This is a genomic window from Sinomonas sp., assembly GCF_036848755.1.
Lineage (GTDB): Bacteria > Actinomycetota > Actinomycetes > Actinomycetales > Micrococcaceae > Sinomonas.
The window spans coordinates 1-42018 of record NZ_DAIUJO010000022.1; the positions used below are offsets into that span (position 1 = coordinate 1).

General features: G+C 68.2%; 34 protein-coding genes and 2 pseudogenes. 21 read left to right on the forward strand and 15 right to left on the reverse strand.

Features of this window, described 5'->3' with window-relative positions; translation table 11 throughout:
• The first annotated feature begins 87 nt into the window (after positions 1-87).
• The 11 genes from V7053_RS05200 to V7053_RS05250 all read left to right on the forward strand — a co-directional run bounded on the left by V7053_RS05200 (position 88) and on the right by V7053_RS05250 (position 12579).
• Positions 88-735 carry a bifunctional 4-hydroxy-2-oxoglutarate aldolase/2-dehydro-3-deoxy-phosphogluconate aldolase gene (locus V7053_RS05200; RefSeq protein WP_334171207.1) on the forward strand — a complete coding sequence of 216 codons (648 nt, stop codon included), beginning with the start codon at positions 88-90 and terminating at the stop codon, positions 733-735.
• Positions 732-1289 carry an AAA family ATPase gene (locus V7053_RS05205; RefSeq protein ID WP_334171208.1) on the forward strand — a complete coding sequence of 186 codons (558 nt, stop codon included), beginning with the start codon at positions 732-734 and terminating at the stop codon, positions 1287-1289. Before V7053_RS05200 ends, V7053_RS05205 begins: the two co-directional genes overlap by 4 nt.
• A gap of 714 nt (positions 1290-2003) precedes the next feature.
• Positions 2004-3035, forward strand: a complete 1032-nt coding sequence (locus tag V7053_RS05210) for a LacI family DNA-binding transcriptional regulator (RefSeq protein ID WP_334171238.1) — start codon at positions 2004-2006, stop codon at positions 3033-3035.
• A gap of 156 nt (positions 3036-3191) precedes the next feature.
• Positions 3192-4481: a sugar ABC transporter substrate-binding protein gene (locus V7053_RS05215; RefSeq protein WP_334171209.1), complete on the forward strand. Its 1290-nt coding sequence runs from the start codon at positions 3192-3194 to the stop codon at positions 4479-4481.
• A 72-nt stretch (positions 4482-4553) separates the two neighbouring features.
• Positions 4554-5525 (forward strand): carbohydrate ABC transporter permease, encoded by a 972-nt coding sequence (locus V7053_RS05220; protein ID WP_334171210.1) that lies wholly within the window; start codon positions 4554-4556, stop codon positions 5523-5525.
• 146 nt (positions 5526-5671) lie between these two features.
• Positions 5672-6463, forward strand: a complete 792-nt coding sequence (locus tag V7053_RS05225; protein ID WP_334171239.1) for a carbohydrate ABC transporter permease — start codon at positions 5672-5674, stop codon at positions 6461-6463.
• Positions 6464-6535: 72 nt separating this feature from the next.
• Positions 6536-8065, forward strand: a complete 1530-nt coding sequence (locus V7053_RS05230; protein ID WP_334171211.1) for a glycoside hydrolase family 32 protein — start codon at positions 6536-6538, stop codon at positions 8063-8065.
• On the forward strand, positions 8062-9531 hold the full coding sequence (locus V7053_RS05235; protein WP_334171212.1) for a hypothetical protein: 1470 nt from the start codon (positions 8062-8064) through the stop codon (positions 9529-9531). Before V7053_RS05230 ends, V7053_RS05235 begins: the two co-directional genes overlap by 4 nt.
• A gap of 249 nt (positions 9532-9780) precedes the next feature.
• On the forward strand, positions 9781-10158 hold the full coding sequence (locus V7053_RS05240) for a LacI family DNA-binding transcriptional regulator (protein WP_334171213.1): 378 nt from the start codon (positions 9781-9783) through the stop codon (positions 10156-10158).
• A gap of 19 nt (positions 10159-10177) precedes the next feature.
• Positions 10178-11044: a substrate-binding domain-containing protein gene (locus V7053_RS05245; RefSeq protein ID WP_334171214.1), complete on the forward strand. Its 867-nt coding sequence runs from the start codon at positions 10178-10180 to the stop codon at positions 11042-11044.
• Between the two features lie 173 nt (positions 11045-11217).
• Positions 11218-12579 carry a NosD domain-containing protein gene (locus V7053_RS05250; protein ID WP_334171215.1) on the forward strand — a complete coding sequence of 454 codons (1362 nt, stop codon included), beginning with the start codon at positions 11218-11220 and terminating at the stop codon, positions 12577-12579.
• Positions 12580-13114: 535 nt separating this feature from the next.
• Here the strand turns inward: V7053_RS05250 and V7053_RS05255 are convergent.
• The 6 genes and pseudogenes from V7053_RS05255 to V7053_RS05280 all read right to left on the reverse strand — a co-directional run bounded on the left by V7053_RS05255 (position 13115) and on the right by V7053_RS05280 (position 20183).
• Positions 13115-14455 carry a right-handed parallel beta-helix repeat-containing protein gene (locus V7053_RS05255; protein ID WP_334171216.1) on the reverse strand — a complete coding sequence of 447 codons (1341 nt, stop codon included), beginning with the start codon at positions 14453-14455 and terminating at the stop codon, positions 13115-13117.
• A gap of 19 nt (positions 14456-14474) precedes the next feature.
• Complete coding sequence (locus V7053_RS05260) at positions 14475-15830, reverse strand: glycoside hydrolase family 32 protein (protein ID WP_334171217.1); 1356 nt, start codon at positions 15828-15830, stop codon at positions 14475-14477.
• Positions 15831-15933: 103 nt separating this feature from the next.
• Entirely contained in the window at positions 15934-16974 is a 1041-nt protein-coding gene (locus V7053_RS05265) for a LacI family DNA-binding transcriptional regulator (RefSeq protein ID WP_334171218.1), read from the reverse strand.
• Positions 16975-17121: 147 nt separating this feature from the next.
• Positions 17122-17989 (reverse strand): annotated as a pseudogene (locus V7053_RS05270) (carbohydrate ABC transporter permease).
• On the reverse strand, positions 17965-18852 hold the full coding sequence (locus tag V7053_RS05275) for a carbohydrate ABC transporter permease (RefSeq protein WP_334171240.1): 888 nt from the start codon (positions 18850-18852) through the stop codon (positions 17965-17967). The pseudogene V7053_RS05270 and the gene V7053_RS05275 overlap by 25 nt, the downstream one beginning before the upstream one ends.
• Positions 18853-18914: 62 nt before the next feature.
• Positions 18915-20183, reverse strand: coding sequence for an extracellular solute-binding protein (locus V7053_RS05280; RefSeq protein ID WP_334171219.1), 1269 nt, complete (start codon positions 20181-20183; stop codon positions 18915-18917).
• A gap of 378 nt (positions 20184-20561) precedes the next feature.
• Between V7053_RS05280 and V7053_RS05285 the strand changes: the two genes are divergently transcribed.
• Complete coding sequence (locus V7053_RS05285) at positions 20562-21539, forward strand: carbohydrate kinase family protein (RefSeq protein WP_334171220.1); 978 nt, start codon at positions 20562-20564, stop codon at positions 21537-21539.
• Between the two features lie 1190 nt (positions 21540-22729).
• Here the strand turns inward: V7053_RS05285 and V7053_RS05290 are convergent.
• Positions 22730-23383: a TetR/AcrR family transcriptional regulator gene (locus V7053_RS05290; protein WP_334171221.1), complete on the reverse strand. Its 654-nt coding sequence runs from the start codon at positions 23381-23383 to the stop codon at positions 22730-22732.
• Between the two features lie 152 nt (positions 23384-23535).
• Here V7053_RS05290 and V7053_RS05295 point away from each other — a divergent pair, with 152 nt between their 5' ends.
• Both V7053_RS05295 and V7053_RS05300 read left to right on the forward strand, forming a co-directional pair.
• Positions 23536-24774, forward strand: a complete 1239-nt coding sequence (locus V7053_RS05295) for an MFS transporter (RefSeq protein WP_334171222.1) — start codon at positions 23536-23538, stop codon at positions 24772-24774.
• Positions 24775-24952: 178 nt separating this feature from the next.
• Positions 24953-25870, forward strand: a complete 918-nt coding sequence (locus V7053_RS05300) for an NADP-dependent oxidoreductase (protein ID WP_334171223.1) — start codon at positions 24953-24955, stop codon at positions 25868-25870.
• Positions 25871-26338: 468 nt separating this feature from the next.
• Here V7053_RS05300 and V7053_RS05305 read toward each other — a convergent pair whose 3' ends face one another.
• Genes V7053_RS05305 through V7053_RS05315 form a run of 3 tightly spaced genes read right to left on the reverse strand, consistent with a single transcriptional unit; the run spans position 26339 to position 28252 of the window.
• Positions 26339-26857 (reverse strand): gluconokinase, encoded by a 519-nt coding sequence (locus tag V7053_RS05305; protein WP_334171224.1) that lies wholly within the window; start codon positions 26855-26857, stop codon positions 26339-26341.
• Positions 26854-27168, reverse strand: a complete 315-nt coding sequence (locus V7053_RS05310; RefSeq protein WP_334171225.1) for a putative quinol monooxygenase — start codon at positions 27166-27168, stop codon at positions 26854-26856. Before V7053_RS05310 ends, V7053_RS05305 begins: the two co-directional genes overlap by 4 nt.
• A gap of 46 nt (positions 27169-27214) precedes the next feature.
• Positions 27215-28252: a LacI family DNA-binding transcriptional regulator gene (locus V7053_RS05315; RefSeq protein ID WP_334171226.1), complete on the reverse strand. Its 1038-nt coding sequence runs from the start codon at positions 28250-28252 to the stop codon at positions 27215-27217.
• A gap of 189 nt (positions 28253-28441) precedes the next feature.
• Here V7053_RS05315 and V7053_RS05320 point away from each other — a divergent pair, with 189 nt between their 5' ends.
• From V7053_RS05320 to V7053_RS05335, 4 genes are all read left to right on the forward strand, one after another.
• A complete protein-coding gene (locus tag V7053_RS05320) occupies positions 28442-29785 on the forward strand; it encodes an NAD(P)H-dependent oxidoreductase (protein ID WP_334171227.1) in 1344 nt (447 codons plus the stop codon).
• Between the two features lie 44 nt (positions 29786-29829).
• Positions 29830-30861, forward strand: a complete 1032-nt coding sequence (locus V7053_RS05325) for a DctP family TRAP transporter solute-binding subunit (protein WP_334171228.1) — start codon at positions 29830-29832, stop codon at positions 30859-30861.
• Positions 30862-30949: 88 nt separating this feature from the next.
• Positions 30950-32851 (forward strand): TRAP transporter large permease, encoded by a 1902-nt coding sequence (locus V7053_RS05330; RefSeq protein ID WP_334171229.1) that lies wholly within the window; start codon positions 30950-30952, stop codon positions 32849-32851.
• A 113-nt stretch (positions 32852-32964) separates the two neighbouring features.
• Positions 32965-33867 (forward strand): NAD(P)-dependent oxidoreductase, encoded by a 903-nt coding sequence (locus tag V7053_RS05335; protein ID WP_334171230.1) that lies wholly within the window; start codon positions 32965-32967, stop codon positions 33865-33867.
• A gap of 113 nt (positions 33868-33980) precedes the next feature.
• On the opposite strand, the gene V7053_RS05340 is transcribed toward V7053_RS05335, so the two are convergent.
• From V7053_RS05340 to V7053_RS05360, 5 genes are read right to left on the reverse strand one after another with little or no spacing between them, the layout of a single operon-like run.
• On the reverse strand, positions 33981-34205 hold the full coding sequence (locus tag V7053_RS05340; protein WP_334171231.1) for a hypothetical protein: 225 nt from the start codon (positions 34203-34205) through the stop codon (positions 33981-33983).
• A 25-nt stretch (positions 34206-34230) separates the two neighbouring features.
• A complete protein-coding gene (locus tag V7053_RS05345; RefSeq protein WP_334171232.1) occupies positions 34231-35097 on the reverse strand; it encodes an ATP-binding cassette domain-containing protein in 867 nt (288 codons plus the stop codon).
• Entirely contained in the window at positions 35094-36908 is a 1815-nt protein-coding gene (locus tag V7053_RS05350; protein WP_334171233.1) for a dipeptide/oligopeptide/nickel ABC transporter permease/ATP-binding protein, read from the reverse strand. The genes V7053_RS05345 and V7053_RS05350 overlap by 4 nt, the downstream gene beginning before the upstream one ends.
• A complete protein-coding gene (locus V7053_RS05355) occupies positions 36905-37846 on the reverse strand; it encodes an ABC transporter permease (protein WP_334171234.1) in 942 nt (313 codons plus the stop codon). The genes V7053_RS05350 and V7053_RS05355 overlap by 4 nt, the downstream gene beginning before the upstream one ends.
• A 27-nt stretch (positions 37847-37873) precedes the next feature.
• Positions 37874-39400 (reverse strand): ABC transporter substrate-binding protein, encoded by a 1527-nt coding sequence (locus tag V7053_RS05360; protein WP_334171235.1) that lies wholly within the window; start codon positions 39398-39400, stop codon positions 37874-37876.
• A 216-nt stretch (positions 39401-39616) separates the two neighbouring features.
• Here V7053_RS05360 and V7053_RS05365 point away from each other — a divergent pair, with 216 nt between their 5' ends.
• The 3 genes and pseudogenes from V7053_RS05365 to V7053_RS05375 form a co-directional block, all read left to right on the forward strand.
• The gene (locus V7053_RS05365) at positions 39617-41182 is read left to right on the forward strand and encodes a sulfatase family protein (protein WP_334171236.1); all 1566 of its coding nucleotides are present in this window, start codon (positions 39617-39619) and stop codon (positions 41180-41182) included.
• Positions 41179-41826, forward strand: a complete 648-nt coding sequence (locus V7053_RS05370; protein ID WP_334171237.1) for a PadR family transcriptional regulator — start codon at positions 41179-41181, stop codon at positions 41824-41826. Before V7053_RS05365 ends, V7053_RS05370 begins: the two co-directional genes overlap by 4 nt.
• 8 nt (positions 41827-41834) lie before the next feature.
• Positions 41835-42018 (forward strand): annotated as a pseudogene (locus V7053_RS05375) (hypothetical protein); the annotation flags it as partial.

A 42018-nucleotide genomic window follows, 5' to 3' on the forward strand; every position in this document is an offset into this window, starting at 1 on the left:
TGAGATCGGTTGCTGAGATCGGTTGCATTCACCATAGGGACGGTGAGAGAGTCTTGTCAACGATCTTTTTCCACAGGAGGAACCCTGATGTTCACCAAGCTTCGGACACTGCGCACGATCGACGACTCCGGCGCGGTCCTCATCGTCCGCCTTCCCGATGGGGACACCGCCGAGCGCGTCGCGCACGCCGCGATCGAAGGCGGGTTCCGCGCGCTCGAGATCACCCTCTCCATCCCCGGCGCGGTCGACCTCGTCCGCCGGCTGGCCGACCAATACTCCCCGGAGGGCGTCGCGGTCGGGGCAGGGACAGTGCTCGACGGCCACGCCGCATACGAATGCATCCGCGCCGGCGCGGCGTTCCTGGTCAGCCCCCAACTCAACCCCGAGATGATCCGCGTCGCCAATCGCTACCAGGTCCCTACCATCAGCGGCGCGTCCACCCCGACAGAGCTGCTCGAGTCTGCAGAGGCGGGCGCGGACATCCTTAAGCTGTTTCCCACCCAAGGCGCGGGCATCCCCTACACCAAGGCCGTCCTCGCCCCCCTGGCGCACCTGCCGATCATGCCCGCCGGCGGCGTGACCACCGAAAACGTCGCCGACTGGTTCGCCGCCGGCGTCGCCGGCGTCGGAGTCGGCAGCGCCGTCACCAAGGCGTGGCAGCCCGACGGCGACTTCACCAGGGTCACCGCCGCCGCCCGCGAATTCCTGGCTGCTGTGCAGGACGCGCGCCGATGACCGGGCCGACCCTGCGCATCGTCATCGGCACCGCCGGATCCGGCAAGTCCACCATCGCCCAGAGCCTCGCCCGCGAGCACGCCGCGGCCTACCTCGACAAGGACGCGATGAGCGCCCGCTTCGTCGAGGCCGCCCTGACCGCCGCAGGCTACGACCCCGGAGACCGCGAATCGAACGCGTTCTACCTCGAGCGCATCCTGCCCCTCGAGTACGCCTCGCTCCTGGACGTCGCGGGCGCCAACCTCCGCCTCGGCCGCCCCGTGGTCATCGACGCCCCCTTCAGCCCGTACCTCTCCGACCCCGCCTTCATCACCGCCGCAGCGCAGCGCTTCCACTGGCCCCCGGTGGACGTCGAGGTGATCCGGGTCCAAGTCTCCCCCGCCACCCTCCGGCAGCGTCTTCGCGAACGCGGACTCGATCGCGACCGCTGGAAGCTCGCCCACTGGGACCAGTACTGGGCCGAGCACGGAGGACAGCCATGCGCCTGGGCCGGCGTCCGCCTGACCGAAATCAGCAACGATGCAAACGAACCTGAACTTTCCTTGGGAACCTAGCGCGGTCGGGATCCAGTCCTCTGCACAGGTGGCTGCAGGCGCAACGCGAAGGCACTCCACCCAAATGAACCCCGCCCGTGAGTTGCCGGACCCGTGCAGTGGGAGCCTGGCGGTTCGATAGACCCGGTCCCGATATTGCACCGGGCCGCTCCTACGAGCCCTGCGAGGTCCGTTCGGCGCTCCACCGCCAGACGCACGCGTCGACGACGACGGTGGGGGCCGCCTGTGCCGGCGAAGCTGCCGTGGCGGAAGAACCTTCCCCTGCGGTGGCCCACTGCCCCCTCCGCCACTTCGTTGTCCAGACGGGGCCTCCGTCCGAGGTGGGCCGGGCCCTTTCAAAGAAGCTGCCGGTCCAGCTCCAAGGACGACGAGAGCGCCGATGAACTGGCAACCACGGAACGGTCTAAGACATCGATGACCGGCGAGAGGCCCGCCTCACGACCACCACGCGTAACCCCGTCGCGTCCGGCCGATGCCGTTCGTTGTCCCACCCCACCGCTCCGCTCGCCTCCGCGGCGCCGCACTGCCCGCGCCGCGGAGCCCCCGCGCCGAACGGCATCCCCCTCCTCGGGCCGGCGGTGCGGGTCCTCGGCCGACTCTCCCTCGGGCGGGGCCGCAGGGGACGTGGAAGGAAGGCGGCTTGACAATGCAAAACGGTTTGCGTCAGACTGTGATGCACCGCATACAAAACGTTTTGGAAGCGAGGTGGAAGAGATGGGCAAGGTCGGCATCCGGGATGTGTCAAAGGCGGCGGGCGTGTCCGTCACCACCGTCTCGCATGCGCTGAGCGAGAACAACCAGTCCCGCGTCAGTCCCGAAACCCGCCAGCACGTCCGGGAGGTGGCCTCCCGGCTGGGCTACGCGCCGAACCGGCTGGCCAGCGGGCTCCGCAACCAGCGCTCGTACCTGCTCGGCCTCGTGAGCGACCAGATCGCGAGCACGCCGTTCGCCGGGGAGATGGTCCTGGGCGCTCAGGACGCCGCGTACGAGCGCGGCTGGGTGCTGATGCTCGTGGACAGCGGAGGGAACCGCGGCCTCGAGGAGCGCCAGCTCAACACCCTCCTGCAGCATCAGGTGGACGGCATCCTCTACGCGAAGATGTTCCACCAGGAGGTCCACGTGCCCGACGACGTCCGGAGCGGCACCCCCGTCGTGGTCCTCGACGGGTTCGACGCCGAGGGACGGTTCTCCTCGGTGGTGCCCGACGAGGCCGGGGCAGCACGGACCGCAGTGAAGGAGCTCACCGATGCCGGTCACCGCCGGATCGGCTTCATCAGCAACAACGACGACATCCCCGCCACCGCCGGGCGGCTCCAAGGCTATCGGGAAGGCCTCGCGGCGGCCGGAATCGAGTTCGACTCAGGGCTCGTGACGCGCGAGGCCCCCGGTGCCGCGGGGGGCAGGGCCGGGGCGGCGAAGCTCCTCGGCCTCGCCGACGCCCCGACGGCCCTGTTCTGCTTCCACGATCAGCAGGCCCTGGGAGCGTACGAAGTCGCGGGGCGGCTCGGCCTGAGCATCCCCGAGGACCTCTCCGTTGTCAGCATCGACAACTTCGAGATCATCGCAGACGGACTCTGGCCCGGGCTGACGTCCGTCGCCCTTCCCCACTACGAGATGGGCCGGTGGGCGGTAGCCCGGCTCCTGGACGAGATCGAGGATCCGCACCCTTCCGGCGAACCGCTGCACCACAGATCGGACTGCCCCATCGTGCGGCGAGGGTCCGTCGCGCCACCCCGACCGGCCTGAGCCCGGCACTGAATGTGCTCCCCCACGGAGTCAATCCGGTTCCCGCGTGGGCCGGGTGCGGCTGCTGCAACAGCCGCACCCGCAAACAGGAGCCACCATCCCATCCCCATCCATCACGGAATTCGACCGAATCCGAACAACAGAAGGAAGAAGCGCATGAAGACAGCGCTCAAGCGGCTCCTGGCTGCCAGTGTAGCCGCGGCGGCCATCGGCGGAAGCCTCGCTGCCTGCGGTTCAAGCAGCGGTTCCGGCGATGGTGCCAACGGCACCCTCACCCTCTGGACCCACAACGCCGGCAACGCAGCCGAGCTCGCGGCCGACCAGTCGATCGTCGACGCCTACAACTCGTCGCAGAGCAAGGTCAAGATCAAGGTCCAGGCCTTCCCGCAGGACTCCTACAACAACTCCGTGGTCGCCGCGGCAGCCGCGCACAAGCTTCCCTGCATCGTGGACATGGACGAGCCCAACGTGGCCAACTGGGCCTGGTCGAAGTACCTCACGCCGCTGAACCTCAGTGCCGACCTCTCGCAGAACCTGCCCTCGACGGTGGGCAAGTGGAACGGCCAGACCTACGCCGTGGGCCTCTACGACGTCTCCCTGGCAATGTTCGCCCGCAAGTCCGACCTCCAGGCGGCCGGCGTCCGGATCCCTACCGTCGAGAAGCCGTGGACCAAGGACGAATTCGACGCCGCCCTGGCCAAGCTCAAGGCGCTGGGCAAGTGGACGACGCCGCTCGACCTCGGCACCGCGGGCACCGGCGAGTGGCTCCCATACGGGTACTCGCCGCTCCTGCAGTCCTTCGGCGGCGACCTGATCAACCGCAACGACTACCAGAGCGCCGACGGCGCCCTCAACGGCGACAAGGCCGTGGCATGGGCGCAGTGGTTCCGCGGGCTCGTCACGCAGGGGTACATGGCGCAGAAGAGCGGCCAGGACTCGACCAAGGACTTCCTCAACGGCAAGAGCGCGATCCTCTACACCGGCTCCTGGGCCGCCGACGACGCCCGCAAGGCCCTCGGAGACGACCTCGTCGTCCTCCCGCCCCCGGACCTCGGCACCGGGCCGAAGATCGGCGGCGGGTCCTGGCAGTGGGGCGTGACGAGCGGCTGCCAGAACACCCAGGCCGCCGAGGACTTCCTCTCCTACATGCTCAAGCCCGAGAACGTCGCCAAGGTCGCCACGGCCACCGGCACCATCCCTGCCACCTCCTCCGCCGCGGCCCTCATGCCTGCCTACGCTCCCAACGGCGCCGACAGCATCTTCCGCGAATTCTCCAAGGACTACGCCGTGATGCGTCCCGAGACACCGGCGTATCCGTTCATCGCGACCGAGTTCGGCAAGGCGGTCCAGGACATCCTCGCTGGCGGTGACCCCAAGTCGACGCTCGACAAGGCCACCAAGGACATCGACGACAACATCAAGTCGAACAACGGCTACAAGAGCTGACTCCCCGCGGGGGCGCCGCCCTCTGCGCGGCCCCCCCGCCATCCATCGCCCTTCGCCACGACTGGAACTCCCATGACTGCCAATCACCTCATCCAAGCCTCCCGGCCGCGCAGGCCTTCCCAATCCCCGAAACCCAGCGAGGCCAAGTCGGGCTCCCGCCGCTCGGGCGCCGTCCGCCGCCGTGAGGAGCGGGTCGGCTGGGCCATGCTCGGCCCGGCCGTCCTGCTGCTCATACTCTTCGTATTCATCCCGGCCCTCCTGGCATTCGGCCTCGCGTTCACGAACGCCCGCCTGCTCGCACCCTATGCACCCTCGTTCGTGGGCATGGACAACTTCGTCCGCCTCTTCCAGGACGAGACGTTCTGGCACTCGCTGCTCAACGTCGCCTACTTCGCCGTCGTCGTCGTCCCGGTGCAGTCCGCCGTCGCCCTCGGGATGGCCCTGCTGGTGAACGTCAAAGTACGCGGGGTCAACTTCTTCCGCACCCTGTACTTCCTCCCGGTCGTCACCTCCATGGTCGTCGTGTCGCTGCTGTGGCTGTTCATGTACCAGCAGAACGGCCTGCTCAACGAGATCATCGCCAAGGCAACGTTCGGGGCCATCCACGGCCCCGACTGGCTCAACAACCCCTCGACCGCGATGCCGGCGATCATCCTCATGTCCGTGTGGCAGGCCGCCGGCTTCCACATGATCATCTGGCTCTCGGGCCTGCAGACCATCCCTGGCGACATCTACGAGGCCGCCGCGATCGACGGGGTGAGCGGCTGGCAGCGCTTCAGGTTCATCACCTGGCCGAGCCTGCGGCCCACCCGGAACCTCATCCTCGTCACCATCACCATCCAAGCGCTGAGCCTGTTCACCCAGGTCAACGTCATGACCCAGGGCGGACCGCTCGATTCGACGAGCACGATCGTCTACCAGGCCGTCCAGACCGGATTCCAGCAGCAGGAGACCTCGTACGCGTCGGCGATCTCGCTGGTGTTCTTCGTCCTGGTGCTCATGGTCTCCGGCATCCAGCGCTACCTGACCCGAGAGAAGCCCTGACCATGGCCACCGTCCAACTCGACTCCAGCTCCCACGTCCTCCGCTCCCGCAAGTCCGCCACCCGCGGCCTGCGCTCCGGGACGGGAATCGGCGGATGGATCCTGCGCATCGCCCTCGGCATCGTCTTCAGCTTCCCGCTGCTGTTCATGTTCGTCTCCTCGCTCAAGCCCGACCAGCAGATCTTCGGCGACCTGTCCTCGATCGCGGCCTTCCTGCCCGTGGGGCACCTCTCGATGGACAACTACGCAGCCGTCTTCGACCGCGTCCCCGCCGCGCGCTTCCTCGTGAACTCGATCGGGATCTCGGTCGTGACGGTCGTGCTCGGCGTGTTCATCAACTCGATGGCCGCGTTCGCCCTCTCCCGCATGCGGGTCCGGGGCAAGGCCGTCATCCTCACGCTCATCATCGCCACCCTCATCGTCCCGTTCGAGACCCTCGCCCTGCCGCTCGTGTGGTGGGTCAACCAGCTCCCGTGGCTCCAGCTCGACGGCTTCCACCTCATACTCACCACCGGCTGGCTCGACACCTACAGGGTCCAGATCCTGCCGTTCGTCGCGAACGCGTTCTCGATCTACCTGTTCCATCAGTACTTCGAGTCGATCCCGAAAGAGCTCGACGAGGCCGCCCGCATGGACGGCGCCGGCTGGTTCGCCATCTACCGGCGGGTCGTCATGCCGCTCTCCGGCCCGGCGATCGCCACGGTCGCGATCCTCACCTTCCTCCCGGCCTGGAACTCCTACCTCTGGCCCCTCATGGTCGTCCAGAGCGAGCAGCTCCGCCCGGTCATGATCGGCGTGCAGTACTTCTTCCAGCTCAACGTCTCCTGGGGCCAGGTCATGGCCTACACGTCCATCATCACGCTCCCGGTCGTGGCGCTGTTCGTCGCCTTCCAGCGCTCCTTCGTGAACAGCATCGCCGCCAGCGGGGTCAAGGGATGAGGGCCGTCCCCCTCCCCTGGCACCCCTGCAGGCCGGCCCGGCCGACCTGCCCCACTGGAACAGAGCGAGTCGATGACCTCCACCCCTGATGCACCCGCGCGCGAGCTCTACCGCCCGCGCCTGCACTACACGCCGGCCGAGAACTGGATGAACGACCCCAACGGGCTGCTCTTCCACCGCGGCGTCTACCACCTCTTCTACCAGCACAACCCGTACGGCACCGACTGGGGCAACATGTCCTGGGGCCACGCCACCTCCACCGACCTGCTCACGTGGGCCGAGCAGCCCGTCGCAATCCACTGCGACCGCGAGGAGGCCATCTTCTCCGGCAGCGCGGTCGTCGACGAGCGCAACACGGCCGGGTTCGGCGACGGCTCCACGCCGCCCCTGGTCGCCATCTACACCAGCGCCTACACGGGCTCCTCGGCGCGGCCGGGAATCCAGGCGCAGTCCCTCGCCTACAGCCTCGACGAGGGCCGGACCTGGACCAAGCACGCGGGCAACCCCGTGCTGGACCGCGGCTCCGCTGACTTCCGCGACCCCAAGGTCTTCTGGTACGACGGCCCAGCGGGCGCCTACTGGGTCATGGTCGCAGTCGAGGCCGCAGAGCGGCGCGCCGTGCTCTACAGGTCGGCGAACCTCACCGAGTGGGAGTACCTGAGCGACTTCCGCTCCGAAACCCCGGGCGTGGCCCTGTGGGAGTGTCCGGACCTCTTCGAGCTCCCCGTGGACGGCGACCACACGCGCACGGCCTGGGTCCTGCTCATGAGCGTCAACCCCGGCGGGGTCGCCGGGGGGTCGGGCATGCGGTACTTCATCGGCGAGTTCGACGGCGTCCGCTTCACCCAGGGCACGAGCGCAGCTGAGGGAACGGACGACGGCGAGGCGCACCGTGTCCGCGACGGCTGGCTCGACTGGGGGCGGGACTACTACGCCGCGGTCTCGTTCAACGGGCTCCCGCATCGGCGCGTCACCATCGCGTGGATGAGCAACTGGGAATACGCCGCCGCGACCCCAACCGGAGCGTGGCGCAGCGCGATGTCGCTCCCACGCGAGCTCTCCCTCCGCACGGTCGAGGGCGAACTGCGTCTCGTCCAGGCGCCCATCGCCCCGGCGGCAGCGTCCGCGACCCAGGCCGCCGACGCGGTCGGCCCAGCCCTTTCTGCTCGGCGCACACGCCTGGCCTGCGTGCCGCTGGGCGAGGCACGGCGAGTCAGGGTCGCCGCTCCGCCCCTGACGCACGGCAGCTTCGGACTGCGGTTCGCCACGGACGGCTGCGACGAGGCCTCGGTCGTCGTCGACACCGGCGCGGGCGAGGTGCGGCTGGACCGTCGTTCCTCGGGCCTTGCGGACTTCCACGATCTCTTCGCATCCGTGGAGCGCGCGCCACTCGAGGCGCCCGGGGGGCGGATCGAGCTCGAGGTCTACCTCGACGCGTGCTCGCTCGAGGTCTTCATCCAGGGCGGACTCGCCACCATCACCGATCTGGTCTTCCCTCGGGGCGAGAACACGTCCATCGAGTTCTTCGCGGACGCCGAGGTTGCCGTGGACGAGCTCGAGGTGGCCGCCCTGGACGGCCCGGCGCGCTCGAGGCGCGCATGAGGGCCGGGGCGCCCGCTCCGGTCCCGCTGGATGCCACCATCGGGCGGCAGCTCCTCCTCGACGACCATGTGCTCGCCGAGTCCACCCTGGTCCGCGAGTGGGCTGTCCCGGCCCCGCACCCGCTCAACCCGCTCCTCCGCCCCGAGACGCGCCGGGACCTCAACGGCGGCAGGTGTCCCGTCGCGGCACCCTTCGACGACGGCATCATGCACGACCCTGGTACGGGCGAATGGCGGGTCTGGTACATGTCCGGATGGTTCGACCGGACTGCCACCCGCACCTCGCCCGACGGCATCGACTGGCATTCCAGCCCTCCCGAGGAGCTCACCGGAATCGACCACGAGCGCAACGGCCACATCCTCCAACGCGACGGCACGAGCATCTGCCGGGACCCGGTCGGAGGCGGCTACAGGATGCTGCGCTGGGTGCGGGAGCGCACCGCCTCCTTCGCCCCGGACGATCTCCCCGCGCACGGCACACCGGTCCTCTGGGAAGGCGGAGAAACGTACTCTTCCCCGGATGGGCGGGCTTGGCGCTCCGAGGGGCTCTCGGGCCCCTGCGGCGACAACACAACCTTCTTCTACGACCCCTTCCGCGGACACTGGGTGTTCAGCCTGCGGACGCACCTCGGCCCCTTCGGACGAGGACGGGGCTGGCACAGCGGTCCCGGCTTCCCGGCCGCCTCGTCCTGGGAAGCACGAGACGTCCTGCCATGGGTCGGCAGCCATGGCCTCGCCACAGGCCCCGCCGTCGGCGACCTCCCTGCCAGCCAGATATACAAGGTGAGCTGCATGGCGTACGAGAGTGCCCTGCTGGGCGTCTTCGCCGTCTACCGTGGCCCCAGCAACGACTACGCGGAGGCCCACGGCACGGTGAAGGTGATAGACCTCTACCTCGGCATCTCCCGCGACGGCTACCACTTCACGGTGGCGCCGGAGCCCCTGCTCTCGTCCTCCGTGCAGCCCGGCGCCTGGGACGCCGGCTACCTCCACATGGTCAACGGGGGGATCCTGCCCGTCGGCGAGGACACCAGAGTCTACTACACAGGTTTCTCAGGCATCTCGCCAGAACTCGGCCACCACATGTACGCAGGCGGCTCGATGGGCCTGGCGACCCTGCGCAGGGACGGATTCTGCTCCCTCACCCCAGGCCCATCCGGGCAGGGCCGCGCCAAAACGCGGCCGCTGAACGTGGAAGGCAGCCACCTCTACATCAATGCGGTCACAGCCAGCGGCAGCATCACCATCCATGTGGGCGGCGTCACTTCCGGACACGCCAGCAGCCACACCGTCCCCGCCGGAATCGACTGCACGCGCCTCGCGATCCCGCTGACCGAGCAATTCCATCGCAATCAGACCGTGCAGGTCGAATTCCACCTCAAAGGCGATGCCCGGCTCTTTTCCTTCTGGATTGGCGACCCCGATGGCCAAAGCCGAGGGTACAGCGCAAGCGGCCAATTGCTCTGAATCTGCAAATAGATTCCAAAAGCCGAGGAGGTAGCCGGTGCGAATTGTGGCGACGCTCGCTACCCACGCCTGGGAGGTCGCGCTCGGCCTGCCAGGAGAGCGGAAATCTCCCAGACCTCCTCAATGGTCAAGCGGCCACTGTCGCCCTCATGCACGCCCGCGCACTCACCCGCCTGTCAGGGCGCGCCAGGTGCCTGCGTCCTGGAGCCCATGGGGGTCGGATCAGAAAGGGCAGCCGAGTGATTCGCCGTGCGTGAGTACGATGTGATCGTGCCGCCCCCGGAGACCAGGTCCCCCAAGCCCACGATGTGGGACGTGGGCAGGATGGCCGGCGTCTCGCAGAGCACCGTCTCCCATGTGGTGAACCGGACGGGGAAGATCCCCGAGGAGACCGAGGAGCGGGTTCGCGCCGCCATCCGCGAGCTCGGGTACCGCCCGAACGAGACCGCGCTCAACCTGCGCCTGAAGCGCAGCCACACGATCGGATTGGTGACCGACGCCATCGCCTCATCGCCGTTCGCAGGCCGTGTGCTGCGCGGAGCCCAGGAGTTCGCGTGGGAGCGCGGCTACCTCCTGCTGCTCGTCGATGCGCACGACGATCCCACGATCGAGTCGGCCGCCGTTTGATACCCTGCTCTCCCGCCAGGTGGACTGCCTGCTGTACGCGGCGATGCACTGGCAGGGAGTCGACGCACCGACCGGCTTCACCAAGCTCCCCTCGCTGCTCGTGAACGCGTGGCCCTTGGGTCCACGGAAGATAGCTGCCATCGTTCGGGCCGAGGCCGAAGGCGGCCGGCTTGCCGCGGAGGCGGCCATCAAGCCCGGGCATCGGAGGATCGCCTTCCTCGGCGGCCCCCGGGACGACCCAGCGCGCATCGAGCGTGAGGCTGGCTTCCGGAAGGCAATGGCCGAAGCCCGCCTGCCAGTCGACGAGCAATGGGTGCTGTCCGGAGACTACCGCATCGGCGGCGGCCACGCCTTGGCCCGCCTGCTCCTGGGAAGGGCCCAGCCGCCCACCGCCCTCATCTGCGGCAACGACCGCATGGCTGTCGGCGCGATCGCTGCCGCCCTCGAACAGGGACTGCGGGTCCCGGAGGACCTCTCCATCGTCGGCTACGACGACCAGGAGGACCTGGCCGACCAGATCACCCCTGCCCTCACCACTGTCGCCATCCCCACTACGAGATGGGACGGACCGCAGTCGAGCACCTCCTGGACGCACTCGCCTCCGGCAAGCCCCCTGTTGGCGCGACAGTGCCCAGGTCCCTCGTCCTCCGCGAGTCGGTGGCTCCTCCGCCGGCGCTCTGAGCCCGCCCGGGGCGCCACCGCTCCCGGGCCCGCTTCCTTCTTGCCGGGCGTGCATTTGTCCCAGCCTCCCCTCCAACGGGCCCCCAAGGGCTCCAGCGCCGAAGGCAGTGCCTTAGAACCTTCGAACGCGGATGTCGCAAGAAGGACAAATTGCCAAAATGCGCAGTCAATTTTGGCGTTGACATCGCTGGATACTGGCGAATAGCCTTTTCAAGTCGGCCGCGCAAACCGTTTTGGCTCTGGTCTTCTGCTTTAGCGGCTCAATGCACCGGGCTTTCCGCTGGCGGATTCGCACGCAGCCATTGAGAATTCGCCATCTTCCGCATTGCGCCGAAGCAATCTGCATTGACTCATAATATTCCGTACAGAGGAGAAGAAATGGCAGCTGGAAGAACATTCGACGTCTCCGGCCCCAGCCGTCGTCGGCTCGTAGGGGCTGGGGCGGTCGGGGCAGCAGGAACCCTCGCCGCAGCGCTGACCCTTGGGGCATCGCAGAAGGCGAGCGCTGCCGAGGGGCCGGCGGGAGGGGCCTTCAGCTCGCCGAACACCTACGACGTGACGGCCTGGAGGATCACGGCGCAGCCGACGGTGACGGCCCAATCGGACATAGGCGCGGTCATCAACGACATCATCGCCGACATCAAGAAGCGCCAGGCCGACCCGAACGCCCGCCCCGGGGCGGTCATCGTCATCCCGCCCGGCGACTACGACCTGAAGACCCGAGTAGTCGTGGACGTGAGCTACCTGACGATCGCCGGGTTCGGGCACGGTTTCTTCTCCCGCAGCATCATGGACAACTCCGACACCACGGGGTGGCAGAACCTCCAGCCAGGGGGCAGCCACGTCCGGATCCTCACGTCCCCGGCCACCCCGCAGGCGTTCCTCGTCAAGCGGGGCGGGAATCCGCGGCTCTCTGGCGTGGTGTTCCGGGACTTCTGCCTCGACGGGGTCGACTTCACCCCGGCCGAGAACAGCTACCGCAACGGCAAGACGGGCATCGAGGTCGCCTCGGACAATGACTCCTTCCATTTCACAGGGATGGGGTTCGTGTACCTCGAGCACGGCCTGGTCGTGCACGGGGCTGACTCTCTGCGGGTCAACGACAATGTGATCGCCGAGTGCGGGAACTGCCTCGAGCTCACCGGGGCGGGCCAGGCGACCTTGGTGGCAGGGAACGAGATGGGCGCCGGCCCCGAGGGGGTCACGATCTACGCCGAGAACCACGAAGGCCTCCTGATCACCGGCAACAACGTCTTCCCCCGCGGCCGCAGCCTCATCGAGCTCAGCGGCTGCAACAGGTGCTCGGTCACCGGCAACCGGCTGCAGGGGTTCTATCCTGGGATGCTGCGCCTGCTGGACAACTGCAAGGAGAACCTCGTCACGGCCAACCACCTCCGCCGCACCAACGAGGGGTACCCGCCCTTCATCGGCCGCGGGAACGGCCTCGACGACCTCTACGGCGTGGTCCATGTCCTCGGGGACAACAACCTCGTCTCGGACAATCTCTTCGCCTACAACGTGCCCCCGGCAAACATCACCCCCGCAGGCGCCCAGCCGACCCAGATCCTCCTCGCCGGCGGCGACGCGAACGTCGTCGCACTCAACCACGTGGTCAGCGATGTCCCGTCCCAGCACGTCGTCCTGGACTCGTCGACCACCAACTCAAAGGTCATGGACAGCGGCGCCGCCTCACAGATCACCTCCTACAGCACCAGCGTGGCCATCCGCCCCACCCCCTAGCCGCCACACCGAGAGGTGGCCCGGGACCCTCCGGGCCGCCACTCCCTGCGGCCCCCACAGCCAGCCCACCCGGGCCAGCTCCGTCTTCACCGTGGAGGTGAGCGATGCTGTTCCCACGGACTGATCGCCGAGCGCGACCTCAGTGCTGCCCGCCGCTGATGTTCCCACCCCAAATCATCGTCGGCGGTCGGTGGCTGTGCGCCCCGGGGACCGCCCGCCCACGATGGGCCTGATTCGGCCGGGGACAGGACGACCGGCAATTCCCGGAACCGGCCCCAGGATCAACGCGCCCAGGCTGCCGCCGGCCCCGTGCGGGAATCCGCACGTTGAGAACGAGGAAGCGTGCAAGGGTCCGAGGAAGCGCGCCGCGGCTATGACGACGTCGAGCGGTCCTCCGACGTCGCCGAACACGGTCGCGGGGGCTCGCCACCCTTTGCCACGGATCGGGGACGCCGAACCCTGCCGGGCTTCGCGACTCGGTGCGGTCCTCGTCTGGCCACGGCATAGTTGCCATGGTCTGTACAAGGCACCCGTCCTAGAGGCCGACCGTGGGCGTGGCCCGGATGGCGTTGACGGTCCGGTCTGCGATGACCTGGGCGTCGCTTCCGGTATCGAGGATCGTATTCCGAGTCGATGCGGGATCGACCTGGACGGCGGTGACGGCGAGGACGTCCGAAGCCCCGGTCGTCAGCAGGGCGTCCACCTGGGCCGAGAAGGCGGAGTCGCTGGACTTGGCGTGGACGTCCATCGCCACCACGTGGTTGCTGGAGACGAAGTTTCCGGCCCCCACCGTCAGCCGTATGACGACAGGCCTTGCACCAGTGGGCCGGATGCTCTGCGCGTCGATGACCTCGGAGAAGTGGTTGCCGATGACAGAGTTGTTGCTGCCGTCGACACTGAGGAGTCCGTTGAGGTCGTCCAGTCCGTTGTCGACTCCCAGGAAGGGCGTCCAGGGCTCGTGGTCGCGCAGGAAGTGGTTCGTGGCCACGAGGTTCTCCGAGCTGTTCCCTGCCAGGATCACCATCCCGGGGTAGAACGAGTGCAGGCGGTTGTTGGTGACGCTTGAACGCGTGACGCCCTCGAGCCGGACGCTGCTCGCGCCGCGGGGGAAGACGTTGTTCGCGGTGATCAGGAGGCCGCCGTGGTTCTGGGCGTAGATCGAGTGGCCCTTGAATCCGGCCCCGACCAGGTTGTCGGTGATCTTCGACGCCTGTCCCCACCCGCGCAGCTCGATGCAGCTTCCGCATTCGGCGATGAAGTTGTCGTGGACCGAGAGTGCGTCCGCGTTATAGATGGTGAGGGCATTCTCGAGATAGACGAATCCCATGCCGTTGATCCGGAACGAGTCGTTGGCATTCGCGACGAAGATGCCGGTCTTGCCGTTGGCGTAGGTGTTCTCCGGGTGCAATCCCGAGCCGTCCGGGGTGAAGTGCATCCCGTCGATGCAGAAGTTCGAGAACTCGACCGAGCTGATCCGCGGGCTCCCGCTGCGTTCGACGTAGAACGCTGCTCCCTTGGATTCCTCCGCGTCTGTGCTGGGGGGAATGTCGACGAGGATGCGGCTCCCCCCGGGCCACAGCTCGTGCAGGTCGGGCCATTCCTCCTCCGGGACGTTGAACCGGATGCTTGAGGACGTGAAGCCGTGTCCCGAGCCCTGGATCCTGAGGAAGCTGACATCGATCACGACCTGCGTGCGGAGGCGGTAGTCACCGGGCGGAATGTAGATCACCGCGCCCGGCTTTCCCCCGCTGTCCGCATCGGCGACGTCCTGCCGGTCCTTGATGTCGGCGATCATGCTGTTGATGACCTCGCCCACGTCCTTGGACGGGTCGCCGACGGGCCATGCAGTCACGTCGTAGTAGTTGTTCCCTGACATGGGTCCTTCCCTTTCCGTTTCAGCCGAGGGGGTACGCGGTGCCTGCGGCGTCCCGAGCGGCGAGCGTGGTGTCGCCCTGCCGGGGTGCCGGGAACGCCAGGGCGCCGAAGGAGCCGATGATCTCCACGACGGGCCCGTCGACGACGACTCTCACCGGGCCGTTGCAGGGCACCGACCACTGCCCGAGGTCACAGGTCGCCGTCAGGATGGCACCCTGAGGGTCTAGGGTTCGAGGGTCTGGGGTTCGCTGGAGCCGGAAGACGTTCCGGCTCCCCTCCTCGAGGCAGAGGCTTCCCCCATGCGACCAATCGACATCGAACGCCCCGCCCACGGCGATCCCCTGCTCCGGGAGTGCGGCCAGCGGCCGTCCGGGCCCACGGCGCCCCTCCAGGCTGGCCGGGAGGCGGATCTCGAGCCGGTCCCCGACGAGCACGAGCCGGTGGGGCAGGCTGTGCGCTCCGGCCCACCCCGCGCCCGCGTCCGAGACGTGCCGGAGCCAGTAGACGATCCCCGGGCTGGCGTCCTTGTCGCGGTACGCCGCCCCCGCATAGTAGGAGGGGCCATAGGTGAGACGGCGCCAGGGGCCCTCCGCGACGAAGCGCCCCTCGACGATGTCGCCGAGGGCGTAGGCCTCGTAGTGCGGGCGCACCGGCTCCCAGACGGAGACGAGCAACGCCCACTTCTCCCCGACGCGCACGGCCTGGGGGCACTCCCAGACCGAGCCCGTCCACACGCCGTCGGTCTCGCTGCTGTGGCGGGAGGCGAAGACGCCGTCGTAGCGCCACGCGGAAAGGTCCTGGGAGGCCCAGGCGTAGGCCAGCGCAGTCCCGTCGGGGCGGCCGGAGCCGATGATCATCCGCCAGCAGTTCCCGTCGTGGAAGACCATCGGGTCCCGGAACGCCACGGACTCCTCGCCGGCAGGGAGCTCGGCGACGACGGGGCCCTTCACCCAGCCTTCCCAGGTGGTGCCGCTGCCCGGGGCCGGCCGCGCTGTGCGGGCTCTGCCGATCGCGTCGTCCTCGACGGAGGTGTAGAACATGGTGCCCTCTCCGTCGGGACCGACGGCGATGCTGCCGGACCAACAGCCCCGGTCGCCCTCTCCCGGTTCGAGCGCAACCGGCCCGGTCTCCCATTCCAGGAGGTCCTCGGAGGTGGCGTGGCCCCACCGGCACTGCGGGGCCCAGTCGGTGGCTCCGGGGACGTGCTGGTAGAAGAGGTGGTAGGTGCCCCCGTGGAAGGTCAGCCCCAGGGGATCGTTGATCCATCCCGAGGGGGAGGTGAAGTGGAACGCCGGGCGAGAGGCCTGCTCTCTTGTCCCGCTGCCCTGGTCCAGGGCGGCGGCGGGGCTCTCGTCTGTCGCGGAGTGCTGTGGCATGTCGTCTCTTCCGTGAATCGTTTCGCTCCGGTGGGCAGGAGGCCTGCCCGGGGGCGCTGGCTCTGGTGCGGGAGCGCCTGGTCGGCGTCCCGCTCGTCTGGTTCTAGGGCTCCCGGGCTGGGGCGACCGAGTCGCGGGGCACGAGCGGGCAGGGCAGCCGGACGGGCTCGAAGGGGCCAGCGGCGGGGCGGTCGCTGCCCTCGGCGAGCATCTCCGCAGCGGTCTCCAGCGCCCAGGCCCCCATCTCGTAGTGGGGCAGGGCGACGGTGGTCAGGCCGGGGAACAGGTTCGCGGCGATGATCTCCTGGTTGTCGAAACCGACGACCGAGAGGTCCTCGGGGATCTTCAGGCCGAGCTCACGGGCTGCCCGGTAGGCGCCCATCGCCATGCGGTCGTTGTAGCAGAACAGGGCCGTCGGCTCGGAGCGGGCCAGGACCTCCTTGGCAAGCTCATACGCCTCGGCTGGTTCCGAGACCGATTCCCCGACGAGCTTCTCCTCGTACGGGATGCCGTACTCGGCGAGGACCTTGCGGTAGCCGGCGAGGCGGCCGCGGGTGGCGGGGACGTCGTCGTCGTTGTTCAGGAAGGCGATGCGGCGGTGGCCCGCCTCGGCCAGGTGCCGGACCGCGGCGACGGCCCCGCCGCCCTCGTCCGGAACGACGGAGGGGAGTCGGCCGGTCCCGTCGGTCGCGTCGATGAGGACGGCGGGCAGGTCGGAGAGGTTCGGGGGGAGGGAGATCTTCCGGTGGTACATGGTGGCGTAGAGGATGGCGTCGACCTGCCGGTCGATGAGCGCCTGGACGTCGGCCCGGTGCGCCTCGGCGCTGTTGCCCCGATCGGCGCTGACGATCACCAAGGTCAGCCCATGGGCGCGGGCCGCCTCCTGGGCGCCGAGGATGATCCGGCCCGCATGCGGGGTCGTGGCGATCTCCTCGCTGAGCAGGCCGACGAGCCCGGACCTGCGGGTGCGCAGGGCCTGGGCCACTCTGTTCGGGCCATAGCCCAGGGTCTGTGCCGCCTCCCGCACGCGGTTCCTCGTCTCCTCCGCGACCCGGGTGTGCGGGGTCTCGTTCAGCACGTGGGAGACGGTCGTGACCGAGACCCCCGCCAGCTTCGCCACGTCCCGGATGCCCACGGCCTTCACCTTGTTCCCCTCCCCCGATTTCCCATCAGATCACACCACTCGTCCCAGAGGACTGGCTAGGGGGAGCCCGTCGAGCGGGCCGTCAAGGCGCCAGAAGTCCATGGTGCGCGTCGTTCCTTCCAGAGGTTGTGTGGGCGCGTCGGGGCTTCAGCCCTTGACCGCGCCCAGGGTGAGTCCGGCGACGATGTGCCGCTGGAGGAGGAGTGTCAGGAGGATCACCGGGACCGAGTAGACGACCGCCAGGGCGGTCATCGATCCCCAGTCGAGGCCGAACTGGGTCTGGAAGTTGGCGATCACTACGGGGGTGGTCTGGGCCCGCACCGAGGTCAGCAGCAGGGCGAAGAGGAACTCGTTCCAAGAGGCCAGGAACGCGAAGATCGCCGTCACTGCCACGCCGCCGGAGGTGACGGGGATCACGACGCGCCACAGCGCGCCCAGGCGCGAGCATCCGTCGATCTTTGCCGCCTCCTCGAGTTCGGCCGGGACCGCTTCGAAGAAGCTCGACATGAGCCAGATCGACAGCGGCAGGGAGATCGTCGTGTGGGCGATGGCCAGGGCGACCGAGGTGTCCGACAGCCCCAGGTTGTGGAAGATGCCGATCATCGGCACGCCAATCACGATCGGGGGCACCATCCTGGTCACGAGCGCCGCAACGATGAAGAACCGGCCTGTGCGGGTCTTGTATCTCACGACCGCGTACGCCGCCGGCAGCGCCAGCACCAGGGAGATCAGGGTGCTCAGGGTGGCGGTGACGATGCTGTTGATGAAGGATGCGAGGACGCCGTCCCGGGAGAGGGCGGAGACGTAGTTCGCGACCGTCCATTCGCTGGGCAGCAGCCTCGGGGGCACGGAGATGGTCTCAAGCGGGGTCTTCAGGGAGGTCAGCAGCATGTAGACGAAGGGGAACCCGTACAGCACCACCACAGCGACGAGGATGATCCACAGGATCGACTTCGAGCTCAGCTTGCGGACTTCGAGTCCGTTCATGGTTCAGTCCTCGCTTCCGGGGCGCCAGATGGACAGGATGGCGACGATGGCCACGGCCAGCATGACGACCAGGTAGACGGTGCCCATGGCGCTGGCCAGGCCCGGGTCTCCGAAGCGGACCATCGTCTGGTAGATCAGCAGCGACAGTGTCTGGGTGCTGGACTCGGGACCGCCGTTGGTCTGGATGAGGATGACGTCGAAGGCACGGGCCGCGTCGATGCCGCGCACGATCAGGGCCACGGCGATGACCGGGCGCAGCAGCGGCAGCAGGATCCGGAACAGGATCGTCGGGTAGCGGGCGCCGTCGATCCGTGCGGCCTCCACGACGTCGCCGGGGATGTTCTGCAGCCCTGCGAAGAGCACGAGGGTGATGAAGGAGGTGGTGAGCCAGATGTCCGGGATGGCGACCGAGAACAGAGCGATGCTCGGGTTGGACAGCCACTGGATGTCCGTGCTCGCGTGCAGGATCCCGACTCTGGTCAGGAGGTCGTTGACGATGCCGAAGTTGTCGATCAACAGGAACCGCCACAGCAGGCCCGCCACGATCGGGGCGATCATGAGCGGGTAGAGGAACACCGTGCGGAAGACCCGGGACGCGTTCCCCAGCGCAGTGAAGACCAGCGCCACGGCCAGGCCGAGGACGAACTCGAAGGTCACGACGATGGCCGCGTAGGCGGCTGTCCGCCAGGCGGAGTTGAGGAAGTCCGCGTCCTGGAAGAGGCGGACGTAGTTGCCGAAGCCGACAAACTGGCGCGGACCGCCGGCGAACGGGCTGATCTTGAAGAACCCGTCCCAGACGAACTGCACAAGCGGCCAGCCGATGAAGATGGCGAGGAACGCCGCCGCGGGAAGCATCAGAAGCGCTGCGAAGCGGCGGTCCGCCAGGCGGATCCTGGACTTTCTTCCGGAGGGCTGGCGCGGGTGGCCGGTGAGGCCCCCCGCGCGGTCCGCCACTACTTGACTAGCGATTGGACCTGCTCCTTCGCGGCGTTCAGGAGGGCCTGGTCATCGGCCCCCGACTGAAGCGACTTCTGGATCATCGGGACAAGGACGGTGTCCACGATCTGCTGCCACTTGGGCGTTGCCGGCCGCGGGATCGTGGCCGGGGCGTTGAGGGTGTCGACGAGGGGCTTGTAGTTCTCGTAGCCGGCCTGGTTCTCGTACTTTGCGAAGGCCGACTTCCGGGCAACCAGTCCCAGCGAGCTCGTCGCCGCGAGCTCGTTGTGGTCGTAGGCGAACTTCACGAAGTCCGTCGCTGCCTGCTGCTGCTTGCCCGCCTTCGGCACAGTCAGATACCAAGCGCCAGGGACGCCTGCCACACCGCCAGGGCCTGCGATCATCTGGGCGACCCCGACCTTGCCGCTGACCGGGGAGTCCTTGGGGATCTGCCGGTACTCGTGCGCCCAGAACAGCGACATGGCCGTCTTGCCCTGGTTGAACAGGTTCTGCGCGGCGGCCCAGTCGACCTGGGTTGCCCCCGGAGGGGCGTACTTGGCCAGGCTGTCGTCGAACTGGAGTGCCTTGAGGCTGTCGGCGTCGCCCAGGGAGACCTGCGAGCCGTCGGCGTTCGTCACCATGGTCTTCTCCCCGGTCTGGGAGAGCATCGCGAGGTATTCCGTCTCGACGGCGCCCTTGACGTCGGTGCCGTACATGCCGCCCTTGGTGAAGAACGCTGCCGCGTCCTGGTACTGCTGCCAGGTCGTGGGCGGCTTCAGCTCGTACCCGTACTTTGTCTTGAACGCGGCCTGGTTGGCCGGATCGTTGAAGAGGTCCTTGCGGTAGTACAGGATCTCCGAGTTGGTCCACACCGGCATCCCGACATACGTGCCGCCGATGTTGGCCTCCTGGACCAGGGCCGGGAACAGGTCGCCCTTCACGCTGTCGGTGAAGAGGCTGTCCAACGGCGCCACCGCGTCCTTGAAGGTAGGCATCCAGACCGAGTCCATCGCGGCGACGTCGAAGGAGACGCTGCCCGAGGTGAGCTCGCTGTTGAGCCTGTTGTACAGGCCGTCGTACGGCAGTTCGACGAAGGAGACCTTTGTGCCCGTCTCCTTGGTGTACTCGTCCGCGATCGGCTGGAGCTCGGCGTGGCCGCCGGCCTCCACGAGCACGGTGATGTTTTTGCCGGACGACGACGTGCTGCCGCCGACGCCGCAGCCGCCCAGTGCGAGGGCGGTGACCGCGGCGGCCGATGCCGCCACGGCGAGTTTCCTACGAAGCATCCTCACTCCGAATCTTCCTGTATGCAGGTGCACTGCTCTGTGGGTGTGCCAGGGATGGAACGTCTTGCGAAAACGTCTTGGCAAAACGTCTTGGCATCGACGATAGGTCTGCTTCGTGGTGGCCGTCAACGGGCCTCCGGTGCCAAAATCCTTTGGCAGACGGCCAAAGGATTTTGGCACCCGAGAGGCCCGCCCGGGCCCCCCGACCCCGCCCGGGCGGGCCCCGGTCCATACTCCCCCGCCGACCGCCCCGGACCCCCCGCACGCCATCCCGCCCCACCTCGGACCCCGGGAGAGAGCGTGCCCCCTCCCAGAGCCAGGAGCCACTTTGAGGCCACTCCCCTGCCCCCCTGCCAAGTCCCCCACCTCGGCACGTCCATGATGCGACTCGTCCAAACCCGCCCCGACGAGGTCCTGGTCGTCGGGGAGGCCCTCGTCGACATCATCCCCTGCGCCCACGGGACCGAAGAGCACCCCGGCGGCTCCCCTGCGAACGTCGCCCTCGGCCTCGCCCGGCTCGGCGCGCCCACATCCTTCCTCACGGCAATTGCCCGCGATCCCCGAGGCGAGGCGATCGCCTCGAGGCTGGGCGCCGACAACGTCAGGCTGCTCCCCGAATCCTGGTCCGCGGTCCGCACTGCCACGGCCGAGGCCGAGATACGGGCCGACGGATCCGCGGCCTACAGCTTCGACATCGAATGGGCCCTCCCAGAGAACATTGAGCTCCCCGCCGCACGCCACCTCCACATCGGCTCCATCTCGGCCTTCTTGCATCCCGGCGCGGACCGGGTCCAGCAGATCGCCCGGACGCTGCGCGAGGCGGGAGCGACCGTCAGCCTCGACCCGAACATCCGCCCAGCCCTGACCGGAGACCCGGAACCGGCGCAGATGCGCTTCCAGCGGCTCGCCGCACTCGCCCACCTGGTCAAGCTCAGCGACGAGGATGCCGCCTTCCTCTACCCCGACCTCGCGCCCACGCAGGCCGTCCGTGCCATCGGGCTGCTGGGGCCCGTGGTGGCCCTCACACGAGGCCAGGCGGGGTCGCTCCTCTACGCCGGCAGGGACATCATCGAGGTCGGGCCCGTGCCCACCGCCGTATCGGACACGGTCGGCGCAGGCGACAGCTACATGTCGGCCCTCCTCTGGGCCCTTCTCCGCCGCATCGGCTGGCCATTCGAACCCGGAGACGACCACGAGCTGGCCGCGGCCGGCGCCTTCGCCGCTGCCGCTGCAGCGATAACCGTCAGCCGGAGAGGAGCGCAGCCGCCCACGCTGCACGAGATCAACAAGCCCGTCGCGGTTGGCCCAGGCCCCCGCTCCAACGTCGGGGGGCACGGGTCCTCCGCCCGCCAGTGAGAGCGGGGGCAAGGGAGCGCGACGGGAATCACCCATTCGATTCTTCGGCGCGACCTCAACCGGGCGGTCGGGGCGTCGAGCGTCAGAAATGGGCTCGACGCTCGATGGGCCACGGCTCGCGCCGGACGGCCCCATTCACGTTGTGGACCGTATCGTCTCCCTCTTTCGGCGAGCATGGCGTCCTAGGGTGGACCTCAATGCGTCAAGGGTCCCGGGCCAATTAGGGCCGCCGGGACGCTCTTCGCCGCAGTTCCGCTCAGAAGTCTCGGAATGATGCCGCCCTACCCTTCAAGTCCACGCCGCTGAAGGAATGGAGTCAGTTCAGTCCGTCTAGGTTGCAATCCAATCCGGTCAGTATGTCCTTCAACGGTGCAGCGGGAATCGTCAGAGGATTCTGAGGTTAGTTTTGGGCTCAGGAGTCAGTTTGCACTTCTCCTCGGCTGACAAACCTTGCAGTCCTTGCCTGCTGGCAAAATCCTAGGTGCGCCCCGAACATAAAGGAATGAGTAGTGGTCCAGAATCAATCAAGAAACCGGCGAATTCCAGGGGCACAGACCATGAACGGAGATTCTTGCTCCGCAGTAATGTTCCGCAGGAGCACTTGGTAAGAAAACACTGCAGCCTACCTGGAAGACTTCCGAGTAGGCAGCCGATATATCGCATATGAGGTCCGGCGGTTTTGTCTAGACCTATTTCTCGCGCCCCAGCACAGGAGCCAGATTCACACGCTGGGCAGTCGCCGATGGGCTATGTGGGCCAGCTTTGGAGAAGCAGGCGCCGACACCACCCGGGTCCACACGAATAGTTCTGAATAGCGAAAGTGAGCGGAGTATCTGCAAGAACTTGCAGATACTCCGCTCACTTTCGGCAGATAGGTCCCCGGACATGCAGCTAAACTGCCATCTCACAAAACTGCTCGTAGATTGGCACGCAACTTGGTGCTTGAGACAAGGAGGCGGACCAGTCATTCCGGGGCTTCCGTCGCCGCCCAGCGGCTCGGTTCTGTCATCGAAGATGGTCCATTTCTAGGCCGAGCCGACCGCAAGACCATCGGGCACGAATGCCCCTTTGCGAATCCTCCACCGGACGGGGCACTATCGGTCAGGGCTCGTCTGAAGGCTTGGCAGCCCTGAAGGAGATCGCGCTGCGCGGCACCTGGATTTTTGTAGACCTGCATCGATCATCGGCGGCTATTGAACCCGGGGTGAGGCGGTGCCGGGAGAGGTCTCGAAGGTCTGGACGTATTCGATCGCGGCCCGAAGGGCGTCTCTCAGCGGAGTCGTGTTCCGCTGTACCTGGGAGAGGAGCATGCCGCCCTGGAACGCGGAGAGCAGCAGGTTGGCCAGACGGGAGGGATCGGCGTCGACACTGATGCGGCCGAGTTTCTGCATGCGCTGGAGACCGTCGCGGAAGATGTCCCTCCACTGGTCGAACGCATTCGCGAGCTCATCGTGGACGTCGAGGTCGGTCTTGATGATCTCGCTCGCGAGGGACCCGAGGGTGCAGCCTTCCTGATGGGCGCGCTCGAAGCCGACATAGAAGTCCGCCCACTCCCGCAACGCGTCCAGGCTGTCGAAGCTGGCGAACCGGTCACTGCGATGGAACGAGAGGACTCGCTCCGCACGCCATTCGATCACCGCCAGGACGAGGCTCTCCTTGGTCGGGAAGTAGTGGTTGAGCTGGGACCCGCTGACGCCGGCGGCCCGTCGGAGCTGCTCATTGTTCGTCGCATGGACACCGTTGGTGTAGATGAGCTCGGCAGCCTGCTCCAGGATCCGCTCGCGCGTCGCCTGCCCCTTGTCGGTGAGCCTCCGAGGCTCTCGGATCTCCGCACTGGCTTTCATACTCCGATCATAGACTAAAACTGGGCTTGACAGCCCACTCTCGGCGGTGCTTAATGGAATAACTGGGCTGGCAAGCCCAAAAATTGGATCCATGGGTCGAGATCACGGTTCACAAGCCGCCTCTCATTCCCGGCCCCCAGGAGGTGTCTGCTGTGCCACGACCGAAGGTGCCTGTCGAGCAGCAAGTAGGACCGGCGAAAAACGGGATCGGCCGCGAGGAACCGCTGTGGCTGGCCTTCGCTTCAGCGGTCGTCGCCTTGCTCGCGTCGTTTGCCACGGTGGGATCGACGATTCCGCTGTTCAACATCTATAGGGCCCAGGACGGGTTCAACAGCGCGGACATCTCCCTGACCGTGGTCGCCTACTCGGTCGGCACGCTCGGGACACTGTTGGTCATGGGGCGCCTCTCCAACCATGCGGGCCGGCGCCCCGTCTCCATCGCCAGTCTCGCCTTCCTGATTGCGGGAACCCTGACGCTGTTGAACGTGCACCACATCGGCATCCTGGTCGCCGGTCGGCTGCTGATGGGACTCGGTGCCGGGCTGGCCAGCAGCAGCCTTACGTCCTACATAGTCGACGCGGCCCCGGTCAAGCCGGCCTGGCTGGCCTCCGTGGCCTCCAGCCAGACGGTCATGCTCGGGCTGGCCCTGGGTGCAGTCGCATCAGGTGCCCTGGTCCAGTTCGGGCCCTGGCCTCGCGAGCTCGTGTACATCGTCGACATCAGCTTCCTCTTGCTCGCAGCAGTGATGATCACCGTCAGCCCCGAAACCGTGACCCGAACAGCAGGCGGTTGGCGGTCACTGCGGCCCAGCGTCCGCCTGCCGGTCGGAGTCAGGCATCTGCTTCCCGTCGCGGCCGCCGTCTTCCTCGCTACCTGGGCAACCGGAGCCTTCTACCAGGCCTTCGTGCCCGCACTGGTCCAAGACCAGCTCCGAACCAGCAGCCCACTCGTGCTTGGACTGGTGTTCGCCGCCTACATGGGCTCGAGCGCACTAGGGGCTCCCATCGGCGGCCGGTTCACAGCGGCTGGAGCTCAGCGCATCGGTATGGTCGGATTCCTGGTGGGGTGGATAGGCCTCATCACCGCGATCGCGACAGGGGCACTCCCGCTGTTCATCGTCGCAACCGTCCTCGCCGGCGCCGGCCAGGGCATCGCTATCAGCGCCGCCACCGGGGCCCTCCTGCACGGAGGAACCTCGGCCGAGCGGGCACCGATCCTCGCTGTGGTCTACCTCATCTCCTACAGCGGGGCGACCGTCCCCAGTATCATCTCGGCTCAGCTCTCCGGAGCCTTCCCGCTGCCGCAGATCGCACTCGGATACAGCGGCCTCGCGCTCCTCGCCACGATGTTCACGGCCCTCTCGCGCACAACCCCCGCACAACCGCGGTGAGGGAGAGCCGCGTGGGCGAAGCGGGGCGGAGCATCCGAGGTGAACAGCCTGTGACGATCGGAACGACGGAACCTCGACCAGCCCCAGCCAATGAATGACACCGCAGAGGCTCATCCCCGAGAACGCCGCATATTCGCTTCAACCTTCCGCCCAGAAATACACGACAGAGGAGAAACCAATGAAAGCCATCGTGGTAACCGATCAGGCAGCAGGACTGGCCGGAATGACGCTGACCGAGCGTCCCGAGCCGAGGGCGGCCATCAACGACGTGATCGTCCAGATTCACGCCTCGGGATTCGTCCCGACCGAGATGGACTGGCCATCGACGTGGACCGACCGCGCCGGCCACGACAAGACACCGTCGATCCCCGGACATGAGGTGGCCGGAGTGGTCAGCGCCCTCGGCTACGGCACAACCGGACTCTCGATCGGACAGCGGGTCTTCGGGCTCGCGGATTGGCATCGCGACGGAACTCTGGCGGAGTATGTGGCCGTCGAGGCACGCAACCTCGCCCCGCTGCCAGGCGACGTCGACTTCACCGCTGCCGCGTCCCTGCCGATCTCCGGCCTGACCGCGTGGCAGGGCCTGTTCCAGCACGGCCGCCTACAGGCCGGCCAGACAGTCCTTGCCCACGGCGCGGCCGGGGCCGTGGGGACGATGGTGACACAGCTCGCCCGTGAGGCCGGCGCCTATGTCATCGGCACAGGCCGACCCGGTGACCGTGAGAAGGCGCTCGAGTTCGGAGCGCACGAGTTCGTCGACCTCGAGAATGACGCGCTCGACTCTGTCGGCGGCGTCGACCTTGTCTTTGATGTCATCGGAGGCGACATACAGAAGCGGTCCGCGGCCCTGATCAAGCCCGGGGGAACGCTGGTGTCCATCGTCGGGCAGGTCGAGGCCCGCCCGGCCGATGGCCTGGCGGTGGACTTCGTCGTGGAGGCCGATCGCGCCGAGCTGGTCGAGATCGTGCAGCGGGTCCGGGATGGCCGACTGCGGACGAACATCGACACCATCGCGCCCCTCGACCAAGCGGTCTCAGCCCTCAACCCCACCATCCGGCGCAAGGGAAAGACGATCATCAGCATCCGCCCGTAACGGGCCAAGTCCGCGTGGACCGGCACCGGCGGACCAGTGAGGTAGGCGGCAGCCCGGGGCGGCCGCCTCCCACCGCGGACGGCAGGCTTTCGGACCAAGGTCGGCCACCACGTGTCAGGATCTCGGCTGGGACTGCTCGGACGTACTCCACCGTCCGCCGGCAACTCCCCGCGGCGCAGCCGCGGGACGAGGACGAGCCGCCACGGCGGTACCCCGGAATGCTCGGCGAGGTGCTCTGAGGACAGCGCCTGGCGGTCCGCAGGCGCTACCGGCCCTGGTCCTTCAACCAACTCAACAACAACAGCTTGTGAGACGTCGACCTACTTGCAAGAACTTGCGGATGCAAATGTCAGGACAGCCGAGGAGCCTGGCCCGATCAGGCCGTGCCGACGGGTCTCCTGGGAGTCGCGTCGGGCACATTAGGGACGGAGTTGCGGGTTCGAAGGCAGGGCTTTCGTCCTTGGTCGTTCAGGTGCTCGGGGTACGAGGCCTGAGTCGGCGGGGCAGTTCGCCGGCGAGCTTCTGGACGAGGCCCTGGAGAGGCTGGGTCGCGTCGACGCGGAGCCCTGGCTCGTCGGGTTCGAGGGGTTCGAGGGTTGCGAGCTGGCTGTCGAGCAGGCTTGCGGGCATGTACTCGTGGTCTCGGGCGGCCATGCGCAGCGCGATGTCGTCGTGGGCGGCGTCGAGGTGGACGAAGACGGCGTGGGGGGCGTGGGCGAGGAGTCGCTGGCGGTATGCGCGCCGGAGCGCGGAGCATGCGACGACCGAGGGGCGGGCGGCTGCGGCGCGCCGGACGGTGTCGAGCCGTGGCCAGCGGTCCTCGTCGGTGAGCGGGATGCCGGCTCCCATCTTGGCCTTGTTCCCGGCTGGGTGTAGGTCGTCGGCATCGATGAACTCCAAGCCCAGGGCCGCGGCGAGGGCGGAGCCGACGGTGGTCTTGCCGACGCCGGAGACTCCCATGACGAAGACCGTCGGCACGCTGCTCACAGCCGCCCCTGCCGGTCGGTGCCAGCGGGGATCGGGGCCATCCTGGTGACGACGGCGGGCGAGGCGAGGCAGGGGGCGACGGCTGCGTCGAGGGCCTGGACTGCAGGGCCCCGGGCGTGGGCGTCGAGGAGCTCGGCGGAGGTCCACTTCTCGATCATGGTGATGGTTCCGTCCTCGGCGTCGTGGATGGCGTAGAGGAGGCAGCCCTCCTCTTCGTGGACGGCTGGGATGGCGGAGCGGAGGGCTTCGGCGAGCTGCTCCTTCGTCCCCTCGGCGGGATGGAAGACGGCGGTGAGGACGACGGCGGGCATGGTTCTCCTTCGGTCTGTGCGGCGGGGTGATGTGGGAGCCGAAGGCTCAGGGCGCGGGAGCGTGCTGGGCCAGGGGCGCGGTGCTGGAGCGGCGGACGAACTCGGCGTCGACTTCGATCCTCCGCCGGGGCTCGGGCAGGAGGCCCTTCGCGCGCCCGACGGCGAGTTCGACGGAGTGGAGGGCGAGCATGTCGATGGGCTGTCGGATCACGGTCAGGGGCGGCGAGACGAGCTCTGTCCAGGGGTTGTCGTCGAAGACGACGAGGCTGAGGTCCTCGGGGACTCGGATGTCGGACTGCTTGATCCGCCGGAGGGCGGAGCGGACCTGGGCCGTGTTCCCGACGATGATTGCCGTCGGGGGCTCGGGGGCGTTCAGGAGCGCCCCGACGGCGTCTGCGCCTGCGTCGCCGCGGAAGGGGATGTGGTGGACCAGTTCCCCGTCCGCAGCCAGGCCGGCGGCCTGCAGGGCGCGCCGGAAGCCGGCCACCCGGTCACGGCCGGTGGAAGTGTCGGCGGGGCCGGAGATGAAGCCGATCCGGCTGTGGCCGAGCCCGATGAGGTGGTTGGCCGCGACTTCTGCGGAGACGTCGTTGCGGATGGTGACGACGTCGGTCTGCTCGAGCTGGTCGATCTCGCGGTCGACGAAGACGACGTCTATGCCCAGGTCGATCAGCCGCCCCCACTTCTCCACATTGTCCCCGGCGGGGGTAGCGATCACGGAGGCGACCGAGCGCTCTATGAGGGTGTCGAGGGACTCAGCCTCCAGATGCGGGTCCTCCTGGGTGGTGAGCAGGACCACGTGGACCCCGCGGGCCCTGGCCTCCCACACGACGCGGTCGGCCAGACGGGCGAAGAAGGGGTTGGCCAGGTCGGCCAGCACCAGGCCGATGGTCGAGGTGGTCCTCTGCTGGAGCTCCCGCGCGGCCGCCCTGGGGTGGTACGCGAGCTGCTCGATCGCCGCCACGACCTTGGCCCTGGTCTGCGGGGCCACAGGACCGGTGCCGTCGTTGAGCACGCGGGAGACGACGGCGACCGAGACGCCCGCCTCGCGGGCGACGTCGCGGATGGTGGCTGGCTTCCTCACCGGCTCCTCCTTGGGTCTGATGGAAAGACTAGACCAGTCTCCCGAACAGGGGTGATTGACCTCACGGTCTTCCTGCTGGTACAAAAGTGTAACCGTTACCACTCAAGGTACCAAGCGGACGACGAGGGAGTCGGGCGAAGCCGGCTCGAAACGACACCCCGTCGGCCGCCCGATGACAGGAAGAGCACCGTGAACCTCCACTCCCTCCTCGAACAGCGCGAAGCCGAAGGCCGCCCGATCCGGGTCGGCCTGATCGGGGCCGGCCGCTTCGGCACCATGTACCTCTCCCAGGCCAGGAACATCCCCGGAGTCCACGTCGTGGCCATCGCGGACATCAACACCAAGCGCGCCCAGGGCGCCCTCGAGCTCGTCGAGTGGCCCGCCGAGGCCGTCTCCCCCACCGTCGAGGATGCCCTCGCCCGCCGCGGGACCGCCGTCGTCCCGGACGCCTCGGCCCTGTTCGGAGCGGACATCGACGTCATCGTCGAGGCCACCGGGAACCCGATCGTGGGCATCGACCACGCCCTTCGCGCCATCGCCTCGGGCAAGCACATCATCATGGTCACCGTCGAGGCAGACGCCCTCGCCGGGCCCGCCCTGGCCCGCCGCGCCCAGGAGGCCGGAGTCGTCTACTCGATGGCCTACGGCGACCAGCCGGCCCTGATCATGGAGCTGGTCGACTGGGCCCGCACGTCCGGGTTCGACGTCGTCTGCGCCGGCAAGGGAGCGAAGTACCTCCCGCACTACCACGAGATGAACCCCGACAACGTCTGGGAGAACTGGGAGTTCTCCAAGGAGCTGACCGACTCGGGCCAGCTCAACCCCCACATGCACACCTCCTTCCGCGACGGGACCAAGGCCGCGATCGAGATGGCCGCCGTCGCCAACGCCGCCGGCCTGGTCCCCTCCGACACCGGCCTGACCTTCACCCCCGGCAACGTCGAGGAGATCGCCACGATCTGCCGGCCCTCCGCCGTCGGCGGGGTACTGGCCCACGAAGGCTCGGTCGAGGTGATGTCCAGCGTCACCCGAGAGGGCGACTGGATCCCGTTCAACACCCAGGAGGGCGTCTTCGTCGTGGTCAAGGCCACCAACAGGTACGTCTCGGGATGCTTCACCGAGTACCCATGGCACCCGGACCCCACCGGCCAGTACGCCGCCCTCTACCGCCCGTACCACTACGTCGGCCTCGAGCTGAACATCACGGTCGCCAACGCGGTCCTGCGCGGGATCGCAACCGGCTCCCCCAAGGGCTTCTTCGGCGACGTCGTCGCCACGGCGAAGAAGGACCTCGCAGCCGGCGAGTTCCTCGACGGCGAAGGCGGCTACACCGTCTGGGGCAAGCTCGTCTCGGCCGAGACGTCCGTCCGCGAAGGCCTCCTGCCCGTCGCCCTCGCCCACCACGTCGAGCTGAAGAACAGCGTCACAAAGGGCGCCAGCGTCAAGTGGGATGACATCGTCATCGACGAATCCCTCGCCACCGCCCTCGAGCTCCGCCGGGAGACCGAAGCCCTCATCGGCGCCACCGTCTGAACCCCCACGAGAGAAAGACCCCTTCCGAAGATGAAAGGAACACCATGAGGAAACGAGCCGGCTGGCTTTCGGCCCTCGCCGCCGCTTCTGTCACTGCCCTGGCCCTGACCGGCTGCTCCGGAGGCGCTTCCGCCACGGGGAACAGCAGCGTCGAGGTCAAGCTCTCCATCCCCGACCCGATCGGATCGTCGGTGGGGATGGCCGCCCAGCACTTCGCCGACGACGTGAAGACCAAGTCCAACGGCACGGTCAAGGTCACCGTCATCCCGAACGGCACCAGCTTCGGCGGCGACCAGAACGCCGCCGTCTCCCGGGTCCAGAGCGGGTCGCTGGACGCGGTGATCCTCTCCACCTCGGTCTACGCCGCGGTGGACAAGAAGATGAACGCGGTGAGCCTGCCCTACCTGTTCTCCTCGGTCGACCAGGAGGTGAAGTACCTGAACGGGGCACCCGGGAAGGAACTCCTGGCGGACCTGGGCCAGGACGGGACCAAGGGGCTCGCCATGCTCTCGCGCACCCCCAGGGAGGTCACCGACTCCGTCCGCCCCATCCAGGGCCCCGATGACCTCAAGGGCCTGAAGATCCGGGTCCCCGGCAATCCGCTGTGGACCAAGTTCTTCAGCGCCGTCGGCGCGAGCCCGACGCCGATGAACTTCTCCGAGGTCTACACCGCCCTGCAGACCGGGGCGATCAACGGCCAGGAGAACCCTGTCGAGGTCCCGGCGACCAACAAGTTCGCCGAGGTGCAGAAGTACCTCTCCATGACGAACCACATGAGCGACGCCTTCGTCCTGGCACTCAGCGACAAGAAGTGGAAGAGCCTGGACTCGAACGCCCAGCAGGCCCTGCAGGCCGCCGCCGACGACACCGCCGCGTTCAAGACCAAGAACGACGCCGACCTGGCAGACCAGCAGATCAAGCAGCTCGAGTCCCAGGGGATGAAGGTCAACGACCTCACCCCCGACGGGGCCGCCCAGTTCAAGAAGATCGCACGCTCGCTGTACCCGGAGTTCGCCGACACCGTCGGCGGAGCGGACTTCCTGAACAAGACGGTCGACTTCGTCGACGGGCAGTGACCGCATCGGGGACCGCGGCCGGCGCCCGCCCGGCCACGGCCCCCGCCTGCGTCCTCACCCGCATCCGGAACACTGGAGATCAAGGCAGATGAAAACAGCAATCGACGAGGGCACCGGAATCGTCCGGGCCGAAGAGCACCCCGGACCCGAGAAGGCGAGAGCCTGGAGCGGTGCCAGGTGGCTCGACACCGGGCTCGAGGCGGCCGTCGGCCTCTCCATCGCCGTCGAGTTCCTGGTGGTCCTGTTCAACGTCCTCATCCGTGTCATCACCGGCAATTCGGTGACCTGGACCCAGGAAGTCTCCGAGCTCGCCCTCTACACGGCAGCGTTCATGGGCGGCGCCATCGCCTATGCCCGCGGAGCGCACATGTCGATCCGGATCCTGGCCGACCGCCTCCCGGCCGCGTGGCAGCGGTACCAGCTCGCCCTGGTCGACTGGCTCGTGTTCGGCACGGCCGCGGCCATGCTCGCAGTGTTCCTCCCCGTGCTCGCCCAGCGCTCCCAGGAGAGCACCCCCATCCTGAACCTGCCGGAGTCCTACGTCTCGCTGCCCTTCGCCCTGGGCCTGGCCCTAACGGCCTGGTTCGCCCTCGTCAAGCTCGCACGCCGGCCCCGGGGCGCTGCGCTGGTCGGCCTCGCCGCGGCAGCGGCGCTGTCGGCGGCACTGTTCGCCGCCCAGGGCCCGATGCTCGCCATGAGCTCGGACGGGCTCCTGGCCGCCGTGCTCGCCTTCCTCTTCGCGATCCTCCTGCTCGGGGTGCCCGTGGCCTTCGTCCTCGCCCTGGGCTCGGCCGTCTACGTCCTCTGGGGCGGGGACCTCTCCGGCCTCTCCGCCGTTCCGGTGGGGATGCAGTCCGGGGCGAACTCGTTCCTGCTCCTGGCCATCCCGTTCTTCATCCTGGTCGGATCGCTGATGAGCCGCGCCGGCCTCACCGCCCCCCTGGCGCGGCTGGTCGACGCCCTCCTGGGCCGGATCAGGGGCGGGGCGCTGATGGCGGTCGTGGCGACGATGTACGTCTTCTCGGGCATCTCCGGGTCCAAGGTCGCCGACGTCGCCGCAGTCGGCACCACGATGCGCGACATGCTCGAGGAGAGAAGGGTGCCCCGCGGCGAAGTCGTCGCGGTCCTCTCCGCCTCGGCCATCATGGGCGAGACCGTCCCGCCGAGCATCGTCCTGCTCATCCTCGGCTCGATCACCTCGCTGTCCACCACCACCCTCTTCATGGCCGGCCTCGTCCCCGCCGCCGTCCTCGGGGTCTGCGTCATGGCCCTGGTCTTCTTCCGCGCGAAGGGCACCGCCCGGGCGGCCCGGACCTCCCCAGCCGAGAAGGGGCGCGCGGTCGTCCTCGCGCTGCCGACACTGATCCTCCCCGTCGGGCTCGTCGCCGGGATCGTCGCCGGAGTGGCGACCCCGACCGAGGTCTCCGCCCTCGCCGTTGCCTACGCCCTGGTGCTCGCATTCGTCTCCCGTCCCCACCGGCTCGCCCTCACCTGGCAGTCCCTCAGGGAAACCGTCACCACCGCGGGCATGGTGCTGTTCATCATCGCCGCCGCCGCCCCCTTCGCCCAGACGCTGGCCTCCGCCGGGGTGTCCGCCGCCATCGGAGACGCGATGTCCGGCCTCTCCGCCTCCCCGTTCCTGTTCATGCTCGTGAGCATCCTTATCCTGGTCGTCATGGGGCAGCTGCTGGAGGGGATGCCCGCCGTGCTGATCTTCGCCCCCCTGCTCCTGCCGATCGCCGTCCAGTTCGGCATCAACCCAGTGCAGTACTCCATGGTCCTCGTGATGGCGATGGGCATCGGCTCCTTCGCCCCACCCGCAGGCATCGGCTTCTACGTCGCCGCCGCCACCGGACGCGAGAGCGTCGAACGGAGCATCCGCCGCTTCGTCCCCTACTTCCTCGTCCTCCTCGCCGGAGTCGTCCTCCTGGCACTCGTCCCATGGTTCAGCACCGTCCTGCCCTCCCTCCTCGGGCTGAGCACCAATTGACCGGCACCCGCCGCGGCACCCGCCCGACCCCTTTGCGAAGATGAGAGGACACCGAGGATGAGAACAGCCCTTCCGCCAGCCCACCTGACGACCCCAGACGAAATGGTGAACCCGTGACCTGCCCGCCCGCCGTCTCCGTCCTGGGCCTGGGCCGGATGGGAGAGCCGATCGCCCGCAGGCTCCTGGCCTCCCTCGGGGACCTGACGGTGTGGAACCGGACGCCCGCCAAGGCCGAAGCACTCTCCGCGCAGGGCGCGCAAGCCGCCGCGACCCCCGCCGAGGCGGCAGCCGAGATCGCCCTGACCGTCCTGACCGACCTGTCCGACGTCGAAGAGGTCCTCCGAGGCGACACCGGCCTCCTGGCCGGCTGGCAGAGCGCACGGACCGAGCACCCGGTCCTCGTCGTCCACGGCACCGTCTCCCCCCGCGGCGTCGCCCGGCTCGCCGAAGAGCTGTCCCGGGAGGGAATCGGCGTCGTCGACGCCCCCCTCTCCGGCGGCGTCGCCGGGGCCGAGAGCGGAGCCCTGAGCGTGATGGTCGGCGGCCAGGACTGGGCCGTCGCCAAAGCCATGCCCGTCCTGGAAGCCGTCGGCTCCACCGTGGTCCGCTTCGGCGCCCCGGGAACCGGGGAGATCGCCAAGGCCTGCAACCAGGTCATCGTCGCCAGCACCGTGACCGCGATCTCCGAAGCCCTCGTCCTGGCCGACGCCTACAGCCTCGACCGCAGGCAGCTACTGCGCGTCCTCGCCGGCGGCCTCGCCAACTCCGAAGTCCTCGCCCAGAAGCGCGACCGCTGGCTCACCGGGGACTTCGCCGGCGGCGGCAGCGCCGCCAACCAGCTCAAGGACCTCCTCTTCGCCGAGGACACCGCCGCGGCCAAGGGCATCCGACTGCCCGTCTCCTCGACCCTGAGGGAAGTCTTCGAGCACATGATCGCCGAAGGGATCGGGGACCTCGACCACTCCGCCGTCGAACTCACCCTCGCCCACGGCGCCCGCCCGGGAAGAGACTCCTGACCTCGACGTCCTCGGGCCAACGGACGAGCGGCCCAGCCCCCGACTGCCATCCAGACTGGTCCTACACCCTGACAGCGCGGTGTTCCTCCCATGAGGCAACGACGAACTCAGGATCACCGCATCCAGGGTTGAGGCCCATTCCGAGTTCGCGCATGTCGACCGTCGACCGCGACGTCCCACTCGATGCGCTCGACCGGCTGGAGGTAGGTGACCTTGCCCAGGATCCCGGTCAGGTAGCCCTCCTGCCTGAGTAGGTCGTTGATCACTCCGATATGCCCTCGTCGATCGGCTCGAACCCCGTCCATGTCGTCTGCGGTGATGAGCAGGATGTTCGTCAACGTGCTTCTCGTTGGGTCGAGCCGCTTACGGTGCCTGTGCGGCGAGGAGCCGGTGGCGCTCTTCGCGGCGTTGGGCCTGGGCATCGGGGTCGGCGATGGGGGCGGCGTAGAAGAGCTTTTGGGTGTAGGGGTGCTGGGGGCGGGCGGTGACCTGGTCGCCGTCGCCGAACTCGACGATCTCCCCCCTGTACATGACCGCGACCCGGTGGCTGATGTGCCGGACCACTTCGAGGTCGTGGGAGACGAAGAGGTAGGCGACCTGGGTCTGCTCCTGGATGTCCTTGAAGAGCCCGAGCACGCGGGCCTGGGTGGAGAGGTCCAGGGCGGAGACGGGCTCGTCGCAGACCACCAGGGCGGGCTTGAGGGCCAGGGCGCGGGCGATCGCGATGCGCTGGCGCTGGCCACCGGAGAACTCGCGTGGCAGGCGGGACCCGGAGTCCGCGGGGAGGCGGACCATCTCGAACAGGTCCCGGATCCGCTTCTGCGCGTCGGCCCGGTGGGTCTTGCGGACGGTGAGTGGCTCGGCGAGGATCTGCTCGATGGTGAGGGAGGGGTTCAGGGAGGTGTAGGGGTCCTGGAAGACGACCTGGATGTCCGCGGCGAGCTCGCGCCGCGTAGCCCGGTTCGCGTGGGCGATGTCCTGGCCGCGGAAGAGGACCTTCCCGGCTGTGACGGGGGCCAGTCCGAGCACGGCGCGGCCGAGGGTGGTCTTCCCTGACCCGGACTCCCCGACCAGGCCCACGCACTCTCCCCGCTGGACGTCGAGGGAGACCCCTTGGAGGGCGCGGAACGGCTTGGCACGGAACCCGCGGGCGGGGTATTCGACGATCACGTCCTGGATGTCCAGCAGCGGCTGGCCACTCTGCTGGTTCACGGGCATCGGCTGGTTCATCGCAGGGCCTCCTTCTGGGGTGCGGGTGCGAGCGGGCCGCGGGGGGCGGTCTCGGACAGGATCGCTCCGAGGAGTTCTCGGGTGTAGGGGTGCTGGGGGTCTTTGAAGATGGCGCGGGCGGGGCCGGTCTCCACGACGCGCCCGAGGCGCATGACCGAGACCCTGTCGCACAGGTCGGCGACGACGCCGAAGTTGTGGGTGACGAGGATGACGGCCATGCGGAACTCGGCCTGCAGGTCCCGCAGGAGGTCCAGGACCTCGGCCTGGACGGTGACGTCCAGCGCGGTGGTGGGCTCGTCGGCGATGAGCAGGTCGGGCTCGCAGGAGACCGCCCCAGCGATCAGGACGCGCTGGGCCATCCCGCCGGAGACCTGGTGGGGGTAGGAGTCGAAGGTCCGCCGCGGGTTCGGAATGCCCACCCTCGCCAAGAGCTTCAGGGCGCGGGCGGTTGCCTCCTTCTTGGAAATGCCCAGGCAGACCTGCATGGGCTCGACGAGCTGGGACCCGATCGTGAAGGAGGGGTCGAGGTTGGACATGGGCTCCTGCGGGATGTAGGCGATGCGCCTGCCCCGGAGCCTCTCCATCTCCCGCTCGGAGAGCCCTGCGAGGTCGCGGCCGTCGAAGAGGATGGACCCGGCTGCGATGCGCCCGCCCTCGGGCAGCAGGCGCAGGATCGACCACGCCGTCTGCGTCTTGCCGGACCCGGACTCCCCGACCAGGCCGTGGACCTCGCCGCGGGCCACAGTGAGCGACACGTCGTGCACGACGCGCTTGTGCCCGCCCCCGGGGGCCGGGTACGCCACGGAGAGGCCGCGGACCTCCAGGACACGCTGCCCCGCCGGGGCGCCGTCGTCGTGCCTGATCACCGGCTCGCCCGCGGGTGCGGGGGCAGTCTTCGCCTTGCCGGCCTTGCGCTTGCTGGGCCCGGAGGCGCGCTCGAGCTCGTCGCGCAGGGCATTGGCCAGCAGCGTGAGCGCGATCAGGGTCAGGCCGATCGCAGTGGCCGGCCATACGATCAGCAGCGGGTTCGTGTAGAGGTTGGTGAACCCGTCGGAGAGCATCTGCCCCCAGGTGGGGACGTTGATGTCGCCCAGGCCGAGGAACTCCAGGCCGGACTGGATGGCCAGGGCCACCCCGCCCACGATCGCGGACTGGATCACGATCGGGGCCCGCACCACGGTCAGGATGTGCCGGGCGATGATCCGGGAATCCGACAGGCCCGAGACGCGGGCCGCGTCGACGTAGAGCTCGTTCCGGACCGCCGTGACCGAGGCGTACACGAGGCGGAAGAACGCCGGGCACAGGATCACGCCGAAGACCAGCATCGACGCCCACAGGGAGGGTCCGACGACGGCGCGCGCGGCCAGGAGCACGATGATCCCCGGCAGGGCCATCAGCAGCGAGATGACCCAGGTCGAGACGGTGTCGATCCATGTGCCGAAGTACCCGGCGAGCAGGCCCCCGACGACCCCGAGGACCATCGCGACCACCAGGGCGATCAGGGCGCCGGCGAGGCTGAGGTGGGCTCCGACCAGGAGCCGGGAGAGCACGTCCCGGCCCGCGCCGTCGGTGCCCAGGAGGTGGGCCCCGCCGGGGGCGGCGAGGACCGCGTTGATGTCGGCGTGGTTCGCATCCATCGGGGCGATGAGCCTGGCGAGGACCGCCGCGAGGACGACGACGGCGAGGAAGGCCAGGGAGGCCACCGCGAGCGGGTTGCGCAGCAGGCGCCGGACCAGGCCTGCCTGGACGGTTGCATCGGGCGCGGTGGGGACGGCGAGCTCGGGATCGGGGGCGTGGACGTTGGCGGTCATGACAGGCGCACTTTCGGGTTCAGCCAACCCTGGAGCAGGTCGACGAGGAGGTTGAAGACGATCACGATGATCCCGATGGCGATGAGCATGCCCATCACGAGCGGGATGTCGCCCTGGGTGGTGGCCTGGACGGCTACTTGGCCCAAGCCCGGGATCGCGAAGACCTGCTCGACGATCACAGCCCCGCCCAGGAGGCCCACGAAGTACACGCCCAGGACGGCCAGTGCAGGACCTGCCGCATTGCGCAGCACGTGCTTGAGGACGACCCGGCGGCCCGGGAGGCCGCGGGCCCGCAGCGTGCGCACGTAGTCGTTGCGCAGCGCATCGATCATCGACCCGCGCACCTGCTGGGTCACGTTCGCGACGCCGCCGAGCGCCAGGGCGACCACCGGCAGGGTCACCGTCTTCGCCCAGCCCACCGGGTCATCGGTGAAGGCCACGTACCCGGTCGGGTCGAACAGGTGCAGGCCCAGGGCGAAGACGAGCACGAGCCCGACGGCGAAGAGGAACCCCGGGACCGCGTGGCCCACCACGGCCAGGACCTGCGCGAGGCGGTCGACCCAGCCGCGGCGGGTCGCCGCGAGGACGCCCAGGACCACCGAGACGACGGCGATCACCACGATCGCCCCCGTGACCAGCGACAGCGTCACCGACAGCCGCGAGGTGATCGCGTCCGCCACCGGCTGTCCCGTGAACCACGAGGCTCCGAGGTCCCCGTGCACCGCGTGTGCCACCCAGTCCCCGAACTGGACGGGCACAGGCCTGTCCAGCCCCAGCTCGTGGGCCTTGGCCGCGACCGTCGCCTGATCGGCGCTCTCGCCCAGGATCTTCCGGGCAATGTCCCCGCTGCCCAGATACAGCAGGTTGAACCCGACGACGGCAATCGCTGCCAGCAGCACCACGCCGCCGGCCAGCCTCCGGATGATGAAACCAAGCATTGCTATTCCTCGATCCGCCTAGGTCGATCAGGCCTTGGGAGTGATGTCCCAGAGGTTCGGCCATGCATTGCCCTCGTTCAGGGTCACGCTGGTCCTGCCGTCGGTGGCGAAGTACAGGGTCGGGGCGTACCACGGATCGAACCACGCCTGCTGCACCACGTACTCGTTGAGCTTCTTGAGCGCCGCGTCCTGGGCGTCGCCCGTGCTGGTGCGGATCGTCTCGAGGAGGGAGTTCACCTTCGGGTCCTGGTACTTGAACGTGTTCCACGTCGCGTCGGGCGCGATCATGGTGCTGATCAGCATCCAGTCGTTGGCATCGCGCTGGAGCGTGAAGTAGGAGAGGCCGTACTTCTGGCCCTGGAGGTCGGAGATGATGTTCTGCCCGGTGTCCACGAACTTCACGCTGATCCCGACGTTCTGAAGCTGCTGCTGCAGCAGGGGCCACAGAGACGGCGAGAAGCCGGGAGAGGTCGGAATGGTCAGCGTGAGGCCGCTGGAGTAGCCCGCCTCTGCGAGGAGCTGCTTCGCCTTGGTCGGGTTGTACGGGTAGACGGAGTTCAGCGAGGCATCATAGGCCGGCGAGCTCTCCGGGAAGACCTGACCGGTCGGGACGCCCTTGCCCTGGGCCACGGTCTTGAGCATGGCGCTGCCGTCGATCGCGTAGTTGATCGCCTGGCGCACCGTGACGTCACCGAGCGCTGGATTGGTCTTGCCGCTGCGGTCGAAGAGGAGGAGCCCGGCGAAGTTCAGGTTCTGGCCGTTCATCGTGAAGCCGGCGCCCTGGACCTGGGGCACGATCGTGGGATCGGCGACGGTCGCCGCGTTGAGCTGCTTCCCGCGCAGGGCGTTCAGCTCGGACGTCGGGTCCGTGTAGACGTTGACCGTCAGGGTGTTGTAGTGGACGTCCTTGGCGTCCCAGTAGTTCGGGTTCTTGTCGAAGACGTACGAGGTACCCACGACCGTCTTGCCCTTGTTGAGCGTGTACGGGCCCGAGCCGACCGGGTTGGTCTGGGCGTCCGGCTTGCCGGCCTCCGCGGGGCTCTCCTCGAGGCCAGCGGCCTGGCCGAGGTAGATCAGGAACGCGGGGTTGGCCTTCTTGAGGGTGATCACGAGGGTGGTCGCATCAGGTGCCGTCGCGCTGACCAGGTCGGAGATCTTGGACTTCTGGGGCGAGGTCCCGTTCTTGAACCGCATGAGGTTCTGGGCTGCGACGGCAGCGGTGAAGAGGGTGCCGTCGGTGAACTTCACACCGCTGCGCAGCTTCATCGTCAGCACGGTCTTGTCGGCGTTGTAGGACCAGGACGTCGCGAGCGAGGGCTGCACGTCGTGGCCGTTCGGGGCGATCTTGAGCAGCGAGTCGTAGACCGCCTGGAAATAGACCGACTGGTTTCCCCAGTTCGCGTTCTGCGCCGCGAACGTCGCCGGGGCGAGCACGTTGCCGAGGGTGATGTTCTTCTGGGCCTGCGTGGAGCCACCCGATGACCCGCCCGTGCAGCTGGCGAGTGCCAGGCCGAGGGCGACGGTCGCGCACAGGGCCGTCTTCTTCAAACGCATCTTTACGTCCTTTCAGCTGCACAGAGCCGGGTTGTCCCCGGGGCGTCTGCTTCTGTTCCGCATCGAACAGCTGGTTCGAGGATGGCACGGTGTGATCGCCAGCACAAGAGGTTAGCTATGAAACTTTGTATATAGCTAAGCCCATCTCGCCTCTTGTCGTTTCGCGAATATGGTGTTCCACTAGTGGTACATGCCAAATGAATGAGGAGACGGTCGATGAAGATCATCTACGTGGACGTGGACTCCCTGCGTCCCGACCACACGGGCCCCTACGGCTACGTCCGGAACATCACCCCCAACCTGGACGAGATGGCCCGCACGAGCGTGGTGTTCGACCGCTACTACTGCTCCGACTCGCCCTGCCTGCCCTCCCGCACAGCCCTGACCAGCGGGCAGCACGGCATCACGAACGGGGTCATCGGCCACTTCGGCGACGACGCCCGCTTCCGCCTCGACTCCGGCCACGCCCCGCACCCGACCCGCCCGCTCCTGGGCCAGGCGCTCAACGCCGCCGGCTACACGTGCGCGGCCGTGTCCTCGTTTGCCGAGCGGCACCGCGCGTACTACTTCATGGGCAACTTCCGTGAGAACGTCCAGGTCACCCCCGACATGGGCGACGAGCCCGCAGACATGATCACCGACGCCGCCCTGGACTGGATCGGCCGCCACCGGGACACCGAGAACTGGTACCTGCACGTGACGTACTGGGACCCGCACACCGACTACCTCCAGGACGAAGAGTGGACGGCCAAGGCCGCCGACGCGGGGCCGGCGCCCGAATGGCCGGACCAGGAGGCCATCGACGCCCACGCCGAGGTCTACGGCCCGCGCAGCGCCCTCGACCTCCACTACTCGGGCGCGCCCCACAAGTCGAGAGTCCCGCACAACATGCCCGACGAGATCCGCACGAGGGCCGACTTCGAGCACCTCATCAACGGGTACGACGGCGCCATCCACTTCTTCGACCACGAGTTCGGTCGTCTGCGCCGCGACATCGAGGCCATGGGGTTGGCCGACGAGGTGGCGATCGTCGTCTCCTCCGACCACGGCGAGTCCTTCGGCGAACTCGGCCTCTACGCCGAGCACGGACTGGCCTCCGAGCCCGTCCACCGGCTGCCGATGATCGTGCACTGGCCCGGCATCACCGATGCGCCCGGCGTCGCCGGCACCCGCAACGACGCCCTGCTGTACAACATCGACTACGCGCCCACGATCCTGGACCTCCTCGGCCTCGACAAGCCCGAGAACTGGCAGGGCACCTCCTACGCCCCCGCCATCCGCGGCCAGGAGATCGAGTCCCGCCCCTACCTCGTCTGGGGCCACGGCGCCCACACCTACCAGCGCGCGGTCCGGACCCGGGACCACCTCTACATCCGCACCTACCACCCCGGGTGCTTCCGTGCCGAGTGGGAGTCCCTGTTCAACGTCGCCGAGGACCCGTACCTCACGAAGAACCTGATCGACATCGAGCCCGACCTCGCCGCGCAGATGCGCTCGCACCTCTTAGAGTGGCTCGGGTTCTACGTCGGAACCCCCGGCGCGCTCCCCGATCCGATGCAGGGCGCCCTCCAGGTCGGCCCGACCCTCTACAACCAGCCCGAGGTCTACGCCCAGCACCTCCGTGACACCGGCCGTGCCCGCCTCGCAGACGACCTCATGGAGCGCCTCCATCCGAGGAACGGTGCAACGCACGTGTCGTGGCATGCCCAGCTGCCCATCTCCGACGAAGACCGCGCCCGCATGCGGCGCCGCTTCGAAACGATGACGAGCGCGCCCAAGTGACGGCAACAGGACGTATCCTCCTCAAGGACGCCCACGAACAGCGACCGGGGGAGGCGAAGGTGAATCTGGGACGGCTGGAGGTCATCCTGCTGGGGCTGCTCTCCACTGGGGACCGAACGGGGTACGACGTGTGGAAATGGCTCGAGGCCCACGGGCCCTGGGTCGGCTACTCCGCCCGGACCTCCCAGATCTACCGGCAGCTGGCCAAGTTCGTCGAATGGGGATGGGCCACCCCCATCCTCGATCCCCGCGACTCCGGCCCGGACGCCAAGCTCTACCGCATCACGGACGAGGGACGACGCCGGCTAGGGGAGTGGATCGACTCCCCCTACGTCCCCTCCCGCCGCCCCCTGGACCCCGACTTCCAGGTCCGGCTACGCTTCGCAGGCAGCACGAGCCCTCGCAAGGCCCTCGAGCTCGTACGCATCGAGCTCGAGTACAGGAAGCGCGGCGAAGAGAACTTCGACCGGACATTCGACACGGTCCTCGTCGCTGAGGACGCCTCCCAGGCCGAGCTCGCCTGGCAGCACGAGTGGTACCTCATCCAGCAGGACCGCGGCCACTACATGGTCTCCAACCTCATCGCGTGGCTGGAAGCCACGGAGAGACGGCTCTCTGCCCTGGTCGATTCGCACGAGGAGTAGAGAGAGGCATGGATCCCACGACCGACACAGCCCACATTCCCGACTGCTGCATGCCTGAACGTCCCGGCGCGGCGGGTCCGCCGCCGCTGAGGGCACCTCGGCGGGGGTCCGCGTCCACCGTCCGGCACGAGGACGTCGCGGTCCCGGGTGGGGTGTTCGGGATGGGCGACGCGTTCGGGGAGGGCTATGCCT

Coding starts and splice junctions, on each gene's coding strand:
- V7053_RS05280 (WP_334171219.1), bottom strand. CDS start 20,183: ATGCTTCGTAGGAAACTCGCCGTGGCGGCATCGGCCGCCGCGGTCACC.
- V7053_RS05310 (WP_334171225.1), bottom strand. CDS start 27,168: ATGCCCGCCGTCGTCCTCACCGCCGTCTTCCATCCCGCCGAGGGGACG.
- V7053_RS05345 (WP_334171232.1), bottom strand. CDS start 35,097: ATGAACCAGCCGATGCCCGTGAACCAGCAGAGTGGCCAGCCGCTGCTG.
- V7053_RS05290 (WP_334171221.1), bottom strand. CDS start 23,383: ATGAAAGCCAGTGCGGAGATCCGAGAGCCTCGGAGGCTCACCGACAAG.
- V7053_RS05210 (WP_334171238.1), top strand. CDS start 2,004: ATGGGCAAGGTCGGCATCCGGGATGTGTCAAAGGCGGCGGGCGTGTCC.
- V7053_RS05365 (WP_334171236.1), top strand. CDS start 39,617: ATGAAGATCATCTACGTGGACGTGGACTCCCTGCGTCCCGACCACACG.
- V7053_RS05355 (WP_334171234.1), bottom strand. CDS start 37,846: ATGCTTGGTTTCATCATCCGGAGGCTGGCCGGCGGCGTGGTGCTGCTG.
- V7053_RS05235 (WP_334171212.1), top strand. CDS start 8,062: ATGAGGGCCGGGGCGCCCGCTCCGGTCCCGCTGGATGCCACCATCGGG.
- V7053_RS05330 (WP_334171229.1), top strand. CDS start 30,950: ATGAAAACAGCAATCGACGAGGGCACCGGAATCGTCCGGGCCGAAGAG.
- V7053_RS05260 (WP_334171217.1), bottom strand. CDS start 15,830: ATGCCACAGCACTCCGCGACAGACGAGAGCCCCGCCGCCGCCCTGGAC.
- V7053_RS05230 (WP_334171211.1), top strand. CDS start 6,536: ATGACCTCCACCCCTGATGCACCCGCGCGCGAGCTCTACCGCCCGCGC.
- V7053_RS05350 (WP_334171233.1), bottom strand. CDS start 36,908: ATGACCGCCAACGTCCACGCCCCCGATCCCGAGCTCGCCGTCCCCACC.
- V7053_RS05285 (WP_334171220.1), top strand. CDS start 20,562: ATGATGCGACTCGTCCAAACCCGCCCCGACGAGGTCCTGGTCGTCGGG.
- V7053_RS05360 (WP_334171235.1), bottom strand. CDS start 39,400: ATGCGTTTGAAGAAGACGGCCCTGTGCGCGACCGTCGCCCTCGGCCTG.
- V7053_RS05220 (WP_334171210.1), top strand. CDS start 4,554: ATGACTGCCAATCACCTCATCCAAGCCTCCCGGCCGCGCAGGCCTTCC.
- V7053_RS05255 (WP_334171216.1), bottom strand. CDS start 14,455: ATGTCAGGGAACAACTACTACGACGTGACTGCATGGCCCGTCGGCGAC.
- V7053_RS05200 (WP_334171207.1), top strand. CDS start 88: ATGTTCACCAAGCTTCGGACACTGCGCACGATCGACGACTCCGGCGCG.
- V7053_RS05300 (WP_334171223.1), top strand. CDS start 24,953: ATGAAAGCCATCGTGGTAACCGATCAGGCAGCAGGACTGGCCGGAATG.
- V7053_RS05250 (WP_334171215.1), top strand. CDS start 11,218: ATGGCAGCTGGAAGAACATTCGACGTCTCCGGCCCCAGCCGTCGTCGG.
- V7053_RS05205 (WP_334171208.1), top strand. CDS start 732: ATGACCGGGCCGACCCTGCGCATCGTCATCGGCACCGCCGGATCCGGC.
- V7053_RS05225 (WP_334171239.1), top strand. CDS start 5,672: ATGTTCGTCTCCTCGCTCAAGCCCGACCAGCAGATCTTCGGCGACCTG.
- V7053_RS05325 (WP_334171228.1), top strand. CDS start 29,830: ATGAGGAAACGAGCCGGCTGGCTTTCGGCCCTCGCCGCCGCTTCTGTC.
- V7053_RS05215 (WP_334171209.1), top strand. CDS start 3,192: ATGAAGACAGCGCTCAAGCGGCTCCTGGCTGCCAGTGTAGCCGCGGCG.